Origin of the sequence: Candidatus Epulonipiscium sp., from assembly GCA_012519205.1 — a bacterium.
GTDB lineage: Bacteria > Bacillota > Clostridia > Lachnospirales > Defluviitaleaceae > JAAYQR01.
Window position 1 is genome coordinate 115,344 of sequence record JAAYQR010000010.1, and the last position, 57,671, is coordinate 173,014.

The window sequence follows — 57,671 nt, forward strand, 5'->3', positions numbered from 1 at the left end:
AAATGGAAAGTGGTTCTAATGACCCTATGGCATATATGTTGACGACGATTTTTATCGGCATCATAAAAGGAGAAGGTCAAAATATAGTGTTCCTTTTATCTTCACAAATCATAATCGGGGTTTTAATTGGACTCATCGTAGGTAAAGTGGCAGTATGGCTTATTAATCATGTTAAGTTAGATATTGACGGTCTTTATTCGATATTAGTTATAAGTGCTGCATTATTGTCTTTTTCTCTAGCAGATATATCTTATGGAAACGGCTTTTTATCAGTTTATATTACCGGGTTGATTATGGGGAATAGCCGCCTTATTCATAAAATAAGTTTGGTGCGTTATTTTGACGGATTGTCTTGGTTAATGCAAATTTTACTATTCTTTACCCTTGGACTTTTAGTATTTCCTTCCCAATTCCCTGAAATCGCTTTAAAGGGAATAGCTATTGCTATGTTTATTATCTTTATTGCGCGACCTATAGCTATATTTTGTATTTTAACTTTCTTTAAGAGACCCCTTAAAGAACAGCTTTTGGTTTCATGGGTTGGATTCCGTGGGGCTGCCTCCATTGTTTTTTCCATTTATCCTTTAACAGCAGGGCTGCCAATTGCAAATGAAATATTTAATATTGTATTTTTCGTGGCATTATTATCTGTTTTGATACAGGGTACGTTATTTATCCCTATTGCTAAAAAGTTAGATTTAGTAGGGACAGAGGAGACTGTGCTTAAAACCTTTACAGATTATTCCGGAGAATTGCATGCTGAATTACTAGAAATCAAAATACCCCAAAATAGCATTATGGCAGGAAAAGCCATAATGGATTTGGATATACCTATGGATATACTAATAGTAATGATAAAACGAAAAGATAAACTAATAACTCCCCGAGGAACCACGGTTATAAAACCAGCGGACACCTTAATGCTTGCAGGAGATTATGAATTATTATTAGAAATAAATAAAGAAATAGAAAAATTAACATCTTAAGTATCTTGGAGGATTTATCATAAGTTAATATAGCATATATAAAAGTAATACAATATCTTTTAAAACCATGAAAGGGGAATATATATGACGGCATTTTTGTTTTTGGCAGACGGCTTTGAGGAAATAGAGGCCTTAGGCACAGTGGATATCTTGCGTAGGGCAGAGATTAATATATCTACAGTTTCTGTTACTAAAAATATAAAGGTTAAGGGAAGAAGTAAAATAGAAGTCATGGCAGATGCTTTATTTGAAGATATAGATATGGATGGTGCTGATATACTTATACTTCCAGGAGGGGCAGGGGTAAGTATACTTGATATTCATGAAGACTTAAAGAATATGATTAAAAAACATAATGATAAAAACAAATGGATTGCAGCTATTTGTGCAGCTCCTACAATCCTTGGAGGGATGGGGCTTCTAGAAGCTAAAGGGGCAGTTTGCTACCCGGGCTGTGAGGGGGATTTAAAAGGGGCAGTCCTTAAGGAAGAGGAAGTTATAGTAGATGGTCATATTATTACCTCTAAGGGTCCAGGAACTACATTCCTATTTGCCCTTAAAATTATAGAGATGCTAAAAGGAATTAAGAAGGCTAAGGAAGTAGCAAAAGATATGTGCTATAGCCTATAAATTATTAAGGTGTCTGCTAAATACTTCGTATTAAGCAGACACCTTAAGGATTAAGCTTCTATCTTAGCATTCCTAGAGCCAAACAATATTGATTTTGGTATAACCTTTATAATAATAGCAGAAATAAATCCATCGGCAAAGTGATGAAGTATACTACCAACTCCAGTGATGATAAGCAAGTTATATACATCAAAACTTACAAAAGGCATAATAACTAACATTTCTAATAAACCATGAAGGGGTCCAGTAATAGCTACCACTTTTCCAAAGGACATTCCCTTTTTAATAAGTACAGAACCCAAGAGTCCCACAAATACATGCATAAATGCCCTAGCCCCTACTAAGGGACCAAGATTTAGAGTGAATCCTAAGGCGGAACCAATCCCCACCATAATGGCAGCTTCTGGTCCAAGCAGCATGGAAATAAACATAGGCACATGGGAACCTAAAGTAGCACTAAAAGGTGGAACTATTACCTTGAAAAATACAGCAAAGGGTATGACGATGGCTAAGGCTGTAAGTAAAGCAGTTATTGTTAATTTTTTTACATTCATAAACAAATCCTCCTAAATTATTTTTAAATCATCATACCATGTGTATATACACCTGTCAATACAAATGTAATAATAAAAACCATTATTATATCTCTTCTTTACAATGCAGCCCTTTAAACTCAGAGGGGGTGCATTTTTTTATGGATTTAAATACTCTATTAAAGGTAGATATACTAGAAAATCCTGACTGCATAGCTACGTCAGTGATAGAAAGATTGGGGTTAAGCAGTTGGGATTCGGCTACCCTTACTCGGGTTTGGTTTAGATATTCGTTGAAGGTTTTGTTGGTAAATTGTTTAAACAATCTAGAAAAATGAAACTTGCTAAAGCCTGCTATATCGGCTATTTTTTCTAGGGAGATGTCTTCCGCATAATTTTTATCAATATAATCAAATACCTGATTAAATTTTTCGATATAGTTCTTTTGTAAAGTACCAGTATACTGGGTACCATTACCCATATGCTTTCTACCCAAGATAATAAACATCTGTATAACCTTGGTATATATGGAGGCCTCACTTAAGGCATTGTCACTTAAATATTCATCTATGATATCCAGGAGGAGGTTTTTAAATTTCATGTGTATATCTAAAGAATGAGAAGGTGTTAATAAATGAGGCTGCATTAATATTGGGAAAATACCATTAAAGCCGGTTAATTGACTTATAATCGAAAAATCAAATTGAAATATTATCCTTACTCCTTTAGGAGGAGCAACCAATTCATGGAGTTCCCCTGGTGGTATAATTAGTATATCCCCTTCATTTAAAGCATAGCTAACCTTATTGATAATCACTGTGTAATCATTTTCCAAGGGCATAATGATTTCTGTAGCCGTATGCCAATGTATCGGATAATCCTCAAACTCCTTATTAATGTATAAAAGAAATACGGATGACTTCCTCCCATAAGCAACCGTTTCAAAAATCCCATCTAAATATTTAATCATTATGCTCACCTCTTAAAATAATTCATAAATAATGTTACTGATATAATTTTAAAATATACAAAAATAACAATTGTCAAATCTTGCTATGAAAACCGCAAAGTATTGTAAGGATTTAATAATAAATCTTTTTAATATTATAATACATTTCTTAAAGCCTGTAAAGAAGGGGCTATGAAGTGGGGAAAACACGGTGAATTTATTTTATTAAAAAATAAATATGAAAACTATTTTCAAAATCTAATATTTGCAAACAACAATATCTGATAGAAATAAAGCAATATATGATAAGTATATATTCTAAAAAGATTATAAAATTATAATAAACCCTAATAAATTTCGAGAAAACATTATAAATATGTGCAATTCAAACAAAAAGGAGAGAAGCAACATGCCGGCAAAAAGAAAGAAGCATATAGGACTAAGTATATCTATAACAGGTGCCATACTATTTATTGCCCTGTATTTCATTTACCAGAATATTGGAAGTGGAATGAAAGAGGATAATCTAAAAAATACTTATACTTTAGCAGCAGAGGCAAAAGAAGATATAGGAAGAAACAATACCTATGGTGTTTATCTTAAAAAATTTGATACGGCAAAATCTCCCAAGGATGAAATAGAAATAAACCTCTTTGAGTATACGGATTCTAAAGAGGTAGAAATAAAGGAAAATTTCTCTGGGGAGGAGAAGGTGCTCCTGTCAAAGGAAGAAGGCTTTGTAGAATGGAATGTGGAGGTAAAGGAAGCCGGCCTATACAGCATTTATATCGAATATTTCCCCGTAAAATCTAAGGGAATAGATATAGAAAGGATTGTATACATCAATGGAGAAGTTCCTTTCCTTGGGGCCGATACCATAACCCTTAGCCGAGTTTGGACAGATAAAGGAGAAGCAAAGGTAGACAATAGAGGTAATGAAATAAAACCCAGTCAAATTGAAGCCCCCAGATGGGAAGCAGATTATTTCAAAGATTACATGGGGTATTATGTAGAACCTTATCAATTTTATTTTAATAAAGGTATGAACTCCATTAAATTAGAAGTTGCCAGTGAACCCATGGCCATAAGAAAAATAGTATTAAAAAATACTGGTGAATTAAAATCTTATAAGGATTACATTGCCTCTTTTAACGTAGATAGCTATAAAAACTCAGACAAAGACTATATGTATAAGGTGCAAGGGGAGGATGCTACATTCCGTTCAGCCCCCACCTTATATGCGATTTACGATAGGTCCTCATCTAATACGGAGCCCTATAGTGCAGCCAAAATAAAGCTTAATATGGCTGGTGGGGAGCAATGGAAGGTGCCTGGTCAGTGGATGGAATGGGAAATTGAAGTTCCTGAAGATGGGATGTATGCTCTATCCATTAAGGGAAGGCAGAATTATAATAGAGGATTTGTATCCAATAGAAAAGTTTTAATAGATGGAAAAGTGCCCTTTAAAGAAATATCTACAGTTCCTTTTAAGTACAGCAATGAATGGAACTTAGTTACCTTAGGAGAAGAAGAACCTTATTCCTTCCCCTTAACTAAGGGAAAACATATTGTGCGGATGGAAATCACCTTAGGAGAACTGGGGGAATATCTCAATACACTGGAAGAGAGTGTCTTTAGACTTAATGAAATGTATCGAAAAATATTAATATTAACAGGAACCCAGCCCGACAGATACAGGGATTATCAAATCGAAAAAGTATATCCAGAAATTATAAGTGCCATGGAAAGGGAAAGTGAGATTTTACTTGATCTGGTCGAGCAATTGGTATCCTATTCGGGACAAAAAGGTTCCCAAGTGGCAGCTGCCCAAACCGTTGCAAATCAACTAATTAAATTTGCAGATAAACCGGAAAAAATACCTCCTGCAATGGAAAATTTCAAAACCAATATAGGTTCCCTAGGAACATCTATATTAACCATGACAGAGTCACCCCTTGATATCGACTACCTAATCGTTAGTGCCATAGATGCAGAGATACCTGTGGTAAAGGAAAACTTTATAGATAAGGTGGTACACGAAACCCGTTCGTTTTTTGCTTCTTTCTTTGAAGATTATGATTCTATAGGTAATGTTTATGAAGATGAAGAAAACACCGTGGAGGTGTGGGTATTATCCGGTCGTGATCAATCCCAAATCATTAAAAATATGATAGACGATACATTTACTCCTGAAACTGGTATTGGAGTAAATGTGAAACTAATCAGCCAAGAGGTATTATTGCCTTCAGTTGTTGCCGGAACAGGACCGGACGTTGCCATAAATGTCCCACAGACAGAACCTGTAAATTTTGCATTAAGAAATGCAGCAGAAGATTTGTCAAAATATGAAGGATTTGATGAAATATCCAAAAACTTTTACGATAGTGCCCTTCTACCATATCGCTACAACGGTGGTATTTACGCCATACCAGAAACTCAAAACTATCAGGTTATGTTTTATCGTAAGGATATCATGGAAGAACTAGGACTTGAAATACCCCAGACTTGGGAAGAAGTTATTAAAATTCTTCCTACAATACAAAAAAATAATATGAATTTTGGTATTCCTACTACGGAAAAAAGGGTAGGTAATGCCAATACAGTGGATATATCAGCATTTTTAGTTCAATTGTATCAAAGAAGGGGAACTCTCTATTCTGAGGATGCTTCCAAATCGATAATAGATGCAGAAGTTGGAGTTGAAGCATTTGAATTTTGGACGAAACTATTTACCCATTATAAGCTTCCACTTACTTATGACTTTGTAAACCGTTTTAGAACCGGGGAAATGCCCCTTGGAATTGCAGATTACAATACATTCAACACCCTTTCGGTATTTGCCCCTGAAATCAGAGGATTATGGAGTTTTAGTCCTTTACCAGGAGTTACAGATGAAAATGGAAGGATTAATCGGGCTTCATCCAGCTGGGGAGTGAATGCATTGATGTTATCCGATACTAAGAACAAAGATGCTTCTTGGGAATTTTTAAAATGGTGGGCTGATACCGATACACAGGTAAGATTTGGTAGAGAAATGGAAAGTATAATGGGAGCATCTGCTAGATATGCTACGGCAAATACCAAAGCCTTTGAACAATTGGCTTGGAGCAATGCCAATAATAAAACCTTAAAAGAGCAGTGGGAATGGGTTGAATGTGCCCCTGAAGTGCCGGGGGGTTACTATACATCAAGACATATCGTAAACGCATATAGAAAAGTTGTTTACAATAACGAAGATCCAAGAGAAACCCTATTAGACTACACAAGAACGATTAATGATGAGCTGGAAAAAAAGAGAAAAGAATTCGGTCTTACAACAGGGGATTAAGAATAACAGCCTTATGGTATATGCCTGATGGGGAAAGGAAGATTGGATGAATACAGAATTTGAAAGGAATAAAAGTTTTGTGGGTCTAAAAATAGAAGAGTGGAAACAAAAAAAGAAAAAAGATTTGGGTATCATTTGGAAAAAGATGAAGCTGTCAAAAACATACTATTTATTTTTGGCCCCCTATGCCATATTGTTTAGCATATTCTACATTTTACCAGTTATCGTATCCATATTTTTTAGCTTCACCTATTACAACGTACTAGAGCCCCCTAGATTTATCGGCTTACAAAATTATATTAATCTTATTTTGGCAGATGATGTGTTCCTAATAGCAGTCAAAAACACATTTTTGCTGGCCGCTATTACGGGGCCTATCGGATACCTGGCTTCATTTATATTTGCATGGTTTATCAATGAACTGCCAAGATACATTCGATCCTTTGCAGTACTAATATTCTATGCCCCAACCATTTCCGGGCAGGTATATCTTATCTGGGCAATCATGTTCAGTGGAGATGCCTATGGATATGTCAATGCATTCTTAATGAGGCTAGGAATTGTCCATGAGCCCATACTTTGGCTTACCGACCCTAAGTATATGATGCCTGTTATCATATTGGTCGTTCTATGGATGAGTTTGGGAACAGGGTTTTTATCCTTTGTCGCAGGACTCCAGGGGGTCGATAATGCCCTTTTTGAAGCCGGCTATGTGGATGGCATTCGAAATAGATGGCAGGAACTTTGGTACATTACATTGCCAAGTATGAGACCTCAGCTTTTATTCGGAGCAGTTATGGCAATTACCCAATCCTTTGGGGTAGCAGATGTAACCATGGCCCTAGCTGGATTTCCCAGTACGGATTATGCCGCTAGAACAGTGGTAACCCACCTAATAGATTATGGTTCTATTAGATTTGAGATGGGATATGCATCAGCAATAGCAACGGTATTGTTCTTATCAATGATATTCACAAATAAAGTGGTTCACTCACTTATTAAAAAAGTCGGAACCTGATGTAAGGGAGATAGGATTCATTATGAAGATATTTAAAAAAAGAAAACCAAATAGATCCCGAGGTGGAGACTTTAGCATATACACCATGCTAATACTCTTTGGTATATTTATGGCTCTCCCCTTGGTTTACGCTATCAATAATGCATTTAAACCTTTAGATGAAATCTTTCTTTTCCCCCCTAGGTTTTTTGTTAAAAATCCTTCCCTAGATAATTTTCAAGATTTATTTGTAATCATGGGTAAATCATGGGTTCCTTTTTCAAGATACATTTTCAACACCATGTTTATTACGGCAGTGGGTACTGCAGGTCATTTGATTTTTGCTTCGATGGGAGCATATGTACTAGCCAAATATGAATTTCCAGGAAGTAAAGTGTTTTTTAATATTGTCGTTACAGCCCTTATGTTTTCAGGGTATGTTACATCCATACCCAATTATCTTATTATGACAAAATTGGGATGGGTAGATACTTATCTTTCCGTAATTATTCCTGCATTTGCTTCACCTATGGGATTATTTTTAATGAAGCAATTTATGGAAGGGATACCGGATTCCCTTATAGAGGCTGCTAAAATTGATGGGGCAAAAGAAGGAAGAATATTTTTTAATATTGTTATGCCTATGGTAAAACCTGCATGGTTGACTTTGATTATTTTTTCAATCCAGAACTTATGGAACAATAAAGCATCAAATTTTATCTATTCAGAAGAACTTAAAACATTGCCCTATGCCTTACAACAGATTATCAACGGTGGGGTAGCAAGGGCTGGAGTAGGGGCTGCAGTATCTTTATTTATGATGATTGTGCCCATTGCAGTGTTTATCCTAACACAAAGTAATATCATAGAAACCATGGCTACTTCTGGGATAAAGGATTGAGGTGAATGCAAAAATGAAGAGAAAAAACATATGGACTCTGTTCTTTATACTGGTAATTACTTTTATTTTTCCAGCGTCGGCATCTGCTGCCAAGAACTTTTATACCTATACCTATGATTATTGGGGGGATGAAAGGGAATCCCCGGATGCATATGTACCAGGAATTGTGCTAATGGGGCAGGACTTAGGTACCATAAATCTTAGAGAGCCCCAAGGAATGTTCGTCAAGGAAAATAAGGTTTATATAGCGGACTCCGGTAATAACAGAATCATAATAGCCGAAAAAACTAATCAAGGTTTTCAGCTGTACGGGATTATTGAATCCTTTGTATTAGAAGGGGAAAAAAGCACCTTATCCTATCCCCAAGATGTATTTGTAAAGGAAAATGGAGATATTTATATTTGTGATACCAATAATCAAAGGGTTTTACATTTGGACAAAAACTTAAACTTTATTAAGCAGATTGCAAAGCCTAAAGATGAAACCATAGAAGGAACATCGGAGTTTTTGGTACAAAAATTAGTAGTCGATGATGCAAATAGAGTTTATGTGCTGGTGAAGAATGTGAACAAAGGATTGATGGAATTTGATTCGGAAGGCACCTTTACAGGATATATAGGAGCAAACAAAGTAATCGCAAATATTACAGACTATATTTGGAAGAGTATTTCAACAAAGGCTCAAAGGGCACAAATGGAGCTGTTTGTTCCGACAGAATATAATAATGTAGCCTTAGATAAAGAAGGTTTTATTTATACCACAACTAGTACCCTTGATAATAAGGATATCTATACTGGGACAGCAACTCCTATCAGAAAGCTTAACTCCATGGGGACGGATATTTTGATTAGAAATGGTTTTCATCCCCCTATAGGGGATATCTACTGGGGAAAAGCAGGAGGAATTAATGGGCCATCAAGACTTATAGATATTGTTCCCTTGGAAAACGATTCTTATAGTGCCATAGATAGGGTAAGAGGTAGGATTTTTACCTATGATTCCCAAGGAAACCTTTTGTATGCCTTTGGAGGTTTGGGAAATAAAACAGGATATTTTCAATATCCTTCTGCCATAGAAGCCATGGGAGATTCCTTATTAGTTCTAGACTATAGATCGGGTACTATACAAGAATTACTCATTACTGAGTATGGAAAGTTAATCAATCAAGGTTTAGCACTATATCAAAAAGGAAGATATGAGGAATCGGCAGAAAAGTGGGAAGAAGTGCTAAAACTAAACGGCAATTATGATTTAGCATATGTGGGAATCGGCCGTTCCCTGCTACGCCAAGGGGAATATAAAAAGGCGATGGAATACTTTAAGCTGAAAATGGATTTTAAAAATTATTCGAAGGCCTATAAGTTTTATCGTAAGCAATGGATAGAAGAAAATATCGCCTGGATTATCTTAGGGTTAGTTTTATTATATATACTCCCTAAAATCAAAAGATTAATCGTGAAAATCATTATGCTAAGGAAAACGGAGGTAGAGCGATGAGAGCAATGATGGAAAAGACAGAATCTCTAAACCAAAGCAAACTCCAAAACTTATTAAAATCCTTAAAGTTTTCCTTACATGTTATAGTTAGACCTTTTGATGGGTTTTGGGACTTGATCCACGAAAAAAGAGGTTCAATAGGGGCAGCCAATATTATTTTTATAATGGTACTGATTACAAATGTCTTAAAAATGCAGTTTACCAGTTTTCTTTTTTATAGGATTCAACTGGAATATGTGAATATGTTTAAGGTGCTTTTGGGGATTATTGTCCCCTTTGGGATTTGGTGTGTTTCCAACTGGAGTTTAACTACCTTAATGGATGGAAAGGGTAGTTTAAAAGATATATATATGGCAACCGCTTACGCCTTTACCCCTTATGTTTTGATCAACCTTCCCATGACTGTGATAAGCAACCTAATCACCCTTGAAGAAGGGGCATTTTATCAGTACTTTATAGCATTTGCAATGTTATGGTGTATATTCCTTATCCTATGTGCCATGATGATGATCCATGATTATTCCATGGGAAAAGCCATATTTTCAAGCTTACTTACAATCGTTGGGATGGGAGTTATCATATTCTTAACATTACTCTTCTTTAGTCTGATAAGTGATGGAATCGGGTACCTTATCTCCTTGTATAAAGAAATCGTATTTAGGTTTTATTAAAATGGACCTGAAAGGAGGGGACTGGCGACTATGAAATATAAGGTAATTCTATTATTGATGGTACTGTCCATAGGTTTTACCGGATGCCAAAGTAAGGTCAGTAATAGTAATATTTCAGAAATTTATGGCTATGAAGCCACAGATGAAAAGGAAATACTTGTTGAAAACGATAAATTAAAGCTTCATTTTGATACGGAGACAACTCAATTTTATGTAAGAGATAAGGGCACAGGAGCTATCTGGTATTCTAATCCCCAGGATGTAATGGATGACCCCTTAGCAGATAAAAGTATAAAGGATGCTCTTTTGTCAACCTTATCCATAGAATACAGCACAGCAGCTGGTGTAACAACCACCTTAAACAATTATACCTATAGTATAAAAAATAGTTTGTATACCTATGAAAAACTTGATAATGGGATTAAGGTATCTTATTCGATTGGAAATATAGAAAAAACCTATAGCATACCACCGGCAGCACCGGAGAGTCGTTTTAAGGCATTTTACGATTTGATGGAAAGAGGGGAGCAAAAAAAGCTAGACCAATATTATAGAAGAATCGATATTAACTCCCTAAGAGCAACGGACAATAAAACAGAACTCCTTCAAAAATATCCTGATCTAGAGGAGGAAAGAGTTTATGTTCTTAGGGATAATACCCAGGAATATTTAAAAGCAAATATTGAAAAAATGTTTGAAAAAGTTGGCTATACCTATGAGGATTATGAAGAAGATGTCAATAGGTACAATACCTCTTTTAAATCGGAGAAACCTGTATTTAATGTATCCATCATATATGAATTAGATGGTGATAACTTGCTGGTTAGCATACCTATAGAGGAAATCAGCTATAAGAAAGAATATCCTATCACAAAAATCAAACCCCTAGCTTATTTTGGGGCGGGGGGAGATAAGGAGGATGGATTCATCATCGTACCCGATGGCTCAGGAGGACTTATTAATTTTAATAACGGTAAGAATACGCAAAGTGCATACATCAATTCCGTCTATGGATGGGATAATTCCTTAAAAAGAACAGCACTTATTGATGAAAACAGAGCAGTATTTCCAGTCTTTGGAATAAGTAAAAACAATGCTTCATTTTTATGTTTGTTAGAAGAAGGCGACGCTTATGCAGATATTGAAGCAGATGTAAGTGGGAGACTTCATACTTATAACTACGCAGCAGCCAGTTATACCTTAATTCATGGGGAAGTCCTAGACATATCTGCTAAATCGGATAAAACAGTTAAGGTTTACCAAGAGAGCCTTCCTAAAGGGGTTATAACCCAGAGGTATCACTTTATAGATTCTCCAAGCTATGTAGATATGGCCATAGGATATAGAGAATATTTGATGGATAGATACCCACAGCTAACAAAACTTGGAAATTCAAAAGTACCCCTTACTGTAGAAATTGTCGGGGCTATCGATAGGGTAAAGCAAAAATTTGGGGTTCCAATAAGTGTATCTGAGCCTCTTACAACATACAAAGAAGCCAAAACCATGACAAAGGAGCTATTAGATGCAGGATTTGACAATATGGATGTCAAATATAACGGTTGGTTTAATAAAGGGGTAGAACATAAAATTCCAAGTAAAATCAAGTTAATATCAGAATTAGGAAGTAAGAAGGATTTTATAGAAATGGTTGAATATATAGAAAGCCAAAATATTGATTTTTACGTTGAAGCGGATTTTTTATCTATGAGACATAACTCTTTATGGGATGATTTCTATACAAATCGTGACTCGGCAAAATTCATAAACCGCGAATTGGTAAAGCTTACTCCTTTTAATCCTATTCATTTTGGAGAATCGAATTATCTAGACAGCTATTATATTGCAAAACCTGATTATTATTTAAGATTAATCGAAAAATTTTCCAATAACTTAAGCAAATTAAAAGTTAATAATATCGCTTTTAATGGTATAGGAACCCACTTGAACTCTGACTATAATCCAAAAGATACAACCCATCGTCAAGAGGTTGTAAAGCTTCAGCAAGATAAGGTGGCACAGATAAGGGAAAAAGGGACTAAAGTAATGATTCGTACTGGCAATTCGTATATGTTACCTTATGTGGATTCCATAGTCGATATGAAATTAGATAGTAAAGGATTTATTATCATTGATGAGGAAATTCCTTTTTACCCAATTGCTCTTCATGGACTTATTCCCTATGCTGGGGAGGCAGTTAATTTAGCAGGAAATTATGAGAAAAACATACTAAAAACCCTAGAAACAGGGGCAGGTTTATATTTTGTTTTTATGGATGAACCCGTAGCCACCCTACAAGAAACCAATTACACCAGATATTTTGCAGCAGATTATTCTAAGTGGGTTGATTCCGGTTCAGAACTTAATTCTAAGATTAAAAAAGACCTAGGCCATACTTACAATCTTTTTATTGTGGATCATAAGAAAGTAGATGAAAAAGTATATTTGACAGAGTACGAAGATGGCACCCAAGTAATCGTCAATTATAATGCAACCCCGTATAACTATAAAGGCAGTGAGATTTCAGGGCTAAACTATAGGGTAGAAAGGGGAATAGACAGATGAAATTTAAAAAAAGAACCTTAGCACAAAAAGATGCTATGGCGGGATATTTATTCATTCTACCATTTATAATCGGTTTTCTAGCCTTTATGGTTTTACCCCTTATAGAGTCATTTAAGATGAGCTTTTCTAATGTGACCTTCCCTACCGGGGGCTTTGAGATGAAATTTATCGGGCTCAAAAACTATATTAAGGTTTTTACAGTGGACCCTGAATACAATAGGCTTTTATCTGAAGAAATTATAAAAATGGTGCTAGATGTCCCTATTACAATAATATTTAGTTTCTTTATTGCATTGATATTAAATCAAAGATTTAAGGGAAGAGGTTTGGTAAGGGCTATCTTCTTCCTACCGGTTATATTGTCCTCTGGGGTGATGGTAGGTTTAGAGTACAATAATACCTTATTGCAGGGCATGAAAGAAGTTATAGAAAAATCTTCTAATATCAATAGTATCACATCCACCTTAGAGGAAATATTACTATCTGGAAGTAGCATGGGTACTGGATTTATGAAATATATCTTTGATGCCGTAAATCATGTTTATGATATTGCCATAGCTTCTGGGATACAAATTATTATTTTTTTATCAGGGCTTCAAACAATATCTAACAGTTTGTTTGAAGTGGCAAAAATAGAAGGGGCCACTGCCTGGGAAACATTTTGGAAGGTTACCGTGCCCATGATTAGTTCACTTATATTAGTTAATGTGATTTATACCATCATCGATTTCTTTATCCGATCTGATAATAAGGTTATGGAAAAAATCAGCGATACAATGATTGCAAAATTAGATTATGGTTTTAGCTCGGCCATGGCGTGGATATATTTTATAGTAGTAATGATAATCATCGCTATTGTGTCAGCTATAATCTCAAAGAGGGTATATTACTATGAATAAACTAAAAATAAAAATTAAAACTTTCATAGAAAAAAATAAAAAATCCAATGGATATCATCTAAAAAAGACTATGGGCAGTGGTATATATAGGTTTCTAAGAGCCATTTTGCTATTTGGCTTATGCTTTCTTATCATACAGCCTTTGTTAAATAAAATATCCGTAAGTTTTATGGCAGAAAAGGATTTATACGATGCAACGGTTATCAGCATTCCGCGGAATTTTACCCTTGATAACTATAAATTAACCAGCAGTCTAATCAACTATCCAAAGGCTTTATTTACTTCTGCTTGGGTAGCATTTATTGTAAGTTTACTTCAGATTGCATCCTGCACCCTAGTTGGATATGGATTTGCCAGATTTAAATTCCCCTTTAAGAACTTCTGGTTTGCCTGTGTTATTTTAGTAATAGTTATTCCCCCGCAGACCATCATGACATCACTATATTTGCATTTTAAGTTTTTCGATATTTTTGGGCTTTTTAAACTATTTACAGGAAACTCAATAAATCTCATTAACACAATGTTTCCGTACCTTATGATGGTCTTAGGCTGCATGGGATTAAAAAGCGGACTATATATATTTATGATTCGTCAATTCTTTAGGGGAGTTCCAAAGGATATAGAGGAAGCCGCTTATATCGACGGCTGTGGAAAATTCAAAACCTTCTATGCCATCATGCTTCCAGATGCTAAACCTATTATTACTTCATGTTTCTTATTTGCATATGTATGGCAGTGGACAGATTCTTTCTACTCGAATATGTTCCTGAGACATTTAACTCTTTTACCCGGAGGATTGCGTTCTATTTCAGAAAGATTAAGTGACTGGGTGGTATCGACCATGGGAACCGGGTATCTTCCTTCCATAGGATACACCCAAGCCATGATATCTACAGGGATTTTGATGACGATAGTGCCTTTATTTATCATATATCTCATTGCACAAAAAGGTTTTGTAGAAAGCATTAGTCAATCAGGAATCAAAATGTAAGTCTATCTCGTATAAAAATGGGGATTCTCATTTTTAGAATAAATATCAATTTAAAGGAGGAAATAAAATGAAAGTATTAAAAAAAGCAGCAGCATTGTTATTGACTTTATCAGTAATAGTAACAGCAGCAGGTTGCGGACAAAAGCCAGATGAAAATCCAACCGAGCCTACAACAAAAGTAGAGGATGAAATACCTAATGAAAAACAAGAAGCTGAGGAAGATGTAAGAGATTTGGGTGGAAGAGAAATTATAATTGGTAACTGGTGGGAACCAGAAAACCCCGCAGAACCTCAAAACCAATATGAAGAAGACCAGTTGGCATACCGTGAGGAAATCCAAAAGAAATATAATTTTAAAATCAAAACAGTAAACATCGGTGGTTGGGGAGAAATCCAAGAATTGTTTATGACATCAGTTATGGCTGGAGACCCAGCGGCAGATGTATTTGTTCTTGATACAAGTTTTGTGGCACAACCACTTGCAGCAGGTTTATTTTATCCTGTTAGTGATTTAGGGGAATTTGATTTTACAAACGACAAATGGAATAAACAAGTTGTTGACTCCATGACTTACAATGGTAAAGTTTATGGATTCAGCCCATCAAAGCGTCTTGAGCCAAGAACAGGGGTATTCTTTAATAAGAGATTATTTGAGGAAGCCGGTTTAAGCCCAGAATTGCCATATGAACTACAAAAAAATGGTGAATGGACTTGGGATAAATTTAAAGAACTTTCTAAAACCTTAACAAGGGATAAAGATAACGATGGGGTTATGGATACCTATGCACTAGCAAGTTTCTCCAAGGATTTCTTTACTGCAGTAGCATTTGCTAACGATGCAAAATATATTGGAAAAGATGACAGCGGGCTATTTTACAATGCAACAGGAGAGCCAAATTTCTTAGAAGCTATGCAATGGGCAAGAAGTCTATACGATGAAGGTTATACAATGCCTCAACCTGAAGACAGCGAATGGAACTGGTTTGAAGCTGCATTCCATGATGGTCAAGTGGCAATGCGTGTAGCAGAAGAATATGTAAAGGGTAGCTTAGGAGATATGGAAGATGATTGGGGCTTTGTTTTATTCCCAGCAGGACCAAAAGGAAAGATGACAACTGTATTTAGAGAAAATATCCTTGTTATTCCTTCTTCTGCAAAAAATCCTGAAGAAATAGCATTTGCATTCAATCTTTGGAATGAACCTATTCCTGGATACGATGATAGCGAAGACTGGAAAAACAGCTTCTACCCTGCATATAGAGATGAAAGAGCAGTTGATGAAACCCTTAGTATGATGCACGATGGATATGGAATCCTAAGATTAGACCCTTATGTATACGGATTAGAAACTGGAGATATCTGTTATGGTCTTGATGCAGGAACTAAGACTCCAGCAGAAGCTATCGAAGGAGTTAAACAAACTTGGCAGGCATTAATCGATGATGCCAATGGTACTTTTAAATAAGATAAAAATTAATGGGTTATAGGTAGTAGTCAAGACTGCCTTAAGATACAATATTTGTCTTTAATGTGTTTTAAGGTAGTCTTTTTTTTGAACAAGAAAAGGAGTCCATCCATGAAAAAAAGAGTTCTATTTGATTATTTTGCATTATTAACATTCGTTTTTATTTTATTAAGCGGATGTGCATCAAAAAACAATAACCTTTCCCCTAAGGAATCTACCAAAAATCCCCCGGTAGAAAATCAGGACAAACAAGAACAAAAAGAACACCCAAGGGAAGATGAAATATCCTTAAGGGTGGAACTTGAAAAACCTAAGATAGTAAATAAGCTTATCCTAAGGGAAGATTTTGAAAATGGGAATCCGGGGTTTTCTCCTAGGGGCAGTGAAACCATCGAAATAATAAATAATCTATCATATCAAGGAAATAAATCCCTAAGGGTAGCCAATCGAAAGGAAACTTGGAACGGACCCATAATAGACTTGACAGATTCAATGATCCCAGGGGAAAAATATCATATCTCTGCGTGGCTAAAGTATGAGAATGCCGATGTAAACGAATTGATTATAGATTGTAAAGTAGAAAAAAATGGTAATGAATACCTTGATTTTGGGACGATTAAATTAACCCATGGAAAATGGGACAATCTCATAGGGGATATTGAACTTCCTAAGGATACAACTACTGCTGCAATATATTTTGAAACCATTTGGAAAACAAATCCCTCAAAAGAGGATTTAGTTGATTTTTATTTAGATACCATCGAACTGAATAAATTAGAGATAGAAACAAGTAAAATTCAACTTCCCAGTTTGGCAGAGGCGTATAAAGACTGCTTTAGTATGGGAATCTCCATCGTTAATGAAGACTTAAAAGATGAAGTTAAAAGAGAATTAATTACTGAACAATTTAACAGCATAACCATGGGAAATGAATTAAAACCAGATTATTTATTGGACTACAATGCTAGTATTTCTGACTCTAAGCATAATGAATCCCCAGTACTTAAATTTGATACTGCTAAGCCAGGGTTAGATTTTGCAAAAGAAAATGGACTAAAGTTCAGGGGGCATACCCTTATATGGCATAGCCAAACTCCCCGTTGGCTTTTCACAGAAGGATATTCTAAAAAAGAAGATGCTCCTTTGGTTTCTAGGGAAATTATGCTCAAGCGTATGGAAAATTATATAAGGCAAGTATTTGAATATACTAATGAAAACTATCCCGATTTAATCTATGGATGGGATGTGGTTAATGAAGCTATAAATCCCGATGATGGGGCCCAAAAAGGTTATCGTTCTAAGGATAGCCTATGGTACCAGGTCATAGGGGAAGACTATGTAGAAAAAGCCTTTGAGTATACTAGAAAATATGCGCCAAAAAACGTTAAGCTTTTTTACAATGACTATAATACCTATGAACCAGCCAGAAGAGTGGCCATCTACAACCTAGCCCAAGAATTAAAAGAAAAGGGATTAATAGATGGGATAGGGATGCAAAGCCATATTACAATAGACTATCCTTCTTTGGTGGATTATGAAGCAACTATAAAAAAATTTGCCCAGCTGGATTTAGAAATTCACATTACGGAACTGGATATGAACCTTCAATCCAATGGGGAGGAAGATTTCTTAAAACAAGCAAAACGCTATAAAAGATTATTTACTACTTTTAAAAGAATAAATGAGGAAAAAACAGCTAATATTACAAATGTTACCTTTTGGGGAATCAGCGATGAATACTCATGGCTCAATAAAGATGGACCTAATTATCCCCTTTTATTTAACAAATACTTACAACCTAAGGAAGCTTTTTGGGGAGTACTTAGGGATGTATCTGTACCATTATACTAAATAGATAACAGGAGGTATCAACATGGGAGAGTACATGGCATATAAAGATGAAAGTCTAAGCTTTGAGGAAAGGGCAAGGGACTTGGTATCTAGGATGACCCTAGAAGAAAAGGTATTTCAGACCCTTCATGGGGCTGCAGCCATTAAAAGATTAGGAGTAAAGGCATACAATTGGTGGAATGAGGCGCTACACGGGGTAGCAAGGGCAGGGGTAGCTACCGTATTTCCCCAAGCTATAGGATTAGGAGCAACTTTTGATGAAGACCTAATTGAGGAAATAGCAGATGTTATTTCTACTGAAGGAAGAGCCAAATTTAATATGCAACAAAAGTATAGTGATTTTGATATATACAAAGGCCTTACCTTTTGGTCCCCTAATGTCAATATCTTCCGTGACCCTAGATGGGGTAGGGGGCACGAAACCTTTGGGGAAGACCCCTATCTTAGCGGTAGATTAGGTTCAAGATTTGTCCAAGGCCTACAGGGCCACCATGAAAAATATATGAAGAGCGCAGCCTGTGCAAAGCATTTTGCGGTCCATAGCGGACCAGAGAATCTTCGACATAGTTTTAATGCCATTACATCTACCAAGGATTTATACGAGACCTATCTTCCAGCCTTTAAAACCTGCGTAGAAGAGGCAAAGGTAGAAGCCATCATGGGTGCTTACAACCGTACCAATGATGAGCCTTGCTGCGGTAGTAAGGCCCTACTGGTAGATATTCTAAGAGGGGAGTGGGAATTTGAAGGTCATGTGGTTTCTGACTGCTGGGCAATCAAAGACTTCCACGAATATCATATGGTTACATCTACAGCAGTAGAGTCCGTTGCCCTTGCCATGAATAACGGCTGCGACCTTAACTGTGGAAACATATACGGCAATTTACTAATAGCTCTAAGGGAAAATATGGTTTCTGAAGAAACCATAGATAAGGCAGTAACAAGGCTCATGACCACTAGGATGAAGCTTGGACTATTTGATGCCGAGGATAAGGTGCCCTATAATACTATAGGCTATGAAAAGGTAGATTGTAAGGAACATAAAGAACTAAACCTAAGGGCAGCTAGAAAATCCCTAGTACTTCTTAAAAATCAAGATAGTCTATTGCCACTTGATAAGAAAAAACTTAAAACAGTAGGTGTAATTGGTCCTAATGCCAATAACCGCAAGGCCCTTGTTGGTAATTATGAAGGAACAGCTTCAGAATATATCACAGTTTTAGAAGGCCTTAAGAATTATTTAGAAGAGGATGTAAGGGTGCTTTATTCTGAGGGCTGTCACTTATTTAAAGAAAAAGTATCGGGTTTAGCAGAAAAAAATGATAGAATAGCAGAGGCAAAAGCCGTGGCAGATGCCAGTGATATCGTCATTGTCTGCATGGGATTAGACCCTGGATTAGAAGGGGAAGAAGGAGATCAAGGCAATGAATTCGCCAGTGGAGATAAAAAGGATCTAAACCTTCCGGGGATTCAAGAAGAAGTGCTAAAGGAAATCTACAATATGGGCAAACCAGTCGTATTGGTGTTATTATCCGGAAGTGCCCTAGCTGTTACTTGGGCAGATAAAAATATTCCAGCTATTATCCAGGGCTGGTATCCCGGAGCCCAAGGTGGAAGGGCCATTGCTGAGATGATATTTGGTGAATATAGTCCCGAAGGAAAACTACCGGTTACTTTTTACCGCACCACAGAGGAACTGCCTGAATTTACGGATTATTCCATGGAAAACAGAACCTATAGATATATGGAGCAAGAAGCCCTATATCCCTTTGGTTATGGACTTGGCTACACGGGGTTTACCTTTAAAAATCTTGAAATCAAAACAAAAGGCAAGAAAAAAATATTGAAAACCTTAGATTTGGACGAAGATATCCTATGCAGTATCGATGTGAAAAACATCGGGGACTTAGAAGGTGCCGAAACCGTACAAGTATATATAGAAGTTGAGGGGGAAGATACTCCTAACTGGCAATTAAAAGGGCTTAAAAAGATTCACCTTAAGCCCCAAGAAGAAACCACCATTACGATTCAACTCCCAAAAGAAGCCTTTGGACTATATGACGAAGAAGGCAAACTGACCTATAAGAAGGGGCAGTACAAAATCCATATGGGAGGATCCCAACCGGATAAAAGAAGTATTGCCTTAACAGGACAAAAACCCCTAAGTAAAACCCTCCAATACTAAAATCATACCAATACAGATACCCCCCTCATAGGGCAGGCATAAAAGCCTGCCCAAGTTTTATGCAATAAAATATATAGATTGCCTTGACTATTGTTCTTGTAAAAGCTACTATTGCAAATGAAAGATAACTTATATCAAGCAAATAAAACCAACTCATTAGGAGGTCGCAATGATAAAAATAATTAAAGAATTAAAACCATTCACTCTATCGGTTATGGTCATTATCGCCTTGCTTTTTATGCAGGCCATCACCGAACTTGCTCTCCCTGATTATATGTCTAATATCGTCAATGTAGGAATACAGCAAAACGGTATCGAAAACACCGCTCCTAGGGTGATTAGAGTCAGGGAAATGGACAAGATTAAGCTATTTTTAAACGATGAAGAAAGAACCATCATCGACGAAAATTATAAGGTAATAAGTAAGAGTACCCTTAAAGGGAAGGACTATAATCTGTATATCAAAAAATATCCCATCCTCAGAAAGGACGATTTATATGTTTTAAATCCCTCTTCAAAGGATACAATAGAAGCCCTTGCCTCCTTTCTGAGCAAGCCCATGCTTATAGTGGAGACCATAGAAAAAGGGGTTTTTAGTGAAAAAATGTCGCTACCCGAGGGGGCGGATCCGTTTGTTGCGCTATCTAAATTATCCCAGGAGCAGGTAGATATCATAAAAACTAAAGCTAATGAACAATTTAAATCCCTGCCTGAATCCATGATAAGCCAAGGTGCCACTAATTATATTAAATCTGAATACGAGGCCATAGGGATAAACATAAATAAACTTCAATCCAATTATATCCTATCTATTGGAGGAATTATGCTGCTTATATCCTTATTAAGTATGGGAGCAGCCATATCCGTTGGATTTTTATCAGCTAGAACTTCTGCAGGACTTGGGAAAAACCTCAGGGATAAGGTGTTCAAAAAAGTCACCACCTTTTCTAATAGTGAATTTGATGACTTTTCTACAGCTTCTTTAATTACTAGAAGCACCAATGATATACAGCAGGTTCAGATGTTTACAGTAATGCTTCTTAGAATGGTATTTTACGCCCCTATTATAGGAATCGGTGGGGTTATCAGAGCCCTAAGGACAAACACTTCCATGGCTTGGATAGTGGGGGTTGGGGTTTTGGCAATACTGACCTTGGTGATACTTCTTTTTTCTGTAACAATGCCCAAGTTTAAAATTCTACAAAAGCTTGTAGATAAGGTAAATAGGGTAATGAGAGAATCCCTTAATGGGATGCTTGTCATAAGGGCCTTTAATACCCAAAAGATAGAAGAAAATAAATTTGATAAGGCCAATAAAAACTTAACAAAAACTAACCTTTTTGTATCTAGAATGATGACCTTTATGATGCCTACTATGATGTTCATTATGAATGGAATCATTTTACTTATCATATGGGTAGGAGCTCATGAAATAGAAAATGGTACCATACAAGTAGGGGATATGATGGCATTTATGCAGTATTCCATGCAAATTATCATGGCTTTCCTTATGATATCCTTGGTTTCTATTATCCTGCCCAGGGCTTCTGTATCAGCCCAAAGAATTTCTGAGGTACTAGATAAGAATACTTTGATAAACGACCCTGAAAACCCTATGAAGGTTACAGGTAATAAGGGCTTATTAGAATTTAGAAATGTAAGTTTTAGATATCCTAATGCTGAAGAATGTGTTCTTCAAGATATATCTTTTGTAGCAAAACCAGGGCAAACCACTGCCTTTATTGGAAGTACAGGCAGTGGAAAATCCACATTAATTAATCTTATTCCAAGATTTTATGATGTAACCAAGGGGGAAATTCTCCTTAACGGAGTTGATATAAGACATATGAAACTCCATGATATAAGGGAAAGAATTGGATATGTTCCCCAAAAAAGCATCTTGTTTTCCGGAACAATAGAAAGCAATCTAAAGTACGGTAAAAATGCCAATGTAGAAGATGAAGCTATAAAAAGAGCCATAAGAATAGCCCAGGCTAAAGAGTTTATCGATACAAAAGAAGAAGGGTTTTCTTCTGAAATATCCCAAGGGGGTACTAATGTATCCGGAGGCCAAAGACAAAGATTGTCCATTGCAAGAGCCTTGGCAAAAAGTCCTGAACTATTTATCTTCGATGATAGTTTTTCAGCCCTAGACTTTAGAACCGATGCCACCCTTAGAAAGGCTATGAAGGAAGAACTAAAAGACAGAACCATCTTAATCGTTGCTCAAAGAATCAATACCATAAGAAATGCCGAAAATATCATCGTTTTAGACGAAGGAAAAGTAGTAGGCATGGGTAGCCATAAGGAACTTCTTAAAACTTGCGATGTATATAAACAAATTGCACTATCTCAGCTATCAGAGGAGGAACTGGCAATATGAGTGAAAAAAATATAAAAACTCCTAGACCAATGAGGGGCCCCATGGGCCGTGGGGGAAATTTTGAAAAACCCAAGGACTTTAAGGGCACTTTTTCAAAACTTTTGGCTTATCTAAGGCCTTACAATATAAAACTTATAATTGTTATGCTATTTGCCGTAGGAAGCACCGTTTTTTCTATAGCAGGGCCTAAAATACTCGGTAAAGTCACGACCAAAATATTTGAAGGATTGATCTTGAAGGTAACAGGAGCCGGTGCTGGCATGGATTTCATATATATCCGAAATATCGTTTTTATTTTACTGGGATTGTATTTTATCTCTGCGGTATTTTCCTATATACAAGGCTTTATCGTAACTGGGGTATCCCAAAAGATATCCTATAATCTAAGAAAAGAAATATCCATAAAAATCAATAAACTCCCCCTAAAGTATTTTGATACCATCTCCCATGGAGATGTATTATCTAGGGTTACCAATGATGTTGATACCATTAGCCAAACCCTAAACCAAAGCATGAGCCAAATCATTACATCGACAGTCACTCTTTTTGGAGTACTAATTATGATGCTCTCCATAAGCTGGCAGATGACTATTGTTGCTGTTTTGATACTGCCTATTTCTATGGTTTTGGTTATGGGAATCATTAAAAAATCACAAAAATACTTTAAAGCCCAACAGGAATTTTTGGGTAAGGTAAATGGCCATATAGAAGAAGTTTACGGAGGCCATAATATTATGAAGGCATTTAACGCTGAAGAAAAAGTAATCGACGCATTCGAAAAAATCAACGATAAGCTTTATGGTTCTGCATGGAAATCTCAATTTCTTTCTGGAATGATGATGCCTCTTATGGGTTTTGTAGGAAACCTAGGGTATGTGGCCGTTTCGATTTTAGGGGGTTGGTTTGCCATTAGAAAAACCATAGAAGTGGGAGATATCCTTTCTTTTATCCAATACATCAGAAGCTTTACCCAACCCATAGGACAAGTAGCCCAAATCAGTAATGTCCTTCAATCCACAGTAGCTGCTGCTGAGAGGGTATTCGAGTTCTTGGAAGAAGAGGAAGAAATAAAAGAAACCACAGATCCAATAAAATTAGAAAAAGTTGAAGGAAGGGTAACCTTTAAGAATGTCAAGTTTGGATATGACCCGGATAAAATAATAATCAATGATTTTTCTGCAGATATCAAACCAGGGCAAAAAGTCGCTATAGTAGGACCTACAGGAGCAGGAAAAACCACAATCGTTAAACTTCTTATGAGATTCTACGAATTAAACGAAGGGCAGATTTTCGTAGATGGAAAAGACATCAAAGACTTCACTAGGGAAGATCTCCGAGATGATTTTGGTATGGTACTACAAGATACCTGGCTCTTTTCGGGGACCATCGAAGAAAATATAGGGTACGGAAAGCCCAATTCCACTAAGCAAGAGGTGGTACAGGCAGCCAAAGCCGCCCATACCCATAGATTTATTAAAACCTTGCCTGAAGGATATAATATGCTCATAAATGAAGAAGCCAGCAATATCTCTCAAGGTCAAAAACAACTCCTAACCATAGCAAGGGCCATACTCAAAGATCCAAAAATCCTAATACTGGACGAAGCTACTTCCTCCGTAGATACAAGGACAGAGGTGCTCATACAAAGGGCTATGGAAAACCTAATGAAAGGCAGAACCTCCTTTATCATCGCCCACAGACTTTCTACCATAAAGGATGCCGATTTGATTCTCGTTATGAAAGAAGGAGACATCATCGAGCAAGGCAGCCATAAGGAACTTCTCGAAAAGAACGGTTTTTATGCAGAACTATATAATAGCCAGTTTACAGCATAAAAGATTCCTCAGTCCATTCGAAGTGACAATGAGATAGATTAGTGATATAATTAGGGCATTTCAAAATAATTTTATTATACCACCAAATCTAGGGGGATTTATATGAATGAAAACGAAATAATCATCAAAAAACTATACGATATGGATAAAAGATTGACCAAATTAGAAGAAGAAATATATAAGGATAAGAAATCAACATTGCAGACTACCTTAGTACAAGGGACAAAGAAGCCAACAGTAACCCCTACTGTTCATCCAAAAAATATTATTCCTCAGACCACCCCTAAGCCATCAGAACCTCCTATAATAGTCAAAAAGGAACCCAAAAATCTAGAAATGGAGCTAGGGGGCAAATGGATTAATAGGGTAGGTATTATGGCCTTAATCCTTGCTGCAGCCTTTTTCCTTAAGTATTCCTTTGATAACAATCTAATAGGACCTCAGGGAAGGATTCTTATAGGGGTATTGTTTGGGGTTTCTATGCTTATATCTGGGGACTTACTCTTTAAGAAATACCGCATTCCTTCCGAGGGGCTAATGGGTGGTGGGATTGCCATACTTTGTTTTACCGTATTTGCAGCCTTTGCTTTTTATAATTTAATTGGGCAAAGTATTACCTTTATCTTATTTGTCCTTATTATCTTAGCAAGTACATTCCTAGCCATAAAAAACGATACTGTAACCATTATGCATCTGGGGGTTTTGACTGGATTTCTAACCCCATTTCTATTATCTAGTGGGGAAACTAACGATGTGTTTTTCTTAGCCTATTTAGTTATTTTAAATCTTGGAATTGTTATTATTTCATATTATAAGAACTGGAAGTCCCTGTTTAACTTTGCTTTTTTTGCTACCCATTTTTGTTTTTTGGGATGGCTAATTGGCAGATTTGTAATTGATGTAGCTGGGGTAGAAAAGATTCAGTTCTTTACAGGGTTTTTGCCTTTGATTGTGATATTTGCTGAGTTTTTAGTGATATCGATTTTAATGAACCTAAACCTAAAAAACAAGAAAACCCATTTGAAATTTGATTTCTTTTTAATATTTATAAATGCCATAGTCTTTTATGCCGAAGGCTACAAAATGCTGTTAAAGTATAACGATAGCCTTTTAGGTATCTTTACCATTGTTATCGCCCTATTATATCTTGGGATTTACTTTGGAATCCGAAAATTTATTGATGCGTATAAGAACTTCCTTACTTTTTTACTTTTGGTTTCTCTAACCTTTATTACCATAGCCATACCCGTACAATTAGAGGGGAGATTTTTATCCTTGGCATGGGCAATAGAAGCCTTTGCCCTCTCCTATTTATCTACCAAAACGGAATATATAAAGATTTATTTTTCTTATATTATCGTAATGATAATTGCCTTAATTAGTTTATGGGTTAATTTGATTTATATAGGAAATGATATAACCAAGATACCTTTTTTAAACATCAATTCCATAATATATATTACTTCCATTGTTGTTCTTTTTGGATCATTATGGGCAAATCGAAAGGATAAATCCGGTATTAATATCATTTTTACAGTGATTCTCAACCTATTCTTAATAGGTTTCTTCCTGGCGGATACCTCCAATATTTTTGGAAGATTGATAGAAAAAGCCCAGTCCCTAGGGCAACAGGAAAAAATCGAAAAATATATCTATATGGAAAATCTTATCGGATCATTGGTTGTTCTTTTATATTCAATTATTTTAATCTTTATAGGCTTTATCAAAAATAGCAAGTCCATGAGGATACTTTCCCTTTGTTTGTTTATTTTAGTTATTTTTAAAGTGTTTCTATTTGATCTTTCTTCATTAATAGGCATATATAGGATACTGTCCTTTATGGTATTGGGAGTTATACTAATTGGTATATCCTTCATATACCAAAAATATAAAAATCTCATTTTGGGGGAGGATGCTGATGAAGCTTAAAAAAACCTTGGGTTTAATGGGAATGCTTATACTTTTTTTAAATCCGATAAATGATGGTTTTGCCCAGGATATTACCCCTAATAAATTTCAATATTTCAAGAAAATACCTCAAATGGGAAAGGGCTTAAGCTCCATAAAGCTAGATGCTCAGGTATATGACTCTGCCGGTCATTTAGTTCCAGATATACGAATATTTGATCAAGATGGAGTAGAGGTGCCGTACCATAAATATAATGGATTTTCTAAGGAAAATGTAGAAACAATAGATTTTCGCATACTCAACCTTTCCGAAGATCAGGAGATTCTTAGGGCAGATTTTATTAGGGAATCCTCTTTAGTAGAAACCTATGATCAAATTACCATAGATATAGCTAGCCGTAACTTTTTACTATCTCCCAATCTCTATGGAAGTACGGACGGAAGGGACTTTTTTCCCATCCACACAAAGGGGTATATTTATAGTTTTGATGATATAAATAAAGGGCATAATAACATTATTGCCTTTGATGAGGTAAATTACAATTACCTAAGGGCAGAATTTGAAATAGCCATGGGAAGGGTATCCCCTAAAGATATAAGTAAGGTATCCTATACTAAAAACCTGCCCTATATTCCTATGGAAAAACAAATAGAATCCGACATTGTATCCCTTACTCAGATTGAAAAGACCACAGAAATAGTTCTTGATATGCACTATACAAATCTCCCCCTATCCGCCATAACGATAAACGCAGATGGCAAAAACTACTATAGGGTAGTAAAGATTTTAACAGGTGATGAGATAAAGAAAATGAACCTAATTGCAGAGGACGTTATTTCTTCCTTTGATATAGGGGATTATAAAGTGGATAACAATAAAATAAAAATTGACACTACCTGTCAAAGATATGTAAAACTCATCATCAATAATGAAGACAATGCTTCCCTAAAGATTGGGGGGATAGATTTCTTTTATCTGCCAGATACCTTAGTATTTGAGACAGAACTTGATAAAACTTATAGCCTGTATTATGGCAGTAAGGCCTATAGGGCTCCGATATACGATATCTCCTATATAGCAGCCCATATAGATGAAAAAACCCTCCAAGAATCCCAATTAGGGCAAGAAAATATCAATCAAAATTACAAAAAACAAGACATTCCCTTTACTGAAAGAAATCCTTATATTACAACGATTTCCATCGCGCTGGCTGTAGGGGTATTAGGACTTATAGTAGCAAAAAACTTAAGGGATAAATAATTTTATTTATCCCTTAAGTTATAACCCCTAATAATGATGTTCTTCAGCAGCCTCAGCCTTGGTTCTATGAACTGTTCCAAAAGGATGTTCAGGAGGTGCATAGATGGAATAGAGTTTAATGGGTTTATGTCCCGTATTAATTAGATTATGCCATGTTCCCGCAGGTATAATAAAAGCATAATCATCTTTTACCCTAGCTTGGAAATTTAGATTGTCTCTACTAGGGCCCATCATCACAAGACCTTCCCCGTCTTCAATCCGTATAAATTGATCAAGATCGGAATGGACCTCTAACCCTATATCTTCTCCAACATCGATACTCATTAACGTTACTTGCAAATGATTACCGGTCCATAAAGCAGTTCTAAAGGTATCATTTTCCTCAGTAGCATCTTCGATATCCACCACAAAGGGCTCAGGACCATAATCCCTTAAATGGATTCTGGAAAAGTCCTTATTATAATCATATTCTGCCCCATTATAAAATGGATACAGAAACTGACTTTCCATTGGCTGTTTAGGCCAGGTGGGGTAAGGACTGTTGCCGTAATACATATTATTGGGGTTATACATGGATGCATTTCCGTAGTAAGGATAACCATTGTTCATAAATCTCATTCCTCTCACAAAAAATTTGAATCCTACAACACCATAATATGATTTTAAGACAAAATAAGTGTCATCTTGAGTGTAAGCGAAAGATCTTTACAAACCATCCTTTTTATATTGTAAAATAACTCCTAATAAACTATACTATTATCTAATAATACAAAAATATACAATATAATACTTTATCTGACGATAACCTTTATTTACATAGAAAGAAACTAAAAAACTAGAGAAAGGTGAAGTTTTTCTAGTTAAAGATCTATTTAAGGGATATCTTTGGAATAGAATTCCTAGGAAAGATAGAATTTTACTTGGAACATTATTTCTCAATCAGGTAAATAAGATGGATGGTGGAGGAATCAAAGCAATAGAAAAAACATCTTCTAACCAACAAAGATACATGAAGCTTTAAGATTAATATAAATATGTACAGTTATTTGAATATAAGGAGTGAGTAAAATGGAACGGGAAGTATTTGAAAAATGGCTAAAAAATAATACTGATTTGAAAATTGGTATAATTAATTCGTATGGTTCTGCTATAAATACAATTAGTAAATTTGGAAAACTAAACAATCTATTTAGTGAAGACATATATCAAATTAAGAATTTAAATAAATTGAATGAGAAAATAAATTTGCTGGAAGGGTCTGATTTATATATAGAAAAAAATCAAGAGTCTAATAGAAGATGGAGCTCGGCTTTAGAACACTATAAACAATATATTAGCTCTGAAGAGGAGACAGAGGGTAAAGATAAGGATAAGTCAAGAACATGGTTTGTAGGCGCAGCTATAAATAGGCAAGATCAGACGCAGAAATTTATTGAGGAAGGTATATGGCAAAATGGCTATAGTAACAAATACATAGATTTAGTAAATTCTATTAAGATTGGAGATTTGATAGCTATAAAGTCCTCTTATACACGAAAATATGATTTACCCTTTGATAATGAAGGGGATAGTATTTCTGTTATGGGAATTAAAGCTATTGGAAAAGTTGTAGATAACTTAAAAGATGGTCGTAATTTAAAGGTTGATTGGAAAGAGATAGATCCGATACGAGAATGGTATTTTTTCACCAATAGAAGTACAGTTTGGCAATTAAATAGAGAAGAGGGCTGGCGAGAAGAAGCTTTAATTGACTTTACCTTTAAAGGAAAGGAGCAATATTATAATAAATTTCTGGATTATTATTATGAAGAGGACTATCAATTAGAGGAAAATGAACAGTATGGATGGATAAGTTTTTATGAAGTTTTTGCTAATAAGTTATTAGAATATAAAAATAAAAGGGAAGAATTATTAGAAATTATTAATCAAATTTTTAATGACATTGGCATGAAAAATCCAATGGTAAAAAAATCAGGAGATGGAAAAGATGAAATCCTAGATGATATATGTCCCTTCACTGTTATAGGTTTGTTCAACAAGGGAATTACAGATAAGAATAGAATAAAAATCATGGAAAAGTTTTCAGAGTATCTAGAAATTGAGGAAATCATACCAGATTCATTTGAAGGAATACCTGTCCTTAATAATATGAAGTCTTGGTTTTTCGGGGATAAAAAGCATAGGAAAGATGGAGACATTGATAATCTATGGAAACTTTTTGAATTAGCACTAAAGCTAGCAGATGATTATACAGAAACAAATAAAGAACTTTTCATAGATATATACGATAAGGTAATCCAGCAACATGGAGTACAATGGAATATTACTTTTGCTTTATATTGGATAAGACCCTGGGATTATTTAACTTTAGATAATAATACAAGAACTGGTTTAGTAGAAAAATTAAAGATAAAGATTCCTCTAAACTCAACTAAAAAAACATGTACAGCTTTAGATTATTTAAGTTTAATAGAATTGTTAAAAATGAAATTTGAGGAAGATGATTATCCAGTTCATTCTTTCCCCGAATTATCATATAAGGCTTGGAGTGGAGAAATAAAAACAGAGGGAAAAGTTAGTGAAGATATAGAATTGCCAAGAGATAGGGAATATGAGCCTTATACTAAGGAAGACTTTTTAAAAGAAGTTTTTATGGATGAAGAAAAATATATGACTATAAAATCCTTGCTAGAAAGGAAGAAAAATTTAATTTTACAAGGTGCACCGGGTGTAGGGAAAACATTTATAGCCAAGAGGCTTGTTTCATCTCTTATGGGTATAAGAGATGAAACAAGGGTGAAGATTTTGCAGTTCCATCAGTCATATTCATATGAGGATTTTATTATGGGCTATAGACCCAACGGCAGCGGTTTTGAATTAAAAGAGGGACCTTTTTATGAATTTTGTAAACTAGCAGCAGAAAATATAGATGAAGAATATTTCTTTATTATAGATGAAATTAACAGGGGAAATATGAGTAAAATATTTGGAGAACTTATGATGTTAATAGAATCTGACAAGCGTGGTGAAGAAATTAGCCTTATATATTCAGATGAACCTTTCTATATACCTAAAAACTTATATATTATTGGAATGATGAATACGGCAGATAGAAGTTTAGCCATAATTGATTATGCCTTAAGGCGAAGGTTTTCCTTTGTAGATTTAGAGCCAGCATTTGAAAAAGAAATATTCAAAAATCACCTTTTATCCCAAGGAGCAGATTTAAATTTAATAGATAAAATAGTTAAGAAAATGAAAAAACTTAATCAGGAAATTGAGAAGGATCTATCTCTTGGTAAAGGTTTTAGGGTAGGGCATAGCTATTTTTGTGATTATGTAAGTTCTGAAAATTGGTATGAAGAAATTATTAGATATGAGATAGCCCCACTGATTGAAGAGTATTGGTTTGATGATGAAGAAAAGGGGCAAACCCTTGTTGAAGAGTTATTAAGGTGACAACTATGGGGAGTAGACCTAAAATTCCAATTAAAAATATATACTACATGCTATCCTATGCTTGGGGTATATTGGAAGAGTCAGAAACTATAAATGTAGGAAGCGAAGAATTTGATAATATTTATAATTTACTTTCTAGGATATATATAAATGGGATAATCAACCTTAAAAAAAGAGGTTTTTCAAGATATTATATAGACAAAAAAGAACTTACATCTACTTTAAGGGGAAAGATTGATATAACCTCATCAATAAAAAACCAGTCCCTTCAACATGGTAAGATGTTATGTTCTTTCGATGAATTTTCTGAAAATATTATCTTAAATCAAATAATAAAAACAACTATTGGACTATTAATAAAAGCACCAGATTTAGATAACAGCTTAAGAAAGCAACTATTAAGACAAAGGATGTATTTTACAGGTATTAGTGAAATAGTCCTATCTGATTCTTTATTTTCTTTATTGCGTTACAATAGAAATAACAAACATTATCAGCTGCTAATAAATATTAGTGAATTAATATTTAAGGGTCTTATAACGAAAGAAAAAGAAAATGAATATATATTTTTAGATTTTATCAGAGATGAACAAATGGCAAATTTATATGAGAAGTTTGTTTTGAATTTCTACAAATTACACTTAGATAACTCAATCTATAAAGTGCATGCTCCAAAATTAAATTGGGATATTGAAGCTGAGGTTAAGGAGGATGACTTACTACTTCTTCCTGAAATGAGAACAGACATAGTGGTTGAGAACAAGGCTGAAAAAACACAAATGATAATTGATACTAAATATTATTCTAAAACATTAGTCAAAGGCAATAGAAGTGATATTGAAAAGCTTAGAACAAGTCACCTTTATCAAATTTTTGCCTATCTTTCCAATAGCCAATATGAGGGAAAAAAGGAAGGGATATTATTATATCCAACTATAGATAAGGATATTGATGCAATTTTTCCAATAACCAATAAAAGAATAATGATTAAAACTTTAAACTTAAATACAGAGTGGAATAATATTGAAAAGAGGTTAATGTCTATTATAGATTAAACTTGGAGCATAATTAAAAGATTTGATTTAGAAATGGAGTTTAATAAGAATTAAAGGAGTGGGCTTTAATGGACTTAATAAATATGAAAGTAAGCCATAAGATTTTTGGGGCTGGAATTATTATAGATAAGGTTGATTCATATATAACAGTTAAATTTTCTGAAGGCGAAAAAAAAGTTTGGATACCCTAATGCTTTTGACAGATATTTATCTACAGAAGATACAGAATTTAATAATAAGGTTAAAGAAGAAATAGAAGCCATAAAAAGACTAGAAGAAGAAAAGAAGGAAGAATCAGCTAGGAAAGAAAAAGAAAATTTAAAAGTAGCCCCTACTAAAGAAGAGAAAAAAGAAAGAAAAGCAAAAATTTACCCAAGAGAAAATATTGCCTTTAAATGTAATTATTGTGATGGTGGTAAGTCTGACAAAGAAATAGGTTTTAATGGAGTTTGTAGCGATGAGATTATAAAAAATAATATAGAGATAGAACAGAGAACTTGGTGTTCCTCAAAAGAATCTGATTGCTTATCCTACTTAAATGGAGATATTTCTCGACTGGAATTAGATGATATACATAATGGTGGAGCTTATGTTTATTATGAGAGCCAGATGTTAAGAGAGTGGAAGGCAATGGCTGGCATAGTCCAAAGGGGCGAGAGGGCAGGACAACCTATGAAACTTAACAAGGTGCAAAACAATAGCCTATGTGTTCTAACTACTAGACTTCCGAACACTAGAGAAGAGGACAGATTTATAATCATTGGGGACGGTTCTTTTTGATTTTAATGAAAAAGGAATCATTGATTTAAGACAGATAAAGGGTAATGATATGTATATGAAGGAGCTTATCATAAGACTAATAAAAAGAAGCAAGTTATCCTTAAGAAAGATTGCTAGTCTCCTATAAATATCTTAAAGCCTAAATAAATCAAAGGCAAATCAAAAAGAACCGTCCCCAATGGTTAAAAAAGAACCGTCCCCAATGGTTACCCAATGGTTACCCAATGGTTAATATGATTTAATTCAATATGGTATGGAAAGGGGAGAATTTAATAATATAGATAAGAAGGCAGTAGCAAGAACTATCTTGTTCTTACTAGAAGGATTAAGAGTTTCATCAGAAGTAATGGAGATTACAGAGGGGCTAGTAGACGAACAGTTTAATTATATTAAAAACCTATTGATAAATAAGACTAATATAAAATATTAGGAGGAATAGTTATGAGAATACTAATTTTAGGAGTAGGTGTTATTGGTACTACTTATGGTTATGTCTTTAAAAAAGCAGGTTACTATACAGAGCATTTTATAAGAGATGAAAGAAAAAATAATTATCCAAGCACAGTTAAGATAAATATTCTCGATGGACGTTACAAGCGCAAAGGTAAAGAATATAAAGATAAGTATGATGTAAATATAGCTAAAGACGGTAGTGAGTACGATTTTATATTAATAAGTGTATCAAGTGGAAAGTTAGAAGGTGCTATAAAATCTTTGAAAGAAAAAGGAATAAAAGGTACTTTAATTTTATTTTCCAACTTTTGGAGTACCCGAGATGAGGTTATTAAAATGGTTCATGATTACCCTTATATTATTGGGTTTCCAACTGCAGGCGGAAATATAAGCGGCAATAAACTAGATTGCGTGCTTTTTGATCACATAATGATTGAAAAGGAGGGGAAGACAGATTTAAAAAACTATATCCAATTAGAAAATTTGTTTAAAAACAGTGGAATAAAAACTGAAAAACCTTACGATATGATTGAGTGGATATGGATACATATGGCTATTAATGCAGGAGTCACAACAACTGCAGGTAAAAAAGGTGAGTTAGAAGACTCCAGACAGTTGGCTATTGATTTGATGGATAATCCTAAAGCATTAACAGAAGCTGTAATCACAATTAGAGAAACTTTAAAAATTGTAAAAGCTCGTGGAGTACATATGAGAAACTATATTAGTGAGATTTTACCTTATAAAATACAACGTAATTTAGCGGGAAGGCTGATGAAACAATTGTTTAAAAATAATGAACTTACTAGACGCATTATGACCCTTCACAATGATATTAATGATATTTCATATGGGTGTAAGTCTGTATATCAAGCTGGTATAGACTTAGGAGTGGAAGCACCTACTTTTTATAATAATATGAACAATGTATTAAAATATATAGATAGATGGATAGATAAGAAACTTTTAAGGATTTGTTTCCACTTACCTATAACTAAAATGGGAATCATTTGGGACGGTTCTTCTGGGCTCTTTCTTTGTTTCCACATATTGACAAATGATATTTTAAATTGTACAATATTCACATAAGCTATTATGCTTACAGAATTACATATCGCCATCCAACGTTGCAGAAATCAACCTTAAACCAAAATTTTATAGAATGGGTGAAAAACATGAGCAAACGATATCAGAACTTTGGTGACTTTATTACTCAAAAAAGAGAAGAAAAAAAGATAACACTTAGAGAAATGGCGAAAAGACTTGGGATAACCCCACCATATTTAAGCGATGTAGAAAAAGACAGACGAAATCCCTTTGATTTAGGAAAGCTAGAACTTCTTTCCAGCATTTTGATGTTATCGGAAGATGAGAAGATAATTATGCTTGATTTAGCAGGAAAGAAGAGAAATGAAGTAGCGCCAGACCTTCCAAAGTACATTATGGAAAGGGACTATGTCAGTGCCGCACTTCGTACAGCCAGGGATTTAGACGCAGGAGAGGAGGAATGGCTTAGATTTGTCGATGAACTAAAGAAAAGAAAGGGGTAAATTTATTCATGTATTTCCCATCGTACAGAATAAAAAGAAATGGTGTACCTATTTTAAGCAAAATAGAAATTGATAACATAGCAGAAGCCTATCTACAGGATTTTTGCCCGAAAGCAATGAAAACTCCCATGGAGTTGGATATTGATTCATTTATTCAGAATTACTTGGGCTTAAAACAAGACTTCCAGTATCTATCCCATAATGGAATATATCTTGGAATGACCGTCTTTAATGATACAAACAAATTACCGGTCTATGACCCAATAACCCAACAGGCAGAATACATCAGCACCAAGGCAGGAACTATCATTATTGATAATAGCCTTCTAGCTTTAGGCCAAGAACATAGATATAGGTATACCATGGGCCATGAGGGGGGCCACAATATCTTTCATAAACATTATTTTACCTGTCTTTCTAGTCAGTCCATTGTATTTGGCAGGGAACTTGGGGCCATGGTCCAGTGTAGGGCACTGCCTATCGCGTCTAAGACAAAGCCCGTATCCCAGTGGGATGATGGGGATAGAATGGAATGGCAGGCGAATTATATGTCTTCTGCATTGCTTATGCCAAAGACCATGGTATACCACTTAATCAAATCCCTCCTTCCTAATAAAGACGATGAAATAAGGTATAAGGATTATATCTATAAAATCGTTAGAACCTTCAATGTATCTAAACAAGCTGCGGAGTATCGCCTAAAGCAATTAGGGATTATTTCCAACAATAATTTCACAAAATAAGCCCCACCAGGGGCGTTATTAATAAACATTCTGTAAGCTATTCAGCTTACTAGATAAGGTTTTGGGCCTTGTTAGGATCCAAGATAGTATGCTCAAAATGAAGTACAATTTTTATTTTCAGGAGGTACAAAGTGAAAGTAGAACAAAAGCTTTTAAAAAACTGTATTATAAAAGACCTGCCGGAACCCTACAATCAATACGCCCAAATCATTGGCATAGAAAACCTATATCTGCTCACAAAAGAACTAGGGGGAACATCCATCTACATCCCCAAACCTCAATTTTTGCTAAAAGAAACCCTAGGCAATGTCTTAAGCAGTGAGTTTGACGGAAGTAATTATAAGACCTTAGCCCAAAAATACAATGTTTGTGAACGCACCATCAGAAATTGGTTAAGGAAAAAAACCAAATGAAAGGAGTCTTAAAATGGAAGAATACAAAATAATCTGGAGGGGGAATGAACATACCAATCATTCGTCCCGGGAAGAAAATATCCCAATAATCATTGTCAATCATATCGTAGCTGGATCTGCAAAAAGCTGTGATAGCTGGTTTCGTACCCCAAACAACAGACAGTCCTCAGCCCACTTTTTAGTAACTTTTGAAGGAGAAATATTTCAGTATGTAAGGATAGAAGATATGGCATGGGCAAACGGACTCAAACTATACGATATTCCCAAAGCAAAAAGCCCTCTAATTCGAAGTATAACTATCAACCCAAACCTTTACTCCGTATCCATCGAACATGAGGGAACCACGGGAAAATTAACTCAAAGCCAATTTATGGCCACCCTCTGGCTTCACAAATATATCGCAAATTACATAAAAAAAACTTGGAAAAAAGAATTTCCTATGGACCGCAATCATATTTTAGGCCACTGCGAAATCGACCCCATAGGAAAGCCAAATTGCCCGGGAGTGGATTTTCCCTGGGAAAGGCTCATGGAAGAACTGAAAGAAGCCCCAAAACCAGAGGTAAAATGGCGATATGATGGGGTAGAATTTCTAAATAATCAAGGCCTTCTCAATGATCTTCAGGGTTGGAAGGATAAAATCCATGAACCAATGCCTGTTTGGGCAGTATGCCTTTTGATGAAACGGGTAGTGGAAAAATTCTTAGAAAATTCCCCTGAACCATAATCCTATTTGTTTCCCACCAAATGAATTACCATAAAGAAGAATTCAAAAGATGGGAGGTGAAACATATGGCAGTAGTGGGATCTGTAGTAGGCACAAAATTAAGCTTACAATTCAAAGACGGAGACAAAACAGTTTCAAAGACTTACAGCAATCTAAAGACATCTGCAAAAGATCAAGACATATTCAATGCGGCTGGAACGATTGCATCCCTTTCAGAAAGACCTGTAGAAATGGTTAAGAAAATCGTAGAAACAGAACTTGAAGACATCTAATCAACAAAAAACTTAGAAAAAAGGAGGTGTATACAAAGTGGAAACCAACAAATCATTAGAAATGACTTTTGTAGCCGATGATGGCAAAAAAGTGACTATTTCCGTACCTTCTCCAAGGGCGAACATGACCGAATCAGAAGTTAATAATGCCATGAATCAACTCATCGCTGCAGACATCTTTAGCGATAACCATGGCAGCCTAATAGAAAAATCTGGAGCTAGAACCGTAACTAGAACAATAGAAACAATCCAAGTAGCATAAGAAAAAGGCAGGGAAACCTGCCTTTTATGGTGTTAAAAAGGAAGGAGGCATTAGATGGAAGAGATACTAAATTATATAAGCAATATAGGCTTCCCTATAGTCGTATCCGTATACCTACTGGTACGATTTGAAAAGAAGATAGATGTGCTAACAAAAAGCATCGACCAGCTAGGAGATGCCGTAGGCAATTTGATAAGATTATAGGTATTAGGTATTAGGTATTACAATTATTCATTATAGATTCTTTGATACACTCAGAATAACATATAAGATAACATAAAAATTTTCCCCGCATACAATATGTAATAGATACTGGGCATTGTGGTTATCCAGTTATTAAGTTGAGGGGGAAATATAATGGAGAAGGAAACATTAAGAAATAAAGAGGCCAAAAAAATAACCCTAATTGGTTTTTGGGTAAACACCCTGTTGACTGTATTTAAGATATATGCTGGAATCCTTGGGGGGAGTGGTGCTATGATTGCAGATAGCATACACTCCCTATCGGATTTTTTAACAGATATGGTTGTTTTATTAGGGTTTAAGTTTTCCGAAAAACCAGAAGATGATTGCCATAATTATGGCCATGGAAAATATGAAACTTTGGCAACAGCTGTTATAGGCGTCCTTTTATTTTTTGTTGGCTTCGAAATCATAAAATCAGGGATAAGAAATATTGGAGCTTTTATAAAAGGGGAGTCCTTAGCCGTTCCGGGGATTATTGCACTGGTGGCTGCCTTACTATCCATCCTGTCAAAAGAAATCTTATATCACTACACCATAATAGTGGGCAATAAAATAAAAAGCCCCTCCATCATAGCAAATGCATGGCATCACCGTTCCGACGCCTTCTCCTCCATTGGTACCTTACTAGGAATTGGTGGAGCAATTATACTAGGACGAAGGGGGGCTATTCTTGATCCCATTGCCTCCATAATAGTTGGTCTCTTTATTTTCAAAATCGCCTATCGAATCCTAACCCCAGCTATCAACGAGCTTATGGAAGCCTCCCTTAATAAGGAAGATAAATCAAAAATCAAGGAGGTCATTGGTTCAAATAAGGAAGTTAAGGATTTTCACCATCTGAGGGCACGAAAGATAGGAAGTGGTACAGCCATTGAGTTTCATATCCTAGTCAACGACAATCTAAATATAAAAGATGCCCATCAGGTATGCGATGCCCTAGAAGGGCAGTTAAGGAGCTCCTTTGGAGAATCCTCCATCATAACAATCCATGTCGAACCCTTTAACAGCTAGTACCGAGTATTGCAATTATATGATAAAATATATAAGTGTTCTAGTCCTAAGATGATTTGACTAAATATTTATCTTAAAATACCTTAATTTATTGATTACAGAAGGAGGAAATATCATGAATCTACGGAGGGCCACCATAAGTGATGTATCCCTTTTAATAAAACTTCGGATGGATTTTCTAAATACTTACACGGGACAGTTATCCGATGGTGAAATAAGGGCAATACAACCACAATTATCCGATTATTATATAAAACATATTCCCCTAGGAGATTTTATAGCAGTTATTGTTGAAATAGATGAAAACGTGGCAGCTACAGCTTTTATGACCATAGAGGAAAGGCCTGCCAATACAAGCTATATTACAGGAAAGACCGCCATGATACATAATGTTTTGACTTATCCCGATTATCGCAGAAGGGGTATATCCTCTAGGATACTATCAGAGCTTATAAGAGAAGCCAAAAATGCCGATGTTTCAGCCATTGACTTATTGGCTGCAGAAGATGCTATGCCCCTCTACCAAAAATTTGGCTTCACGCAACCAAAAAATACTTATATGCGCCTTAAACTAAATTTAGCAGACATAGGGGAGAATACCAATGAGTTTTAAAGAATATCTTGAATTGTTTTTAGTGTTTCTAAAGATCGGCAGTTTTACATTTGGGGGTGGTTTTGCCATGATCCCCCTTATTGAAAAGGAATTAGTAACCGATAAAAAATGGCTCAAGAAGGACGAAATTATTAATTTATTTGCCGTTTCCCAGTCCATACCCGGAGCTATTGCAATCAATACGGCTACCTTGGTTGGATACAAAGTAGGAGGTAAAAGAGGTGCGCTGGTTTCTACCTTAGGAGTTGTACTGCCTTCCTTCTTCATTATTTTACTTATAGCAGCTTTTTTTGAGAAAATATCTGATTATAAAATAACTGAAGCTATTTTCACAGGAATAAATGGAGCTGTTATCATTATGATTTTAATAGCTGCCATAGGAATGCTCAAGGCCAGTATCAAGGGAAAACTAACCTTAGGTATTGGGACTTTAACCGTAATAGGGATATCCTTTTTGAATATTAGTCCTATTTATATCATTGTACTGGGAATAGTAATAGGCATTATTAAGTATATAGCAGCCGCAAAGAAGGGAGAGGATTCTAAGTGATTTATCTAGAACTGTTTTTAGCTTTCTTTAAGATAGGACTTTTTAGCTTTGGCGGAGGCTATGCCATGATATCTTTGATATCCGAAGAAGTGGTCAAGCACCAATGGCTCTTAGAGTCTGAATTCATACAAATCATAGGCATAGCTGAGATGACTCCCGGACCCATTGCTGTTAATTCTGCCACCTATCTCGGATATAGGGCAGCGGGAATTTTGGGGGCGACCTTTGCCACAATCGGTGTGGCTATGCCCTCTTTAATTATTATCCTTTTTTTGTCTCCGATTCTTTTTAAGAATGTTGACCATCCGCTAGTAAGGCAAATTTTTTATTGTATAAGACCAATTATCGCGGGGTTGATTGTTTCCGCAGCAATAAATGTTTCAAAATCAACCCTTTTCATAAAAAATATATCGGATGGCGATTTTTCTTTTAATTATTATACCCTTATCATTGCTATTATTATATTGGGTATACAATTATGGAAAAAACCCCATCCGATTTTACTAATTGTACTATCTGCCATATTAGGAGCAGGCACGCTGTTCTTTCCTTTGATAAAATAAAATAAACACAAAAATAGCCGCACATAGACTAAGGGAAATTGTTATAAGATAATATATTGTAGTCATGTCCTTATCCTTAAACAGCTGTCCTATGATAAGGGATGTACCATTAAAGGATAAATGAAGTAAAATTGCATTCCATAAGGAATCCCCCCATAAACATACCACTCCCGCTGCAATCCCTAAAATGAAGGCATACATTCCTTGTAGAACATTAAAATGATATAATCCAAAAAGCAATGACTGAATAATCACTGCAACGATTATAGGAAAGGACTTCTTCATTTGTCCTAATATTAATCCGCGAAATACGATTTCTTCAAAAAAAGGTGCCGTGATAACCACTGCCAAAAAGGTCACAATAAGAGAGGTTTCCCCCACCAGCAGTTCTGAAATTTTTTGATGTTCTGGAAAAAACCGTTGGATATCTGTGATGTTAATAATCCCAGATATAATAAAGTTTAGTGTTATCCCAAGAATTATAGAAAAAATCAAATATAAACCCTTTCCCTTAACAAGTCCTGTACCTGCAATAAAGCTCTTTTTTGCAATTTTAAAGACTAATAAATAGATAAGAAGGGAAAACCCTGCAGATATAATTATCATCCAAGTAGTAGCTTTCGTAACAAATTCTAGTATTAAGTCCATAGGTACTTCTTCTGTGGGATTATTTATAGCATGTTTGACTGCAATAATAATTCCCCCCACGATACCAATGATTGCCCCCACCAATACTTGCCCCCCTACAGCATTTAAAAAATACAAAATACTAATTCCAAAATCTCTCCACTTTGATCGCAAATTATTTTCCTCCTTTAAATATTTTCATATATGGTGAATAGTATAAACAATGTAAAATATGGTGTCAATTAAAACAATGGGGTTTATTTTTATTTAAAAAATTGTATAATGATATAATAGGTTTATTAAAACAAAGGAGTGGTATGATGAACTTGATTTTTACAGGAAAAACAAAAGATGTATACAGCTTGGAAGATGGGAACTATCTACTGAAATTCAAGGACGATGTAACCGGTGAAAATGGGGTTTTTGATCCTGGAGCTAATACAGTAGGATTAACGATAGAAGGTGCAGGTAAGGCAGGATTAAGGCTTACAAAGATGTTCTTTGAGATTCTAAAAGAAGAGGGCATTCCTACCCATTATATCGATGCAGATATCGATGCTGCAACCATGAAGGTTATTCCCGCTAAGGCCTTTGGAAATGGTCTAGAGGTAATATGTCGATACAAAGCTGTAGGAAGCTTTTTAAGGCGTTATGGAATGTATGCAAAAACAGGGCAGCCCCTAGATGCATTTATAGAAATAACCCTAAAAGATGATTCCCGTCAAGACCCACCAATTACTGAGGATGCCCTACATATGTTAGGAATTTTAACCACCGATGAATACAAAATAATCAAAGAGCAAACCAAGAAAATATCAGAAATCATCAAAAGAGAATTAAGCAAAAAAGGAATTGAGTTATACGATATCAAACTTGAGTTCGGCAGGGATAGCAATTCCGGAAAAATTATTTTAATCGATGAAATTTCCGGGGGCAATATGAGGGCCTATAAAGATGGAGTTTATATTGAGCCTTTACTTTTGGAAGAAATAATGACGAACTAAAACCATATTAACTTCGAAAAGCTAGTATATAGCACTTTTCGGAGTTTTTTGTTGCTTACAAACTGCAAAATATTATAATATTATTATAGGAAAACCCATGAAAGATTTGTTATAATTATAATTGATGTTAAGAATAAACAAAAAGAGGTGAGCTTTTGATTCATCTAAAAAACCTAAGTAGGATATCCATTGCAATTATAGCAGCACTTGTACTAAGCTCCACTTCCATAATTATAGCTAACCCTAAGGAGGATGTTTTTTCACAGACAGAGGAAAAACTTACCACCATCGATGAAAAGGAAAAAGAAGTTCTCCAAAAGCTATTCTTTATTTTACAAGATATAGAAGAAATGGAGCGCCAAGAAGAAGAAATACAAAAGGACATAAAAACAATTCAGGGACAAATCCAGCACCTTACCCCAAATATACAAAGAGAAAAAATTTCCTACGAAAGGAAAAAGATGGCCTTAAAGGAGGTTCTAAGTATTTATCAAAAAAGAGGAGTAACTTCTTATTTAGAAATTCTCCTTGCGTCTGAAAACCTTTCTTCTTTAGTAAAAAGGATTAATATAATAAGGGATTTATCAAAAAACACAGGAAATCTCCTAGAAGAGCTAGATGAAAAAAGAAAAATACTAGAGGAGGAAAAAAAGGAACTAGACGATACATTGTACACCCTAGGGAAAAAACAAGAGGAACTTTTAGGGACATTAATTAAAAATAAAAAACTAAGAGATGATATGCAAGAATATCTTACCACCTTAGATTCTGAGCGTTCCTATTATGAAGGACAATTAAACCAAATAGCCAATGCTTGGAATAAGGCTAGAACTGCCCTTTCGGATTCAGTTTCTAAGTTTTTTGAGGTCTTGGAAAAGGGAGATTTACCCTTTGAGAAGGTTGATATCAAAATTACCCTAGGTGGGGTTAGGGCTTCCATTGACGAAATAACCTTTAATGAAATTGCTAAGGAATATCTTGTAGATAAGGACATAAGATTTTGCTTCTCTAAAGATAAGATGCTGGTAGAAGTGCCCAGCACGCAATTTTCATTATCTGGATCATTTGTTATTGTAGATGATTACACCCTAGAATTTAGGGCAGAAGAGGGAACATTCTATGGCATGTCCCTTACTAAAGAGTCCATCCATGACATATTCAAAAACGGCCATTTAAGGTTAAATCTAAAACCAGTCCTATATGGGGGCAAATTAGACAAAATCACCATTAAGGAAGGTGCCTTAGAGATAAGCAGTAAACTCCCTTTGTTTTAGGAAGAATTAGGAGGATTATTATGATAGAAGCAAGGAAGGTATATCTAGAATATCCCGATGGGACAAAAGCCCTAAATAATATAGAACTAAGAATACGCAAGGGGGAAGTCGTCTATATAATAGGTCCTAGTGGTTCGGGGAAAACCAGCCTATTAAAGCTTTTGATGGGCATAGAGCAACCCACCTTAGGAGAGTTAGTAGTATTAGGCAGACAAATCCAAAAAGGCTCCAAAAAAAGTATCCGTGAAATAAGAAGACAGATAGGCCCAGTTTTCCAAGAATTTAAGCTAATTCAGGGAAGAACAGCAATGGAAAATGTCATTATGGCCATGAGGGTTTTAGGTATGCCCAAGGGATTATTAAATAAAAATGCCTTAGATTCCTTAGAAAAGGTTGGGTTAACCCATAAGGCCTTTCAGAAAGTAGAGCATCTTTCCTGGGGAGAAAGACAAAGGGTTGCTATTGCTAGGGCAGTAGCAAGGAAGCCAGCTCTTATAATTGCCGATGAGCCAACGGGTAATCTTGATATAAAAAACGCCTTAAATATCATGGATCTTTTACGCTCCTTTAAGGATGAGGAAACGACAGTTATCATTACCACCCATGCCACCCATTTGATAGAAGATATTAAGGAAGGCACATTATTTAAAGTAAATAGTGGACATATCGTTCGCGAGTCCATGGGAGGGATGCATCATGAAAAACATTATTTATAATATAGGATATTTCATAAGAGAAGCAAAAACGATTTTTAAGCTAAGTACTTGGTCAAATATTCTCTCTCTTTTTAGTATAGGTCTAATTTTATTTATTCTATCCTTGGTGATTTCCGGCTGGTGGGTCAGTACCGAAATAATCACTATGATTCATGGGGAAGCAGAGGTCAATATATATACCAAAGAAAATATCGATGAAACCAAACGAAATCAGGTTATAGAAAAAATTAAAGATATAGAGGGCATCCTAGAAACACGAATAATCGAAAAAGACGAAGCCTATCGTAGAATGGTTGATATTCTGGGTGAAGATGCCAGGGTTTTAGAGTACTTCGATGACAATCCCTTTAGCACCTTTATAGAAGCAAAAATAGATATAGAAAAAACGGTATCAATTTACAAAGAATTAAAACTCATTCCAGATATAGAGTACATCAGGGACAATAAGGAAGTATTAGAACATCTACGAAATATTACAAAAGTCTTATACATTATTGGAACCTTATTTATCACGGCAGTGGGGATTTCAACGGTGGTTATCATCTCCCATATTATTAGACAGGGCATATATAATAATAGGGACGAAATAAATACTTTAAGATTACTTGGGGCTTCAGAGTTTTTTATATCCTTGCCATTTTTGATGGTAGGGCTAGTACTAACCATAGGTGGAGGCATATTGGCATCCATTTTTCTAAGCCTTATCCTGATTAATATCTACTCCCAAATGACCGCTCCTATTCCTTTTCTCCCTTTGCCGCCCCTAAGGCTTATGGTTCAAAGTCTTATTTCAATTATAGTAGCCATCAGTGTAGCCCTAGGGACCATAGGGAGCCTAATAGGCATCAGATTCGATTAATTTAGAATACGGGATAAATTATTCCACAAGCAAGTCTTTTACCTGCATCCCCTGCTGGCTGACTTCTATAATCATCAGGATTTTGATGGATAATGATACTTTTTCCTAAAATATCCTCGACTTTAAACTTATTAGTAAAAAAAGTCATTATAGCCAACCCATCATTAGAAAATAATACTGGAAAATCCCCAGCATGATTTCCATGGGGTTGGTTATAAGGATTCCAATGTCCTCCGGCAGATTGAAAGGGGTCCTTAGGGTCTCCTATCTCACAATTCCCAAACTCATGGATATGAAATCCATGGGGACCTATGGGTGGATTATTATTTTCTGCGGATTTATATGGTGGTAGACCTGTAATATATACATAAACCTGGGAACCACCGGAAACATCTCTAAATACTACCTTCCCTCTAATTTGAGAAGCAAGGGGCCCTCCTTTAATATTAGCCTGTGCCATCCTTACTAATCCCTTATTATTATAAAACATTTTTTCACCTCTTAAATGAATATATAGTAAAAATCACAATATATATTATGGTGAATAAATTAGATTAGTGACTATTATATACTTATTAATAAATATATTTACTGGGAGAACAACCAATTGCTTTTTTGAATTCCCTATTAAAATAACTGATATTATTAAAACCAACCCTTCTTGCAATATCCGCTATTTTAGAATCCGTTGTCATAAGCAGGGTACAGCTTTTTAAGATTCTATATCTTATTACATAGGCAATGGGGGATATATTCATAATTTCTTTAAAAGCCTGGCAAAAAATAGCCCTCACTCATAGGAATTATTTTTGCTAGAGAAGATAAGCTTATTTCCTCTGCATAATTATTATGTATATAGTCTAAAATCGGTTGTATTCTTTTAAGTTCGTAATCTTTCTTCTTTTTATAATTTGAAATTATCTTTGAGTTTTTATAGCATATATCCCATATTCCAAAGATTCTACTTTTTAAGAAAAGCTCGTTTTCCGCAATATCTTCATATCTTAGCTTAGATATTTCTCTAAGAAGCTCTAATACTGATTTTTGCCATTTTGTTTCCCTTTTCAACAATTTTTCAAACTCTATATCTCCATTTATTATCGGATATACGAATTTGGAATAAGATGCAAGTTTTGCATTATAACCAAATAAATTAGGGTGAAATAACACTACGGATGCTTCACAGGGCATTCCTTTATATGACCTAGCAGCATGGAGAGCGTTGGATGGGATAAATAATCCTTCCCCCGATTTGATGCAATATTCCCTATCTTCAATGGTATAAACCATTGCCCCTTTCAAAACAATTATAAATTCAAATTCATAATGCCAATGGAGATAAAAAAAGTTGCCCACATTAGGACCATAGCTTAAACGATGGATGGCGATAGGTATTAGGATTGTTCCATGAACTGCCTTTTCTTTTAAATATATTTTTGATTTCAATATAGTCCTCCAATCCATATGAATATTGTGTTAGAAGTCATGAATTTACTTATAGTACTTAGTACAAATAGTGAATATAATACAATTATAGACTTAAAATATCTTATATTCAATAAAATCTAAAAAATTTAAGGAGGAATAAGATGAGATTTACACAAGAGGGAAATCGTTTGATAGGAAAAAGTGGCAGCGAAATGATTTGGATTGAACCCTGGGGTGAAAATTCATTAAGAGTCCGTATGACAAGGGAAGCCCTTATGGATCCTAATGATTGGGCTCTTATGGATGCCCCAAAAAAGACAAAAACTAAAATCACCATCGAAGATATTAGCCTTGTGGAACCTTGGATTACTGAATCCAAAAAGGAAAAAAAGGCCTACAAAACCCAAATAGCTTCCATCCAAAATGGCGAAATCATAGCTTCTTTTAATGGAGAGGGTTGGCTAAGTTTTAAAAATAAGGATGGAAAAATCTTAACAGAAGAATATTGGCGGGATAGGAACCGTATAGACAGATACTGTGTACCCCTTAGGATTGAAGGAAGAGAATTAAAACCTATTATAGGAACTAGTGATTATGCCCTTACTGCTCGTTTTGAAGCTTATGAAGATGAGCAGATTTTTGGCATGGGACAATACCAAGAAAAGAATTTAAATAAAAAAGGGGCTACCCTAGAACTTGCCCACCGCAATACTCAAGCTAGTGTACCTTTTATGTTATCCAGCCGTGGCTACGGATTTTTGTGGAATAATCCTGCCATAGGAACTGCTACTTTTGGTACGAACCGTACAGAATGGATAGCCAAAAGCACAAAGAAGCTTGATTATTTTATCACTGCCGGTAAGACCCCAGCCCAGATTGAAGAACAATATGTATCAGCTGTAGGAAAAGCACCCATGATGCCGGAATACGGTATGGGTTTTTGGCAGTGTAAATTAAGATACCGAAATCAAGAAGAGCTTCTTAATGTGGCAAGGGAATACAAACGTCGCGAAATACCCCTAGATGTTATCGTAGTCGACTTTTTTCACTGGACAAGGCAGGGGGACTTTAAGTTTGAACCTAGGGACTGGCCAGACCCTGATGCCATGATAAAAGAACTAAAAGAAATGGGTGTAGAGCTTATGGTATCTGTATGGCCAACCATAGATAGCCGCTCGGAAAACTTTGAACATATGTCTAAGGAAGGCTATTTGATTTCTGCCGATAGAGGGATGAATATCAATATGAATTGGATGGGAGAAACCGTATTCTTTGATGCCACCAACCCCGATGCCAGGGAATATGTATGGCAGGTATGTAAGAAAAATTATTATGATAAGGGTGTTCGACTATTTTGGTTGGATGAGGCTGAACCTGAATTTGGTCCTTATGATTTTGATAACTATAGATATCATCAGGGCCCAGCCCTACAATGTTCCAATATATATCCCGTCCTATACGCCAAGGGATATTATGACGGCATGAAAAAAGAGGGGCAGGAAGAGGTGTGTAATCTGGTAAGGGCGGCTTGGGTAGGGAGCCAAAGATATGGTGCCCTTACTTGGTCCGGTGACGTATCCTCTAGCTTTAGAGCCATGAGAGAGCAGCTGCAAGCCGGCCTTAATATGGGCATAGCAGGAATACCTTGGTGGACAACGGATATAGGCGGATTTTTGGGAGGGTATGTAGAAGATAAAGATTTCCATGAACTGCTCCTGCGATGGTTTGGTTTTGGAGTATTTTCCCCTGTATTCCGCCTTCATGGTGAAAGGGTTCCCCATATAGAGCCTAAGGAAGAAGTTATTGGTGGAGTAGCCCAAATGATGAGCGGTAGTCCTAATGAAATCTGGAGTTACGGTGAAAAAAACTATAAAATAATGAAGAAATATATATTAATGAGGGAAAGACTCCGCCCATACATAAGGGAGTGCATGAAAGAGGCCCATGAAAAGGGAACCCCTATAATGCGCACCATGTTTTACGAATTCCCCGAAGATCCCCTTTGCTGGAATATGAATGCCCAATATATGTTTGGGCCGGATATCCTAGTAGCCCCCATATTTGAATTGGGCATGCGAAGCCGGGAGGTTTATCTTCCTAAATGTGACACTTGGAAAAATGCTAAAACTGGAGAAATCCTAGTGGGCGGACAATTTATTACCGTTGATGCTCCCATTGATGAAATCCCCTTATTCCTAAGAGCCGAAAAAAATCATCCTGTTTATTAATTATTAACGAATGGTTTAAGATTAAGTACTAGTAAGGAGGTTAATATGAACAAATCCTATAATACAAGAGAAAAATACACATACAAACCCATCTCCGTTCCAGGCGGTGGTTTTGTCACAGGTTTTGTTTTTCACCCTGAAGTCCCTGATATCCTATATTGTAGAACCGACATAGGAGGGACCTATAGATATGATTTTGATACTAATTCTTGGATGTCCCTTATAGATCATGCTACAGATATCGACGTCTGGGAAACTTACCCCCTATCCATAGCCCTAGATAGGCAAAACCCCAGTTATATATACATAATGGTAGGCCTTTACCCCAATCATAAAATTGCTTTTTCTAAAGACTATGGGGCAAATTTCATATATTTTAATCCTCCTATCATTGACGAAAAGGGTAATACAACTACAATCCACGGAAATGCTCCCGGCCGTTCTACGGGGGAAAGGCTAGTAGTTGACCCCCATGACTCTAACACCTTATATATGGGAACCATGGAAGACGGACTTTGGAAAACCATCGATAGATGCAAAACATGGACAAGACTTAATATTCAATACCCCGGCAAGGAATCCGAAAAAGGAATATCTTTTATAGAAATTGACCCCATCTCAAAAAGGATTGCCGTAGCAACCAGTGGAGAAATGGGCTCTTTAGGTAAAGATATAAGGGGACAAAGTGTTTATATAAGCAGTGATGGCGGGTTAAGTTTTAAACCCCTAAAAGGGGAACCTGCTCCTGTTTTAGGGGGACCTAAGGATCATCCAGGATATGTAGGGCAAAGGGCTGCTTTTTTAGATAAATATTTATTTGTATCCTATACTGCATACAATATCGGGTGGTCCAATTGGAATACTTATGGTTGTGATACGGGCAAATCCTATGATGGCGCCCTTTTTAGATTTGAATTAGATGATGGGGGAGAAGTCATTGAGGCTTTAGATATTACCCCCCCAATATAATAAACCCCACATTTTATGATGAACAGGCCCCTGAACGAAGATTGGGATATGGGATAAGTGGTATCGGTATTGATAAACAAAACCCAGGTACTATCCTTTGTACTACCATTACGGCTTCCCCAGATACGATTTATCATTCAAGGAATTTTGGACTTACTTGGAAACCTATTATGTCGGGACTTAATATAGGAAAAATCGACTTTAATGTTTCATACCAAAAACCTGAGTACAATGGCAATGACTCTCTCATACACTGGATGTCAGATATAAAAATAAATCCATTTAATAGGGATATGGCGCTTTTTAACACTGGAGCCGGAATATTTATGACAAATGATTTGACGAGGGCTAATGAAAATAAAACAGTTACCTGGGCATGCTGCAATAAGGGATTAGAAGAAACAGTGCACCTAAATATCTATTCCCCTCCCTCAGGAGATGTCAAACTGATAGATATTATAGGGGATTATGGGGGATTTGTATTCTCCGATTTAGATCAACCTGCCGAAAATACCTTTGCTAATCATAATAAGGATCGCTGGATTACTGCAATGAACGCCGATTATCCCGATAGCAATCCCTATATGATAGTGACTGCCCCTAGAGGAAACTGGACTGGCAAAACAAAAGGCGGCATTATCCTATCCATTGACCAAGGGAAAACATGGAATCAACTTCAGGATCCCCTAGGTATAAATAAGGATATTGACCAATTAATCGGCTATATAAAAACCCCCAATGTTACTTCGGGATGGGTGGCAGTATCTGCCGATGGGGAAGCTATACTTTGGAATATCGGATTTCCCATATACGCTTTTAGACTCGTATATACCTATGATTTAGGCAAAACCTGGGGAAAATCTAAAATATACGATTTTAATAATCAGCTTATAACCAAAGAAAACTTGCCCCTTAAGGTTATGGCAGATAGGGTGAATCCTAATGTCTTTTATGGCTTTGGTGAAAACCTAGAAGGCAAGGGCTTTTTTGTAAGTCTTGATAAGGGCCTAAGCTTTCATCAAGTAAAGGCTCCAGAAAACTTTCCCTTTGTTAATCTTGCGGGAATAGACAGCGAGCAAGAGTATGAAATTAGGGTGGAAAGCGGCAAGGAAGGACTCCTATGGATTGCCTTAAATGAATACGGCCTTTGGAAAATAAAATACGATAGTGTACATAATGTTTTTATGGGTAACCAAGTTTCCAAAACAGGGGATTATATTAAAAGAATTGGTCTTGGAAAGCCCAAAGAAGAAAGTGAAGTAAAAACCCTTTTTACCAGTGGAACTATTAATGGAGAATATGGATTTTATCGCTCCCATGATGAAGGTGTCAATTGGATAAGAATCAATGATGATTACAATCAATATGGGGATATTCGCTCCATATCCGGTGACCCTAGGGTCTTTGGTAGGATATACATTGCCACTGGCACTAAGGGATTGATATATGGGGATATTACCTCGTAGCTATATCCTTTTTGTCAATAATTTTTTTGCAGTGGGGACAATGGTATTGAAGTTCTACTTTATGATTACATGAACTGTGTACAAGCTCTTTATGACATTCCTTAAGATGTTTTTCCCCCCATATTATAATACTATTAAAAACATCATCTAAATCTTCTCCGCTTTCGGTTAGGATATACCTATAGCGGGGAGGATGTTTTTGATATAAGGCAGGGGTTATAATTCCATCTTTTTCTAAATCCTTTAGGCGATTAGAAAGAAGGTTACTAGATATGCCTTCAAGATTTTCCATTAAAGCGCTATAGGTATCTTGCCCTTTTGATAATTGCCGCAGTATTAGTAGTGTCCATTTATCTCCGATTATATTTAAGGTTTGTGCAATATTACAGGGTATATTATATTGGTTTTTCATAACAATTACTCCTTATATTCTTTAATTGACCCCTATGAGTTTTTCTATAGTATTTATCATGATATCCTTAGTAATCCTTCCGGGGGCATATCCATAAATATTTCCCTCTTTATCAATGAAGAAAGATGTGGGTAATGCCGAAATACTATAAGTTGAATATACACTTCCAGTTTCATCAAAAACTACAGGGAATATAATATCATTATCTTTAAGATAATCTATAACCCCTTCTTTTTCCACTTCCCGAGTATATATATTTTCCGAAGTTTTAGGACTTGATATCCCTAAGATAATAACATCCCCTTGATTTTTATCATATTTATTATAAAGGGCTTCGATATCAGGCATTTCTTCTCGGCAAGGTGGGCACCAAGTTGCCCAAAAGTTAAGAAAGACTACTTTTCCCTTATAATCCGATAGGGTATGTTCATCCCCATATTGATCTACTAATGTAAAATCAAAGGCAGGAAAAGTTTTTTCATTCCCTTCTTTATCTATAGGTTTTTCTTCGTTTCCTGTTAGTTTTTCATTTTCATCTAAGTCTTCTTCTACCAGCCTTTCCTGGGTATTATTTTCAGCAGTCGTTCCCGGAACAAAGGAATTAAGATACCTAGATATATTATTAAGCCAACCGGTAAAGGTCATAAACCCAATAAGAATTAGAATAACCCCACCGATTTTTACTGTATATTTTATAAAGTTCTGATTTTTATCTAAAAAGTTTAATGCTTGGGTGGTAAATAACCCCAGTAATAAGAAGGGAATGATAAACCCTAAAGTATAAATCAATACCAAAATATATCCCATAAAGGAGCTCTTGGCGCTTGATGCCAATATTAGTACAGAAGAAAGGGCAGGGCCTACACAAGGGGTCCATGCAAAACTAAAGGTAAATCCCAATATAAAGGCAATAAATGGGGTTATTTTTTTCTTATTTAGGTTCAACCGTATTTTCTTTCCCTATTAAGAAAGCTAAAATCTATAAATCCCAGCTGAAATAATCCAAGAAAAACAATCAATATGCCTCCAATACGGGTAAATAGAAGCTGATGTCTTTGAAAAAATGAACCTACTACTGTAAAAGCCATGGCTAAAATAAAAAAAGCAAAGGAAATACCCAATACGAAAATTAAAGTGTAAAAAAACACGCTTTTCCTATTGTATCTGACTTTTCCATCTTCTTTGTTCCTATCTGGATTGCCAGCCAAATAACTCATGTATACAGGAATTATAGGGATAATGCAAGGGGAAAAGAAAGATACAATTCCCTCGATAAACACCAATAAAAAACTTATATTACTTGCAGATACCAAAGATCCCATACAAATCACTCCTTATTTTTTAGAAATTATACCATGGTAACTTCATGTTTTCAAGTTAGTTCATAAATTAAAGCCGTCAAGGCATTTTGCTATTTGTTTGCAATTGATAATATTTATCATTTACAAATTTATATTTATATGTTATTATATTTTTAGGCTGACTGGCGCCAAATTATTATCGCATACTATTTATTTTTTAAAAAAATGGGAGGAATAATATGGCAAGGTTCACAGGACCTAGATTTAAACTATCGAGACGTCTTGGGGTTGATGTTTTTAACCATCCTAAGGCATTAAATAGAGGAGTAAAAAATCAAAAACTCTCCGAATATGGAGAACAGCTTCTAGAAAAGCAAAAATTAAAAGCATACTATGGTATGTTAGAAAAGCAATTTAAAAAAGAAGTGCAAAATGCCCTAAAATCAAGGGAAAAATCAGATGATATTTTGGCACAAAGCCTTGAAAGAAGGCTGGATAACATGGTATATAGACTGGGATTTAGCTCGACTTTAAGGCAAGCTAGACAGATGGTCAATCATGGGCACATCCTTGTAAATGGCAGTAAGGTGGATATTCCGTCTTATAAAATAAATATAGGGGATATCATTTCCCTAAAAGAAAAATCAAGATCCATAGAAATTTTTGTTTCAAACTTTACTGAAACGGATTTGCCTGTAGACTATATCGAAAAAGATAAGGATACATTTTCAGGTAAATTAATACGAATACCCGAATTAGGGGAAATTCCCGTGGAAGTAAAATTTCTCAAGGTGCTGGAATATTACTCCAAACACTAATTGGCAACTAATATCCTAGTAAATTGATTAAGCCGGATTCATTTTTTGAATCCGGCTTTTTTATGATAATCTTGTTTTAAATTCTTCGTATCCAAACCGACGGATAATTCGGCAGTTTCCCTCCTTGTCTTTGATTGCTATGGAAGGGAGGGGCATACCATTGAAGGTGTTGTTTTTGACCATGGAGTATATTGCCATATCTCCAAAAATCAATTTATCCCCTGGTTCTAGGGGCTTATCAAAGGAGTAATCCCCTATGGTATCCCCGGCAAGACAGGTGTTGCCACCGAGCCTATACATATATGGTTTTTCCCCTATATTACCTGAATGAAGTAGAGGAGGGCGATAGGGCATTTCTAGGACATCGGGCATATGGCAGGCGGCAGAAGTATCTAGTATGGCAATGTCCATTTCATTTTGTACAATGTCAAGTACGGTTGTAATGAGATACCCTGCATTAAGGGCGATTGCCTCCCCGGGTTCTAGATAAACTTCTAAATTGTATCTATTTTGCATTCTCTTGATACAATTTTCTAATATCTCCATATCGTAGTCTTCCCTTGTAATATGATGCCCACCGCCCATGTTGATCCATTCCATCTGTGGCAGCCATTGTCCAAATCTCTTTTCGACTTCCTCGAGAGTCTTTTCTAAGTCATTGGAATTCTGCTGACAAAGAGTATGAAAATGAAAACCGGAAATCCCTTCAAGTAAGTCTGGACGAAAATGATCTATAGTAACCCCAAATCTTGAGCCGGGGGAGCAAGGATCATATATGGCATGTTCCCCCTGGGTTGAGTGCTGGGGGTTAATACGAAGTCCGGCTTTTTTACCGGCTCTTAGGACTTTATCCTTGAATTTTTGGATCTGTAAAAAGGAGTTAAAGACAATGTAGTCACAAATTCCTATGATTTCATCGATTTCATCTTCTATATAGGCCGGAGAAAATATATGATTTTCTTTCCCCATTTCCTCATATCCTAAACGGGCCTCATATAATCCGCTGGCAGTGGTTCCATCTAGATATTCTCCGATCAGCGGATACATTTTGAACATGGAAAAGGCCTTTTGGGCTAATATTATTTTACATCCTGTTCTATCTATGACCCCTTTTAAGACTTCTAAGTTCTTTTTTATAAGCCCTTCATCTACTACATAGCAGGGGGTAGGCAGCTGAGTTATCTTCATCTTAATCCACCAGCTTTGGGTTAAAGCTTTCTTTCCATGGTAGCCCCCATTTATTTAAGGCTTCCATAAAAGGATCTGGATCAAATTCCTCTATATTGTATACGCCCTTATCATCCCATATTCCTTTCATTAACATCATAGCTCCTATCATAGCCGGTACCCCCGTGGTATAAGAAACCGCTTGGGAGCCCACTTCCTTATAACATTCTTCATGATCACAGACATTATATATATAGTAAGTCCTATCTTTTCCGTCTTTTTTCCCCCTAAAAATACAGCCAATATTAGTTTTACCCTTTGTCCTTGGGCCTAAGGTGGAAGGATCAGGCAGTACTGCCTTTAAAAATTGAAGGGGTATAATTTGTTTACCCTCGTATTCGATTGGCTCGATGGAGGTCATTCCTACATTTTCAAGGCATTTTAAATGGGTAAGATAACTTTGTCCAAAGGTCATAAAGAAACGAATACGCTTAATCCCTGGAATATTAATAGCTAGGGATTCAATTTCTTCATGATGTATCAAGTACATATCTTTTTCTCCGATTTCTGGAAAATCATAAACCTTCTTAATCTCCATTGGCTCGGTTTCTATCCATTTTCCATTTTCCCAATAGCTTCCCTTAGCACTTACTTCACGGATATTTATTTCAGGGTTAAAATTAGTTGCAAAAGGATATCCATGGTCCCCTGCATTGCAATCTAAAATATCTATATATTCGATTTCATCAAAATAATGCTTAAATGCATAAGCTGCAAATACCCCTGTTACCCCAGGATCAAAACCGCTACCTAAAAGGGCTGTAATACCAGCTTCTTCAAATCGCTTTCTATACTCCCATTGCCATTTATACTCGAATTTTGCAGTATCTTCTGGTTCATAATTTGCAGTATCTAGATAATCTGTTTTTGTAGCAAGACAAGCTTCCATAATGCTTAAATTTTGATAGGGTAGAGCCAGATTCATCACAATATCTGGTTTTGTATCTTCAATCAAAGCAATCATTTCCTCCACATTATTAGCATCCACTTGGGCTGTTGTAACTTTTGTTTTTCCCCCATCTAATTTTGATTTTAGAGCATCACATTTTGACTTTGTACGGCTAGCAATACAAATTTCCTCAAACACCTCACTGTTTTGACAGCATTTATGGACTGCTACAGAGGCAACCCCACCACAACCAATAATAAGCGCTTTCCCCATTTGATCATCTCCTTATTAAATATTGTAATAACAAAAAAGCAAGTGTCATGCATATTATGCACAATACTTGCTCGGATATTGTATGAATATGAAAAAAGCAGAAATATCCCATAGTAAAACCATAGGGTATCCCTATCAAAACTAACCATGATAGAAAGCCTTCTCATAATACAATTACAATCTTTAGAGTCTATATAGCAAATAATTACTTTTACCACTCTTATTGACCGTTTCACAAGTTGATGTGCTTTTATGCACCGGTTGTAAAGTAACCAACTTATAAAATTTGAGCTTTTAACTCAATCAATAAGGCAAACTAAGTTGCCAATCGGCACCTGACCCGGCTGTCCGTATGGCCTTAACATCCTAGGATGTGGTCAAAATTATCTGCTTGGAAAGACTCAAGATTTAAAAGCTTTCCAATCAATTACTTTAATATAATATCAGGATATAAAAATTTTTTCAATAGAAAAATCAAATTTCTATATTTTTGTAATCTTTTATAACTAAAATTCCCGCTAACTTTAATAAAACATTATGTTATAATTCTAATATATTAGTAATTTTATAGGGAGTGAAGTAAAATGATTAGTTTAATCAGTGTTTTTTTTATGATTATTGTATTTGGAGGTATATTTGCTTTGCAGATTTTCTTATCTATTAATGAAAGCCGATGGATTGGATTAATACTGCCCATTTTAAATCTTTCTTTTACAGGATTTATGATTATTCTTAGTACCTTATATGTGAAAGAGGCTTTTTTAAATTTCTCCGATAGAATCATCTACTTAACCTTATTATTTAATGTCCCCACCCTTGTGCTGCTGCTGATTTATTTTATTTGTAGATTTATCCGCAAAGCAAGATATAAAAACACTTTAGACCAATAATTATTTAGCCAAAAAGTTCCTTAAAACCATGTTCAAAATACCTCCATTAAGATAGTATTCTACCTCAATGCCACTATCTAATCTTGCAATTACTTCAAAATCAAAAAGGGTACCTTCTTGATTTTGGGCAGTAACTTTTAGTTTTTTATTAGGATAAATATTATCCGAAATCCCTGTTATGCTGAAGGTTTCATCACCTTTAATCCCTAAGGAGTCAGAGGTATCTCCCTCCAAAAATTGTAGGGGTAGTACCCCCATTCCTATCAAATTGCTCCTATGAATCCTCTCAAAACTTTGGGCGATAACTGCCTTTACTCCCAGGAGGACGGTTCCCTTGGCTGCCCAATCCCTAGAACTACCAGTACCATATTCCTTTCCTGCTATGACAATCAGGGGGGTATTGGTTTTCTTATATTCCATACAGGCCTTAAATATAGACATCACTTTACCGCTGGGAATATGCCTTGTAAAACCACCCTCCACCTCAGGAAGCATTTTATTCCTGATTCTGATATTGGCAAAAGTCCCCCTCATCATCACTTCATGGCTTCCTCTTCGGGAGCCATAGGAGTTAAAATGCTCTATACTAATGTTTTGGGATGTCAGATGATTGCCAGCATCGGAGGTTTCTGGGATGCTTCCTGCCGGGGATATATGGTCTGTGGTTACTGTATCTCCAAACATGGCTAAGACATTGGCATCTTTTATATCCTTAACCTTAGCAGGCTGTATTTCCATTTCATCAAAAAATGGGGGT

General features: G+C 35.7%; 50 protein-coding genes and 4 pseudogenes (2 of these 54 cut by a window edge). 43 read left to right on the top strand and 11 right to left on the bottom strand.

The window, feature by feature from the left end; genetic code table 11:
* Together GX308_02775 and GX308_02780 are read left to right on the top strand one after the other, a co-directional pair.
* Positions 1 to 986, top strand: partial view of a potassium/proton antiporter gene (locus tag GX308_02775; GenBank protein NLK21020.1) — the 3' portion only. The gene continues 451 nt to the left of window position 1, outside the view; 986 of the gene's 1,437 nt are visible here — the last part of the coding sequence; its start codon lies beyond the left edge, outside the window; its stop codon occupies positions 984 to 986.
* Between the two features lie 84 nt (positions 987 to 1,070).
* Positions 1,071 to 1,616, top strand: a complete 546-nt coding sequence (locus tag GX308_02780) for a DJ-1/PfpI family protein (GenBank protein NLK21021.1) — start codon at positions 1,071 to 1,073, stop codon at positions 1,614 to 1,616.
* A 50-nt stretch (positions 1,617 to 1,666) separates the two neighbouring features.
* On the opposite strand, the gene GX308_02785 is transcribed toward GX308_02780, so the two are convergent.
* Together GX308_02785 and GX308_02790 are read right to left on the bottom strand one after the other, a co-directional pair.
* Complete coding sequence (locus GX308_02785) at positions 1,667 to 2,170, bottom strand: ECF transporter S component (protein NLK21022.1); 504 nt, start codon at positions 2,168 to 2,170, stop codon at positions 1,667 to 1,669.
* Positions 2,171 to 2,255: 85 nt separating this feature from the next.
* A complete protein-coding gene (locus GX308_02790) occupies positions 2,256 to 3,119 on the bottom strand; it encodes a helix-turn-helix transcriptional regulator (GenBank protein ID NLK21023.1) in 864 nt (287 codons plus the stop codon).
* A 388-nt stretch (positions 3,120 to 3,507) separates the two neighbouring features.
* On the opposite strand from GX308_02790, the gene GX308_02795 reads away from it, so the two are divergent.
* The 15 genes from GX308_02795 (at position 3,508) to GX308_02865 (ending at position 27,836) form a co-directional block, all read left to right on the top strand.
* Entirely contained in the window at positions 3,508 to 6,426 is a 2,919-nt protein-coding gene (locus GX308_02795; protein NLK21024.1) for an extracellular solute-binding protein, read from the top strand.
* A 46-nt stretch (positions 6,427 to 6,472) separates the two neighbouring features.
* A complete protein-coding gene (locus GX308_02800) occupies positions 6,473 to 7,444 on the top strand; it encodes a sugar ABC transporter permease (protein ID NLK21025.1) in 972 nt (323 codons plus the stop codon).
* Positions 7,445 to 7,466: 22 nt separating this feature from the next.
* Entirely contained in the window at positions 7,467 to 8,324 is an 858-nt protein-coding gene (locus tag GX308_02805; GenBank protein ID NLK21026.1) for a carbohydrate ABC transporter permease, read from the top strand.
* Between the two features lie 13 nt (positions 8,325 to 8,337).
* On the top strand, positions 8,338 to 9,822 hold the full coding sequence (locus tag GX308_02810; protein NLK21027.1) for a tetratricopeptide repeat protein: 1,485 nt from the start codon (positions 8,338 to 8,340) through the stop codon (positions 9,820 to 9,822).
* A complete protein-coding gene (locus GX308_02815; protein NLK21028.1) occupies positions 9,819 to 10,493 on the top strand; it encodes a YIP1 family protein in 675 nt (224 codons plus the stop codon). The genes GX308_02810 and GX308_02815 overlap by 4 nt, the downstream gene beginning before the upstream one ends.
* 30 nt (positions 10,494 to 10,523) lie before the next feature.
* Positions 10,524 to 13,058: a hypothetical protein gene (locus GX308_02820; GenBank protein NLK21029.1), complete on the top strand. Its 2,535-nt coding sequence runs from the start codon at positions 10,524 to 10,526 to the stop codon at positions 13,056 to 13,058.
* Positions 13,055 to 13,957, top strand: coding sequence for a sugar ABC transporter permease (locus GX308_02825; protein NLK21030.1), 903 nt, complete (start codon positions 13,055 to 13,057; stop codon positions 13,955 to 13,957). Before GX308_02820 ends, GX308_02825 begins: the two co-directional genes overlap by 4 nt.
* Positions 13,950 to 14,948, top strand: a complete 999-nt coding sequence (locus GX308_02830) for a carbohydrate ABC transporter permease (GenBank protein NLK21031.1) — start codon at positions 13,950 to 13,952, stop codon at positions 14,946 to 14,948. The genes GX308_02825 and GX308_02830 overlap by 8 nt, the downstream gene beginning before the upstream one ends.
* A 67-nt stretch (positions 14,949 to 15,015) precedes the next feature.
* Positions 15,016 to 16,413, top strand: a complete 1,398-nt coding sequence (locus GX308_02835; protein ID NLK21032.1) for an extracellular solute-binding protein — start codon at positions 15,016 to 15,018, stop codon at positions 16,411 to 16,413.
* 111 nt (positions 16,414 to 16,524) lie between these two features.
* On the top strand, positions 16,525 to 18,264 hold the full coding sequence (locus GX308_02840) for a glycoside hydrolase (protein NLK21033.1): 1,740 nt from the start codon (positions 16,525 to 16,527) through the stop codon (positions 18,262 to 18,264).
* Between the two features lie 34 nt (positions 18,265 to 18,298).
* Positions 18,299 to 20,449 carry a glycoside hydrolase family 3 protein gene (locus GX308_02845; protein NLK21034.1) on the top strand — a complete coding sequence of 717 codons (2,151 nt, stop codon included), beginning with the start codon at positions 18,299 to 18,301 and terminating at the stop codon, positions 20,447 to 20,449.
* 169 nt (positions 20,450 to 20,618) lie between these two features.
* On the top strand, positions 20,619 to 22,832 hold the full coding sequence (locus GX308_02850; GenBank protein NLK21035.1) for an ABC transporter ATP-binding protein: 2,214 nt from the start codon (positions 20,619 to 20,621) through the stop codon (positions 22,830 to 22,832).
* Positions 22,829 to 24,667, top strand: coding sequence for an ABC transporter ATP-binding protein (locus tag GX308_02855; GenBank protein NLK21036.1), 1,839 nt, complete (start codon positions 22,829 to 22,831; stop codon positions 24,665 to 24,667). The genes GX308_02850 and GX308_02855 overlap by 4 nt, the downstream gene beginning before the upstream one ends.
* Before the next feature lie 102 nt (positions 24,668 to 24,769).
* A complete protein-coding gene (locus GX308_02860) occupies positions 24,770 to 26,596 on the top strand; it encodes a DUF2339 domain-containing protein (GenBank protein ID NLK21037.1) in 1,827 nt (608 codons plus the stop codon).
* Positions 26,586 to 27,836 (top strand): hypothetical protein, encoded by a 1,251-nt coding sequence (locus GX308_02865; GenBank protein ID NLK21038.1) that lies wholly within the window; start codon positions 26,586 to 26,588, stop codon positions 27,834 to 27,836. The genes GX308_02860 and GX308_02865 overlap by 11 nt, the downstream gene beginning before the upstream one ends.
* A 27-nt stretch (positions 27,837 to 27,863) precedes the next feature.
* Here the strand turns inward: GX308_02865 and GX308_02870 are convergent, their stop codons facing one another.
* Positions 27,864 to 28,454, bottom strand: coding sequence for a cupin domain-containing protein (locus GX308_02870; GenBank protein ID NLK21039.1), 591 nt, complete (start codon positions 28,452 to 28,454; stop codon positions 27,864 to 27,866).
* 202 nt (positions 28,455 to 28,656) lie between these two features.
* Here GX308_02870 and GX308_02875 point away from each other — a divergent pair.
* From GX308_02875 to GX308_02955, 17 genes and pseudogenes are all read left to right on the top strand, one after another.
* Positions 28,657 to 28,857, top strand: a pseudogene (locus tag GX308_02875) (single-stranded DNA-binding protein).
* 1,127 nt (positions 28,858 to 29,984) lie between these two features.
* Positions 29,985 to 31,295 carry an AAA domain-containing protein gene (locus GX308_02880; protein ID NLK21040.1) on the top strand — a complete coding sequence of 437 codons (1,311 nt, stop codon included), beginning with the start codon at positions 29,985 to 29,987 and terminating at the stop codon, positions 31,293 to 31,295.
* A 5-nt stretch (positions 31,296 to 31,300) separates the two neighbouring features.
* Positions 31,301 to 32,350, top strand: a complete 1,050-nt coding sequence (gene mcrC, locus GX308_02885) for a 5-methylcytosine-specific restriction endonuclease system specificity protein McrC (protein ID NLK21041.1) — start codon at positions 31,301 to 31,303, stop codon at positions 32,348 to 32,350.
* Positions 32,351 to 32,959: 609 nt separating this feature from the next.
* On the top strand, positions 32,960 to 33,130 hold the full coding sequence (locus GX308_02890) for a hypothetical protein (protein ID NLK21042.1): 171 nt from the start codon (positions 32,960 to 32,962) through the stop codon (positions 33,128 to 33,130).
* A gap of 253 nt (positions 33,131 to 33,383) precedes the next feature.
* Entirely contained in the window at positions 33,384 to 33,560 is a 177-nt protein-coding gene (locus GX308_02895; protein NLK21043.1) for a hypothetical protein, read from the top strand.
* 11 nt (positions 33,561 to 33,571) lie between these two features.
* Positions 33,572 to 34,504, top strand: a pseudogene (locus GX308_02900) (ketopantoate reductase family protein).
* Between the two features lie 254 nt (positions 34,505 to 34,758).
* Positions 34,759 to 35,133: a helix-turn-helix transcriptional regulator gene (locus GX308_02905; protein NLK21044.1), complete on the top strand. Its 375-nt coding sequence runs from the start codon at positions 34,759 to 34,761 to the stop codon at positions 35,131 to 35,133.
* A gap of 8 nt (positions 35,134 to 35,141) precedes the next feature.
* Positions 35,142 to 35,876, top strand: a complete 735-nt coding sequence (locus GX308_02910; protein NLK21045.1) for an ImmA/IrrE family metallo-endopeptidase — start codon at positions 35,142 to 35,144, stop codon at positions 35,874 to 35,876.
* Between the two features lie 164 nt (positions 35,877 to 36,040).
* Complete coding sequence (locus GX308_02915; protein ID NLK21046.1) at positions 36,041 to 36,289, top strand: DNA-binding protein; 249 nt, start codon at positions 36,041 to 36,043, stop codon at positions 36,287 to 36,289.
* Positions 36,290 to 36,302: 13 nt separating this feature from the next.
* Positions 36,303 to 37,016 (top strand): N-acetylmuramoyl-L-alanine amidase, encoded by a 714-nt coding sequence (locus GX308_02920; GenBank protein ID NLK21047.1) that lies wholly within the window; start codon positions 36,303 to 36,305, stop codon positions 37,014 to 37,016.
* A gap of 65 nt (positions 37,017 to 37,081) precedes the next feature.
* Entirely contained in the window at positions 37,082 to 37,288 is a 207-nt protein-coding gene (locus GX308_02925) for a DUF1659 domain-containing protein (protein ID NLK21048.1), read from the top strand.
* A gap of 37 nt (positions 37,289 to 37,325) precedes the next feature.
* Positions 37,326 to 37,550 (top strand): DUF2922 domain-containing protein, encoded by a 225-nt coding sequence (locus tag GX308_02930; GenBank protein ID NLK21049.1) that lies wholly within the window; start codon positions 37,326 to 37,328, stop codon positions 37,548 to 37,550.
* A 54-nt stretch (positions 37,551 to 37,604) separates the two neighbouring features.
* On the top strand, positions 37,605 to 37,754 hold the full coding sequence (locus GX308_02935) for a YvrJ family protein (protein ID NLK21050.1): 150 nt from the start codon (positions 37,605 to 37,607) through the stop codon (positions 37,752 to 37,754).
* A gap of 153 nt (positions 37,755 to 37,907) precedes the next feature.
* The gene (locus tag GX308_02940; protein ID NLK21051.1) at positions 37,908 to 38,807 is read left to right on the top strand and encodes a cation transporter; all 900 of its coding nucleotides are present in this window, start codon (positions 37,908 to 37,910) and stop codon (positions 38,805 to 38,807) included.
* Positions 38,808 to 38,922: 115 nt separating this feature from the next.
* Entirely contained in the window at positions 38,923 to 39,420 is a 498-nt protein-coding gene (locus tag GX308_02945) for a GNAT family N-acetyltransferase (GenBank protein ID NLK21052.1), read from the top strand.
* A complete protein-coding gene (locus GX308_02950; protein NLK21053.1) occupies positions 39,410 to 39,970 on the top strand; it encodes a chromate transporter in 561 nt (186 codons plus the stop codon). Before GX308_02945 ends, GX308_02950 begins: the two co-directional genes overlap by 11 nt.
* On the top strand, positions 39,967 to 40,533 hold the full coding sequence (locus GX308_02955) for a chromate transporter (protein ID NLK21054.1): 567 nt from the start codon (positions 39,967 to 39,969) through the stop codon (positions 40,531 to 40,533). Before GX308_02950 ends, GX308_02955 begins: the two co-directional genes overlap by 4 nt.
* On the opposite strand, the gene GX308_02960 is transcribed toward GX308_02955, so the two are convergent.
* Positions 40,495 to 41,334, bottom strand: coding sequence for a CPBP family intramembrane metalloprotease (locus GX308_02960; protein ID NLK21055.1), 840 nt, complete (start codon positions 41,332 to 41,334; stop codon positions 40,495 to 40,497). The genes GX308_02955 and GX308_02960 overlap by 39 nt on opposite strands.
* Positions 41,335 to 41,480: 146 nt before the next feature.
* Here GX308_02960 and GX308_02965 point away from each other — a divergent pair, with 146 nt between their 5' ends.
* The 4 genes from GX308_02965 to GX308_02980 all read left to right on the top strand — a co-directional run bounded on the left by GX308_02965 (position 41,481) and on the right by GX308_02980 (position 45,013).
* Positions 41,481 to 42,164, top strand: a complete 684-nt coding sequence (locus GX308_02965; GenBank protein ID NLK21056.1) for a phosphoribosylaminoimidazolesuccinocarboxamide synthase — start codon at positions 41,481 to 41,483, stop codon at positions 42,162 to 42,164.
* 155 nt (positions 42,165 to 42,319) lie between these two features.
* Entirely contained in the window at positions 42,320 to 43,438 is a 1,119-nt protein-coding gene (locus GX308_02970) for a hypothetical protein (GenBank protein NLK21057.1), read from the top strand.
* Positions 43,439 to 43,458: 20 nt separating this feature from the next.
* Complete coding sequence (locus tag GX308_02975; GenBank protein NLK21058.1) at positions 43,459 to 44,154, top strand: ATP-binding cassette domain-containing protein; 696 nt, start codon at positions 43,459 to 43,461, stop codon at positions 44,152 to 44,154.
* On the top strand, positions 44,135 to 45,013 hold the full coding sequence (locus tag GX308_02980; GenBank protein NLK21059.1) for a hypothetical protein: 879 nt from the start codon (positions 44,135 to 44,137) through the stop codon (positions 45,011 to 45,013). The genes GX308_02975 and GX308_02980 overlap by 20 nt, the downstream gene beginning before the upstream one ends.
* Before the next feature lies 1 nt (position 45,014).
* Here the strand turns inward: GX308_02980 and GX308_02985 are convergent, their stop codons facing one another.
* A complete protein-coding gene (locus GX308_02985) occupies positions 45,015 to 45,503 on the bottom strand; it encodes a superoxide dismutase family protein (GenBank protein NLK21060.1) in 489 nt (162 codons plus the stop codon).
* An 85-nt stretch (positions 45,504 to 45,588) separates the two neighbouring features.
* Positions 45,589 to 46,459 (bottom strand): annotated as a pseudogene (locus tag GX308_02990) (AraC family transcriptional regulator).
* 143 nt (positions 46,460 to 46,602) lie between these two features.
* Between GX308_02990 and GX308_02995 the strand changes: the two are divergent.
* The 3 genes from GX308_02995 to GX308_03005 are packed head-to-tail and all read left to right on the top strand — an operon-like array spanning position 46,603 to position 51,104.
* The gene (locus GX308_02995) at positions 46,603 to 48,669 is read left to right on the top strand and encodes a glycoside hydrolase family 31 protein (GenBank protein ID NLK21061.1); all 2,067 of its coding nucleotides are present in this window, start codon (positions 46,603 to 46,605) and stop codon (positions 48,667 to 48,669) included.
* Positions 48,670 to 48,714: 45 nt separating this feature from the next.
* Positions 48,715 to 49,638, top strand: coding sequence for a hypothetical protein (locus GX308_03000; GenBank protein NLK21062.1), 924 nt, complete (start codon positions 48,715 to 48,717; stop codon positions 49,636 to 49,638).
* A 41-nt stretch (positions 49,639 to 49,679) separates the two neighbouring features.
* Positions 49,680 to 51,104 carry a hypothetical protein gene (locus GX308_03005; protein ID NLK21063.1) on the top strand — a complete coding sequence of 475 codons (1,425 nt, stop codon included), beginning with the start codon at positions 49,680 to 49,682 and terminating at the stop codon, positions 51,102 to 51,104.
* Here the strand turns inward: GX308_03005 and GX308_03010 are convergent.
* Together GX308_03010 and GX308_03015 are read right to left on the bottom strand one after the other, a co-directional pair.
* Positions 51,094 to 51,516 (bottom strand): helix-turn-helix transcriptional regulator, encoded by a 423-nt coding sequence (locus GX308_03010; protein ID NLK21064.1) that lies wholly within the window; start codon positions 51,514 to 51,516, stop codon positions 51,094 to 51,096. The two genes, GX308_03005 and GX308_03010, sit on opposite strands and share 11 nt — an antisense overlap.
* Before the next feature lie 21 nt (positions 51,517 to 51,537).
* Positions 51,538 to 52,838 (bottom strand): annotated as a pseudogene (locus GX308_03015) (redoxin domain-containing protein).
* A 218-nt stretch (positions 52,839 to 53,056) separates the two neighbouring features.
* Between GX308_03015 and rpsD the strand changes: the two are divergent.
* Entirely contained in the window at positions 53,057 to 53,635 is a 579-nt protein-coding gene (gene rpsD / locus GX308_03020; protein ID NLK21065.1) for a 30S ribosomal protein S4, read from the top strand.
* Between the two features lie 60 nt (positions 53,636 to 53,695).
* On the opposite strand, the gene nspC is transcribed toward rpsD, so the two are convergent.
* Together nspC and GX308_03030 are read right to left on the bottom strand one after the other, a co-directional pair.
* The gene (nspC, locus tag GX308_03025) at positions 53,696 to 54,823 is read right to left on the bottom strand and encodes a carboxynorspermidine decarboxylase (protein ID NLK21066.1); all 1,128 of its coding nucleotides are present in this window, start codon (positions 54,821 to 54,823) and stop codon (positions 53,696 to 53,698) included.
* A gap of 1 nt (position 54,824) precedes the next feature.
* Entirely contained in the window at positions 54,825 to 56,024 is a 1,200-nt protein-coding gene (locus GX308_03030; protein NLK21067.1) for a saccharopine dehydrogenase family protein, read from the bottom strand.
* 584 nt (positions 56,025 to 56,608) lie between these two features.
* Here GX308_03030 and GX308_03035 point away from each other — a divergent pair.
* The gene (locus GX308_03035) at positions 56,609 to 56,914 is read left to right on the top strand and encodes a hypothetical protein (GenBank protein ID NLK21068.1); all 306 of its coding nucleotides are present in this window, start codon (positions 56,609 to 56,611) and stop codon (positions 56,912 to 56,914) included.
* Here GX308_03035 and acnA read toward each other — a convergent pair whose 3' ends face one another.
* Positions 56,915 to 57,671, bottom strand: the end of a protein-coding gene (gene acnA / locus GX308_03040; GenBank protein ID NLK21069.1) for an aconitate hydratase AcnA. Its footprint extends 1,949 nt past the window's final position; the window shows 757 of its 2,706 coding nt (coding positions 1,950-2,706); its start codon lies beyond the right edge, outside the window — the gene reads right to left on this strand; the stop codon is at positions 56,915 to 56,917.

Coding starts and splice junctions, on each gene's coding strand:
- GX308_02780 (NLK21021.1), top strand. CDS start 1,071: ATGACGGCATTTTTGTTTTTGGCAGACGGCTTTGAGGAAATAGAGGCC.
- GX308_02785 (NLK21022.1), bottom strand. CDS start 2,170: ATGAATGTAAAAAAATTAACAATAACTGCTTTACTTACAGCCTTAGCC.
- GX308_02790 (NLK21023.1), bottom strand. CDS start 3,119: ATGATTAAATATTTAGATGGGATTTTTGAAACGGTTGCTTATGGGAGG.
- GX308_02795 (NLK21024.1), top strand. CDS start 3,508: ATGCCGGCAAAAAGAAAGAAGCATATAGGACTAAGTATATCTATAACA.
- GX308_02800 (NLK21025.1), top strand. CDS start 6,473: ATGAATACAGAATTTGAAAGGAATAAAAGTTTTGTGGGTCTAAAAATA.
- GX308_02805 (NLK21026.1), top strand. CDS start 7,467: ATGAAGATATTTAAAAAAAGAAAACCAAATAGATCCCGAGGTGGAGAC.
- GX308_02810 (NLK21027.1), top strand. CDS start 8,338: ATGAAGAGAAAAAACATATGGACTCTGTTCTTTATACTGGTAATTACT.
- GX308_02815 (NLK21028.1), top strand. CDS start 9,819: ATGAGAGCAATGATGGAAAAGACAGAATCTCTAAACCAAAGCAAACTC.
- GX308_02820 (NLK21029.1), top strand. CDS start 10,524: ATGAAATATAAGGTAATTCTATTATTGATGGTACTGTCCATAGGTTTT.
- GX308_02825 (NLK21030.1), top strand. CDS start 13,055: ATGAAATTTAAAAAAAGAACCTTAGCACAAAAAGATGCTATGGCGGGA.
- GX308_02830 (NLK21031.1), top strand. CDS start 13,950: ATGAATAAACTAAAAATAAAAATTAAAACTTTCATAGAAAAAAATAAA.
- GX308_02835 (NLK21032.1), top strand. CDS start 15,016: ATGAAAGTATTAAAAAAAGCAGCAGCATTGTTATTGACTTTATCAGTA.
- GX308_02840 (NLK21033.1), top strand. CDS start 16,525: ATGAAAAAAAGAGTTCTATTTGATTATTTTGCATTATTAACATTCGTT.
- GX308_02845 (NLK21034.1), top strand. CDS start 18,299: ATGGCATATAAAGATGAAAGTCTAAGCTTTGAGGAAAGGGCAAGGGAC.
- GX308_02850 (NLK21035.1), top strand. CDS start 20,619: ATGATAAAAATAATTAAAGAATTAAAACCATTCACTCTATCGGTTATG.
- GX308_02855 (NLK21036.1), top strand. CDS start 22,829: ATGAGTGAAAAAAATATAAAAACTCCTAGACCAATGAGGGGCCCCATG.
- GX308_02860 (NLK21037.1), top strand. CDS start 24,770: ATGAATGAAAACGAAATAATCATCAAAAAACTATACGATATGGATAAA.
- GX308_02865 (NLK21038.1), top strand. CDS start 26,586: ATGAAGCTTAAAAAAACCTTGGGTTTAATGGGAATGCTTATACTTTTT.
- GX308_02870 (NLK21039.1), bottom strand. CDS start 28,454: ATGAGATTTATGAACAATGGTTATCCTTACTACGGAAATGCATCCATG.
- GX308_02880 (NLK21040.1), top strand. CDS start 29,985: ATGAAGTCTTGGTTTTTCGGGGATAAAAAGCATAGGAAAGATGGAGAC.
- mcrC (NLK21041.1), top strand. CDS start 31,301: ATGGGGAGTAGACCTAAAATTCCAATTAAAAATATATACTACATGCTA.
- GX308_02890 (NLK21042.1), top strand. CDS start 32,960: ATGTTAAGAGAGTGGAAGGCAATGGCTGGCATAGTCCAAAGGGGCGAG.
- GX308_02895 (NLK21043.1), top strand. CDS start 33,384: ATGGAAAGGGGAGAATTTAATAATATAGATAAGAAGGCAGTAGCAAGA.
- GX308_02905 (NLK21044.1), top strand. CDS start 34,759: ATGAGCAAACGATATCAGAACTTTGGTGACTTTATTACTCAAAAAAGA.
- GX308_02910 (NLK21045.1), top strand. CDS start 35,142: ATGTATTTCCCATCGTACAGAATAAAAAGAAATGGTGTACCTATTTTA.
- GX308_02920 (NLK21047.1), top strand. CDS start 36,303: ATGGAAGAATACAAAATAATCTGGAGGGGGAATGAACATACCAATCAT.
- GX308_02925 (NLK21048.1), top strand. CDS start 37,082: ATGGCAGTAGTGGGATCTGTAGTAGGCACAAAATTAAGCTTACAATTC.
- GX308_02935 (NLK21050.1), top strand. CDS start 37,605: ATGGAAGAGATACTAAATTATATAAGCAATATAGGCTTCCCTATAGTC.
- GX308_02940 (NLK21051.1), top strand. CDS start 37,908: ATGGAGAAGGAAACATTAAGAAATAAAGAGGCCAAAAAAATAACCCTA.
- GX308_02945 (NLK21052.1), top strand. CDS start 38,923: ATGAATCTACGGAGGGCCACCATAAGTGATGTATCCCTTTTAATAAAA.
- GX308_02950 (NLK21053.1), top strand. CDS start 39,410: ATGAGTTTTAAAGAATATCTTGAATTGTTTTTAGTGTTTCTAAAGATC.
- GX308_02965 (NLK21056.1), top strand. CDS start 41,481: ATGAACTTGATTTTTACAGGAAAAACAAAAGATGTATACAGCTTGGAA.
- GX308_02975 (NLK21058.1), top strand. CDS start 43,459: ATGATAGAAGCAAGGAAGGTATATCTAGAATATCCCGATGGGACAAAA.
- GX308_02980 (NLK21059.1), top strand. CDS start 44,135: ATGAAAAACATTATTTATAATATAGGATATTTCATAAGAGAAGCAAAA.
- GX308_02985 (NLK21060.1), bottom strand. CDS start 45,503: ATGTTTTATAATAATAAGGGATTAGTAAGGATGGCACAGGCTAATATT.
- GX308_02995 (NLK21061.1), top strand. CDS start 46,603: ATGAGATTTACACAAGAGGGAAATCGTTTGATAGGAAAAAGTGGCAGC.
- GX308_03000 (NLK21062.1), top strand. CDS start 48,715: ATGAACAAATCCTATAATACAAGAGAAAAATACACATACAAACCCATC.
- GX308_03010 (NLK21064.1), bottom strand. CDS start 51,516: ATGAAAAACCAATATAATATACCCTGTAATATTGCACAAACCTTAAAT.
- rpsD (NLK21065.1), top strand. CDS start 53,057: ATGGCAAGGTTCACAGGACCTAGATTTAAACTATCGAGACGTCTTGGG.
- nspC (NLK21066.1), bottom strand. CDS start 54,823: ATGAAGATAACTCAGCTGCCTACCCCCTGCTATGTAGTAGATGAAGGG.
- GX308_03030 (NLK21067.1), bottom strand. CDS start 56,024: ATGGGGAAAGCGCTTATTATTGGTTGTGGTGGGGTTGCCTCTGTAGCA.
- GX308_03035 (NLK21068.1), top strand. CDS start 56,609: ATGATTAGTTTAATCAGTGTTTTTTTTATGATTATTGTATTTGGAGGT.